Genomic DNA, 57,671 nt, shown 5'->3' on the forward strand with positions numbered 1-57,671 from the left:
AGTCTACTTTCAGTTTGTTCTAATAGCTTCGAATTGCTTTTGCGCATGTGGACTGACATTTCTAATTATTGATGGTCAGTCAAGCACAGTAACCTTGTAACCGCTTACTCCAAACCAATTAATCATCACTTTCGATATTTGCGGATTATCCTGCATAATTTATGCGTTGCCTAGCGTTACACACAAATAGTAGACAACACCACAAATACCTCTCTCTGAAAGAAAAGCTCTTAACTCTCATCTGTTTTCAGATAAATCGGTTTAGTAAACCGATTTACTTCACTCAGTATATAATGAAAGTGCTTTCAATATCAAATAAAAATTCAATTCTGTGAAATATCCTCTTCTCATGCTTGGCTCTTTTTCATTTTTACTATGTATCTAAAACTTTTTTCACCTAATATAATTTCCGAATTAAGGAAATTACAATCTACGAATTTGCGGATGAACTTGGAATTCCGTTATCGAAAGAGAGTAACTGCAAAAGAGCATCGGCAAAGTTCTCCCGATGCTCTTCTTCAATGCAATGATTCTTCTTACCGGACCTACTGCTCCACTTGACCAACCCATGAATGCTCGTCCCCTGGCTGATGAAAGTCACTCAACGTCCATTTCAATTGTTTTTTTCAATTGTTTCAAGTGACGTTTTTCATGCAATCCGACAAATAGAAACCATTGACTCAATGGAATTTGTCCAAATATCGGATGTTTGAGTGATTTATCACGGAGCACTTCTTTTGTGCTTGTTTCATACACATCTAATAAGAAGATACGGGAATGATAGAGTTCATGTTTCATTTCTACTTTTGATTTATACTCTTTTGTCGGAGCTGTATACTCCGGGGCTTTTACTTTCATTAAGCGAATCGTAGACAATGCTATCGGTTTTTTCATACATTTTAGACTATCGGGGTTATTAAGTTCTCTGGCAATATTAGTCGCAATCACTGTTTCCATTCTCGCTAGGTGTTCGAAGATTTGTTTTGGAGACCATCCCCCATTTGAAGGTATTTTATTGAACTGCTCATCTGTCAATGGTTCAATTGCTTTAAATAACTCTTTTCGAATAACAGTATTTTTTCCCAACACCATTTAATTTGCTCCTTTTATTACCCCGAAAAACTTTTCCGTTATTGTTTACTTATCTACATTATAAGCTTTTCTATTTTTTCGCAAGTCATCATTTAATAGAGTCACATTTAATGCCATGAATTCAGCATTCTACTTCGGCATCCCACACCTTTTAACAAAGGTGACTGATACATTAGCATCAAATAACGGCCACCTATCAAACGGGTGGCCGTTGAAAAAGAGGTACCTGATACTCAATTGAATGCAAATGTTTAAACGGTCGTTTCCACTTTCGATCCTATCACTTTTTCTACCTTTGCTTTCCATACAAAATGGTCTTTTTCAACAACAATAGAGACGAATAAACTTCCGATAATTGCCCATAATGGTGCGCCAATATTGAAGAAACTCACACCTGACATGCCTATTATTAAGGCAAAAAAAGCACCCATTTGAAACTTACTGTCTGAAAAGGCTATTTTGAGTGCATTCATAAGTACCCCTAGCATCGCAAGACCAGCAATTACACTAATAATTACACCCGGCATGGCAATCACAAGCGGAACGACTACAGCCGCAAACAGTCCAAAAGCCGAGAATAATCCTCCACATACAACGGCTGCAGCATACCGACTTTCTTTTTTCCCTACTTCTTCAGCGGAACAGATCGCTGTCATCGGTCCCGCGACATTAATAGCATGAGCGCCGAAAAACGAAGCGATTACACCAAAAATTGAACCGTAAATCGCCATCGCATTATTTGGGGGCTTGTACCCTTGAGCCATTAATACACCTGACCCTTGAGCATTTTCAGTACAGATAATAAGTAATGCAAGCGGAATTCCGATCGACAGTAAAGCATCAAAACTAAATGCGGGTATGATCAACTGTGGAAGAATGAATGCATTCTGGATGTTCTGAATCTGAAATTCGTTCGTAATGAAGGCCAACAAAACCGCGACAAGCAAAGCTGATAAAACAGGCGGGATTTTTTTCATAAATCGTGTGGAAAGTAAAAAAACTAGAATAGCTGAACCAGCTAGTACGGGAGAAATAGTAACCGACGTGATCATTTCCGTCGAAAAACGGATCATCACGCCAACAATCATACCCATGACAATTGGAACCGGTATCCATTTCATCACTTTGTCGATTAAGCCCGACGCACCGAGAATAATTACTAGGATATGGGCAAATAGGTAAGCCCCTATCGCTTCTTGGAATGAATAATGAGTCAAAGCACCTGCAACTAATACTGCTCCGGCAATCGAATGTGCACCTGCGATGGGCTGACGATACTTTATAGATAAAAACATACCGAGCAATCCACTAAAAAAATAAACAGCAAATATCCAACTAATGGTTTCAGCATACGTCAAGCCCCCACTTGTCGCAGCTCCAATGATGATCAAAGCAGGGCCCGTACACCCAAATATTGCTGCAACTAAGCCAGCACTAACCGTACTCCCATTTAGATTCTGACGTAAATCTTTAATGTTTGAGAGTAAAAATTTTCCCTTCATTCCCCCTAGCCCCCTAAATCTACCAATACTTCTCCTAGTAATATACACCATTTTTTCGAATATTGTGGGTATTCTGATTAAAAAGAGTGAAAAGTCCCAATTCTAAAAAATTTGAAGATGTTAAAAAAATGCATTCAGCGATATTAAACCCTGTTTCGATAACTGTAAATAATAGGAGATACTAAAGTAAGATTACATGTTCGTATCGCAATGACAAATAAACACTTAACAAGAGTTACCAGAAGTAGACTCTTTGTTAAGTGCATCTTTGTCCATTTTTCCATTAAAACACCCTAAGAACTAGGTGTTGCATTACAGCAAGATTGTTCTTGTTTTGTTGATGCAAGGTTTACACTGCATACACCTGTTTCAGGTAAGTCCAGCTCTACTTTCTTTGCTGATTCATAGTCGCCCGTCAGATAAGCCACGATTGATCGCACTTGTTCATATCCAGTTGCCATTAAAAACGTCGGTGCTCTTCCATAACTCTTCATACCAGCAATATAAAAGTCCTTCTCTGGTTGTCTTAATTCTTTCTCCCCATGGGGACGAACGGTTCCACAACTATGGATGTTGGGATCAATTAACGGAGCCAGTACTGCAGCGCTTTCAGTAGCAGAGTCAATTTGTAATCTGATTTCATTTAAGAATGTGAAATCAGGGCGACTTCCAGTGTTAACAATCAACTCATCTATCCTATCAATAGAAAGACTCTCACCTTTAAACTTACCAAAAATTTTCAATGAATCATCTTCCATCAAAACTTTTTGAACTTGATATGGCGTATAAACTTTGACACGTCCGGAATTCACCAATTGATGAATTTTCAATCCAAGTTCCCCTCTTGCTTGGAGAGCATCTTTTTCTTCACCCCCATAAGCCTCTTCAACATTATTTTTCCGAAGAATCCAAATGATTTCATTGAAATTGCTTTCGTTGAGTTTAGTCAATTCTAAAATTGTATTGATTGCGGAGTGACCACCACCAATTACAGCTACACGTTTACCTGTATATTTCTCTCGGTCTTTACCGTTAATGTCGGGTATCCCATAATGAATATTGTTTTGTAAAGAAATTTCTTCCTTCGTCCATACACCATCCGCGTTTACAGGGTTTGGTTGTCCCCATGTTCCTGTTGCATCGATAATAGCTTTTGCCTCAATTTGTTCAGTACTACCATTTTGATCACAGTAAAGAACAAACGGAACATTTTCACGTTTAATTGACTTCATCTTATCCAACCCTTTTTTGCTTACGGCTAACACTTTGGTATTCAAATGAATGTACGGCTGGATTTCCGGTAAACTTGCCAATTTCTCTAAGTAATCCTCCACCAATTTCTTTCCTGTTGGCAGCTCATCAGGGGTAGGGGCGTCCCATCCATGTTTTTCAAGTAGCTCACGGGCGACTTTGTCAACATTGTATTGCCATGACGAAAATAATCGAACGTGTCCCCACTGAAGTATATGGTTTCCAACGTTTCTACCAGATTCCAAAACCAGAAACTGTTCACCTGACTTAGCCAAATGTGCAGCTGCGGCTAATCCAACTGGACCTGCACCAATAATGACGACAGGCAATGAACTCGTTTCTTTTTCGATGAGCTCGATATGCAGTGGCACAGTATTTGTTGAACAACAGTTCCCATTCGTTATTTGTATATTACTTTGTCCTATCATTTTACAGACCTCCTAAGAACAATAAGAGCTCACTGAATGAGCTCTTTTGTATTAACAATTATTCGGCGCACCAACCATGACGAGTCCGGATTGCTCACCTTCAGTTTCAAAATCCAGTGTTAAATTGCTCAGAAGCCCTAAAGCTAACGTGGAAATGGCAACCTGAATGTCATTTATCAAAGAAACAGTATCCGATTCCTCAGGTTGATCAAGAGATAAACCGATTTGCGGTCCACAGCAACCCTCAATAGCATAGATCCTGAGTCCTTTAGCTTGCTGCTCTTTCAAAAGTGATTGAATATACTCTTTGGCTTCATTTGTGATATTCATTATTTTTCTCTCCTTCTTTTTACATCCAGACTAGGCATCGGGGAATATTCTTTTTAATGAGTCTCTCATCGCTGACTTCACATTAATCTTAGGACAAATTGTTTTCGCTTTTTCCTCCGCTTCAGCAATTGTGTCCGCTTTGCCAAGGGCTAATAGTGTTCCGATAGCCACAGTACCTGTTCGGTTACTGCCTTCACCGCAATGAAAGAAAACTTTCTTTCCATAATTATAAGAGTTGACGACCAAATTGATAGCTTCTTTAACAGATCCATCCTGCTGATCGGCATCATCTACAATTGGACTTTGAAATTGATTTTTATCCGATGAAATATTCGTGGATTCTGCACGTAAATCTACGATTACATCTACTCTTTCATTCTTCATAATATCCACTGCATCATCTGCACTGCCAATAAAAATACCATCAATTAATTCCTGATATTTTTTTGTCGTCATCCTTCTTTCACCTCGCTCAATGTTGACCTCCAATGTTCCTCACAGAGAACTTAGGATTACTACTGTGCTGTACCTCTAAAATTTTACAGAATAAATTCTTTTAATTTGTTGTAGCCAATCTTCTCTTCATGCAACCACGGGATCACTGCACATTGCGAGGCTAATTCATCTTTCACTTTTTTAATCCATTCTATTTCAGAAAGTGCACGCCCTCTTAAGACAAAATCAGTTGTATCCGTTGCGTACAAGCTTTGATTAATAATCCACCACTTCGGGTCAATCTGGGCACGTTTAAGGTCTTCCTGTAATCGAGCGGCTTCTAAAACCGGTGTAGCTTCGGCCAAAGTCACAATGACTACACCAGTTTCTTCTGGATTTCTCAAACGCGGAAGAAGCTTCTTCACACTTTCAGGTACATCACCATTCGAACGGCTCATTTCTTTGTGATACGCTTCCGTCGAATCGAGCAACAACAATGTGTGACCGGTCGGTGCTGTATCAATCACAACGATTTCATTTTCCGACTTCTCCACAACTTCCGCAAATGCTCTAAACAAAGCAATTTCTTCCGTACATGGCGATTCGAGGTCTTCCTTCAAATAGGCAAGCCCTTCTTCATCCAGTCCTTTTCCAGCTGTCGAAAGTACTTCTTGCTTATATTTTTCTACTTCTTTTTCTGGATTAATACTGCTAATCGTCAGGTTGTCTCCCAGAACGCTACCTTCAAATGCGTATGCGAGATGCGCTGCAGGGTCTGTTGTAGTCAAGTGTACGCGATGACCTTTCTCAGAAAGGCCGATCGCAATTGCAGATGCAATCGATGTTTTGCCAACCCCACCTTTACCCATTGTGAAAATTACACGTATGTTTTTCGATGAAAAATCATCGATTACTTTATTTAATCCAGGAAGATGAATCGTTTCTTTTGCGAGGCTCTCATCCTCAAATTCAGTAATCGTGTAAGAACTAAATAAGTGCCGAAGGTTATCAACTCCTGTTAATGAATATGAAACGACTGGAAGGGAGAATGTCACAACCTGTTTTAATGCTTCGGGTGTTTCCTTCAATGCACGGCGCTGTCGCTCATAAAACGCGGTTGACACCTCATCTTCGGGATGATGCGTCTGAAGAAGCCCATTAATGATAAGTATCTGATTTTGAATACCGATATCTTTCAGCTCCGAAGAAGCCCGATTCGCTTCAACTAAAGAAGATACATCCGGACGCGACACCAAAATTAGGGTCGTTTTTTCTGGATTAGAAAGAGATTCTACAGCCTTCGCATACAACTCTTTTTTCTCTCCAAGACCTGACAGTGGACCCAAGCAGGAAGCACCGTGTGTACTTTCTTCTAAAAACCCGGTCCACGCAGTTGGTAATTGTAAAAGACGCAGTGTGTGCCCGGTCGGCGCAGTATCAAACAATACGTGATCATATTGATTTAACACATCTTCATCGGATAATAGATGAGAAAATTCATCAAATGCAGCAATTTCAACTGTGCAAGCACCCGATAACTGTTCTTCCATTGTTGCGAGAACAGCATCTGGCAACTTACCCCGATAAGGACCAACAACTTGTTCACGGTATGTTTTCGCTGATGCTTCCGGGTCTATATTGCAAGCAAATAAGTTGGTTACACTCGGAATAGCTATCGGTTCATTCGTCAATTCTACATCGAGGACATCCTGTAAATTTGAAGCAGGATCGGTACTTACTAAAAGTACTTTTTTCCCCTGGTCGGCGAGTGTCACTGCTGTTGCACAAGCTGTAGATGTTTTCCCGACACCGCCTTTTCCAGTAAAAAACAAAAATGGGGTTAGTACGGTTTTGTTAGGATTGAATAATGGATACATGGTTATTCCCCCTTATTTGTCAAACTTGACAGAAACACGTACACGTGGTTTATCCTGAAGTTCAGCTGTCTTTACATCAAGCCATTCTGCTAACTCTTCGTTTGTCGGATAGGCACCCACTTTTACAATTTCATGATTAACAAGTATCAGAGGAAGAGCATCTGGTCCTTTTTCAAGAAGCACCTTATTTACTACTGCATTGTCTACAAATGCACCCGGATCATTCCCGAGATTATAGCGTGTAATATCAAATTTCTGTTTTTCAAGTGAGTAGACAGCGGATGCGACACGCGTTAATTCTGGATCAACACCTGGTCCGCAGACCCCCGTTGAACAACACATTGCAGGATCAAAAATTTCAACCTTTGTCATTATCAAACAACCCTTTCATTACTACATAATGATATCCTTATTCAATTTGGTAAAGGAAAGCCGGGATGTGAATCCACGGCTTCTTTGACTTATTCACCTGTTTTAGAGAAATGTGCAATCCTTGCACCTATTTCATCGCGTACACGCTGGAAGAATACCCATTTTTCTTCATCTGTTCCCTCTGCTTTTGCAGGGTCATCAAACCCCCAATGATCACGTTTTACATGGGGTGGTGTCATCGGACACTTGTCAGCAGCATCCCCACAAAGCGTGACGACAAAATCTGCATTATTTAAGATTTGCGGATCAATAATATCTGAAGTTTGAGTAGTAATGTCGATAGCAACCTCATTCATAGCTTTTATAGCATTTGGATTAACGCCATGAGCTTCAATCCCAGCACTAAGAACTTTCCATTCTTCACCAAGAACCTTTTTGCCCCACCCTTCAGCCATTTGGCTACGGCATGAGTTACCTGTACATAAGAAATAGAGTGTTTTTTTCGACATAATGAAGATCCCCTTTTTTATGATTTATCCCGCATGAACGGGTAGTAAAAGCCCGAATGGTTCAACTAACAATCAGGTGGGGACGAATCCCCTTTGATTGGTGTTTTATTGTATAATTGACAGCCATAGATAAAGGCCGATTAGTGTAATCAGCAGTGTAGGAACTGTTAAGATAATACCGATTTTAAAATAGGTACCCCAAGAGATTTTTACACCTTTTTGAGACAAAACATGTAACCACAATAAAGTGGCCAAAGAACCGATTGGCGTGATTTTGGGACCTAAATCCGACCCAATGATATTTGCATAAATCAAAGCCTCGCGAATAGGACCTGACGTAGTCGTTTCTGAGATAGCTAACGCGTTAATCATGACCGTAGGCATATTATTCATAATTGATGACAATATCGCAGCAATAAAGCCCATCGAAATCGTTGCTACAAAGAGTCCTTGATCGGCTGCTAATTGAATAACATCACCCAAAACGCCTGTTAGACCGACATTACGCAATCCGTAGACGACAACGTACATCCCAACAGAGAAGAATACGATGGACCAAGGTGCACCTTTAAGTACTCGCTTCGTCTGAACAGCTGGACTTCTTTGTGCCATGGCCATAAAGAATATCGCCGTAAGACCAGCAATAATAGATACAGGTAATCCCGTAAACCCACTAGAGAAATACCCAATGAGTAATACGCTTAATATCACCCAAGATAGGCGAAACAACTTTATATCTTTGATAGCATCCTTCGGTTCTTTTAAATCTGAGACATCATAGTCTTTTGGAATACTTTTACGGAAGAATAACAACAACACTAAAATACTCGCAACTAATGCAAATAAATTTGGGACAATCATTCTAGAGGCATATTCGACAAATCCGATATCGAAAAAGTCTGCTGAAACAATATTAACTAAGTTACTTACTACCAATGGTAACGAAGTCGTATCTGCGATAAAACCACTGGCAATGATGAATGGAAAAATCATCTTTTCACTGAAATTTAAATTTCGTACCATCGCAAGCACAATTGGCGTTAGTATAAGGGCAGCCCCATCGTTTGCGAACAAAGCAGCAACGATCGCTCCAAGAATGCTGACATACACAAACATCCGAATCCCACTACCTTTAGCCAATCTAGCCATATGTAGGGCAGACCACTCGAAGAAACCAATTTCGTCTAATATTAATGAGATAATTATGATTGCAACAAAAGCAAGCGTAGCATTCCATACAATCCCAGTAACATCGATAACGTCCTGAAAATTAACTACGCCCACTAACAAAGCGATTACTGCACCAATACATGCAGACCAGCCAATTGATAAATTTCTAGGCTGCCAAATAACAAAAATAAGTGTGATTATGAAAATCAATGATGCCATTATAACTGAAACCAACGTTCTTTCTCCTCCTTATTGACAACAAACTCGAAGCCCTTTAACTTCCAGCTCAGCGATTGATTCATTCTGTTCCGGTAGATGTTCAAGGATGCCTTGAATAAACGGGTAATCTTTATGATTCTCATTAATCGAGAAGAAAATCCATTGACCTCTACGTTCTTCTTTCACTAACTCAATATCTCTAAGTTTACGTAAGTGCTGGCTAATCGCCGGCTGACTCATCTTAAAAATCTCAACGAATTCACACACACAGCATTCGTGTGACTTAAGTAACTTCATCATCGTCAAACGAGTTGGATCTCCGAGCAACTTTAATAATTGCGATGCTCGCTGCAGATCAATTGTTCCTGTTGTCATGTATCATCCCTCCACTTCATCATCATTGTATAACCATATGCTTATATATGCAAGTATGTTTTATACTTCCCTTGAAATTCATTTCTTCCAAAAAGAAGAACAATTTACGCACTCGATTAATTATAGAAATAGCAAAGAAAAACCGCATGGGCATTGACTAAATTTGTACTATTCACTAAATACCTAAAATCAAACACCCTCTAGACCCATTTTTCTTCTTAACAGTTCGAACCACATTGAGTCATAATCTTAATCTATTTTTTCAAATGGGGTCAGCTCCGTAAGAAAAAATAATTAGGCTACGTACTTCAAAGATTTGAACCGTAATTTTTGGGATGACAAAAGGATTAGTTCTTGTCGATAGCAACAAGAACTAATCCTTTAGATTTACTAATTTCACTAACTTATTTCACTTCCATGGTATGAGCTTATACTCCAACCACTGAAGAAATCGATTAAAACTCAATCCTAGTAAGGATAAAACCAGTACCCCTACCATAAGCTTCGTTGTAATCATTAAATTACCATAATGTAATACCATTGACCCTATACCATTTTGCGCTGCAATCATTTCTGCAGAGACAAGCAACAGTAGTGACGTCCCTGCAGCAAGTTTTAGACCTGCAAAAATCATCGGAAGTGAGCCAGGTAAAATAACCTTACGAATGAGGTTAAATGGACCCGATCCAAATGTAACTGCCGCTTTTATCAAGATAGGATCAACATTCTTTACACCAGAGAACGTATTAATGACGACTGGAAAAAAGACGCCCAATGCGATAATCGTCACTTTTGATAATTCGCCAATACCCAACCATAAGATGAATAACGGCAAAAGAGCGATTTTCGGAATTGGATAAATCGAGTACACAATCGGTGTTCCGATTGCATCTGCCCATTTGGAATAACCAAGGATTAGGCCGATTAAAATACCCAAAATGGATCCAATAACATATCCAACAACAATTCGGTATAGACTTGGAACCAGGTTCTCATAAATTTCGCCACTCACAAGCATTTCCCAACCTGTAACGACAATTGCTGAAGGCGCCGGCAAAAATAAAGGAGAGACAATGTTCAAGCTGCATATAATTTCCCACAGCACAATTAGACCGACTAAACCTAAAAAAGAAGCATAAAGTGGAACTTTTTTATCAAGAAAAGCAACGCGGTTGGTAATTATTTGTCTATGTTTAGTCATTCATTTTCACTCCTTTAGCGCTTCCTCAGCATCTTGACGAATAAGCTGCCAAATATCATCTGCATATTGCTCAAATTTGGCTCTGTGTTGTTCTTCATTTCTTCCCATTTTAGGTAAATCAATCGTAATAATTTCTTTAATCTGTCCCGGATGTCTAGATAAAACAATAACTCGATCCGCTAAATAAACAGCCTCTTGAATGTTGTGTGTCACATAAAGCGTACTCAATTTCGTACGATTCCAAATCGTCAATAACTCCTCTTGCATCAGCGTTCTCGTTTGCGCATCTAATGCAGAAAACGGCTCGTCCATCAGCAGTAAATCCGGTTCAACTGCAAGAGCCCTCGCAATTCCGACTCGCTGTTTCATACCACCGGACAATTGTTTTGGATATGAATCTTTGAATCCAGTTAAACCAACCATATCTATATAAAAATCGCCTTTTTCTTTTTGCTCTTGTTTGCTTACCTTTTTTTCTTCTAACCCATAAATAACATTTTCATAAACGGTACGCCATGGCAACAAAGCAATCTCCTGAAAAACAATTGCTAAATTCGGCTTCTTTTCCATTACACCTTCAAAATATACCGTACCACTCGTCGGTGATAATAAGCCGCCGACAATATTTAGAAGCGTCGACTTTCCACATCCACTTGGCCCTACTAATACAACAAACTCTTTATCTTCAATAGAGAAGTTTATATTGTCTAGCGCCAAAACTTCACCCTTTTTTTTATCGCCAAATATTTTTTTTACATCTTCAATGACAATTTTCATCTATTTCACTTCCCTTATTCAGCTAACGCTCCTTCAAGCAATTCCATGTTAACAATGTCGGATGCATCAATCGATGTGTCCACTAACTTCTCTTTCACATACCAATCGATTTGTGTCTGGATATCTGTTTCAAGAAGTTTTCCATCCCGATCCATATAAGGGAGACCTTTTTCAATAATAGCTGGTTCTTGGTCTGTATATTCAGCGATGATAGAAATGACTTCATCATAATTTTCACCCGGTACAATCTCATCGTTTTCTTTTGTCAATACAGCATCATAGTAATATTGTGTTGCTTTTGCATATGCCTTTAGGAAACGTGTAGCGGCATCTTTATTCTCAGCAAAAGCTTGTGAGAAGAAGATCCCAGAAGTTTGATACTCGATCTCTTCTCCTACTTGAGCAATCACTTTACCATAGCCTTCTTCAACGGCAAGAGATACATTTGGTTCATTCAATAAAACAGCATCCACTTGTTTACTCTCTAGCGTATCCATAAGACCCGGAATACTGTTTAGCGGAACTAGTTCGACATCTTTAGTCGTAAGCCCGTATTCTTCCAATAGTCTTCCAGCCATATAATGATATGTAGAACCGGTTTGTGTAATCCCGATCTTTTTACCTTTTAACTCTTCGACGCTTTTTACAGTCGAATCACTTGGCACTAATATTGCAGAAGATGAATAACCTTCCTGCTCTCGCCCTTTATCAGCAACAATAACTAACTTTTCCCCGCTAGCAACCATATTGTACAAGCTCGCTGTAATTCCAGTAGCCCCAACTGCAACATCCCCTCCGGCTGTTGCAACTGCAATCGGTTGTGCCGCCTCAAACCATTTTGCTTTGACATCGATTCCCTCATCCTCAAAGAAACCTTTTTCAAGTGCGATAAATAGAGGCGCTGAGCTTGTCAATTTCAGCATTCCGATTTCAATAGGTGCTTGATCAGTACTTTTTTCAGCATCAGAACCTGCCGTTTTTGTCGACTCGCTTTCAGCACATCCTGCTAGTCCAATTGCTAAAAAAAGGACTGTAATTAGTGTAAATAAGATTCTTTTCTTCATGCCTTCTTACCTCCAGATTATAATAGTACAACTCATTTACTAATTGACTCAAAAAACAACAGAAAAAACCTTAAATTATTGATAAATTCAATAAAAGTCCATTCGCCACTTTTCAAACTCAACTTTCAATACTTTTTAGAATAGCACAAATAGGTACACAATTGTATGTTATATCTGAATTATATCGACTATTTAAAGTTTTCTTAGCAGAAATAGGAGATTTGTATATTTTCACATAGTATATGTCTGTTTTTCTGATTTCAGTGCAGTCTATACAGGTGACTCGCAGCTAATTAGTATCATCGGAATTAGAGCTCTTTTATTATTGTACAAATTTATTATTCGATTAGTCTAAAATAAAACAGGGTTTAATTACTGGGTATTTATACAAGATTTGGCTATCGAAATATCTCTGTTTATCTAACATATAAATTACAGCCTAAAATAGCCTCCAATTCAAAATCTAAGTGTAAACGAAATCCTATTTGTATTTTCAAAAATAATTGATTGAGTCTTACTTTTTTCATACAGACAAAAAAGCCAAAGGAACGACAACGTCGCTTCTTTGACTTCACTCATACAGCTATTTACTCAATTGGTTTCTTTGATTTTATGAAAAACATGCAGCAAGCAATAATCACAAAAGCCACTAATGCTAAAAATGGTATTGTAATAAACCCAAACCAATTAATATATTGGGCACTACAAGGCACACCACTCACACACGGCTTGAAGCCTCCAAAGCCTGGTATCTTCTGCTCTAAATAATGCATGAGAGATATGCTTCCCCCAATAAGCGCTAATGGAAGTACGAACTTTTTAACGGAACTGTCATTCTGGAAAGTTCCAATCCCTAGTATTAGCGCAAGGGGGTACATGAAAATCCGCTGATACCAACATAGCTCACATGGAATAAACCCTTTAATCTCACTGAAGTACAAGCTTCCAAACGTTGCAACAAGTGAGACAACCCAAGCACCATATAATAAAAATCCTTGTGGTGTGGATTTCGTTCTTTTATTCCCCATCAGTCTTTATCCTTTATCTCTGTTTCTATTGCCGTCTTAATGGCTTCGTAATCAAAGGGATCCTCTATCATTTTCCCATTTATCACAATGGACGGAGTCATGGAAACACCGGCTTCACTTACTAAATCTTCATCGATTTTAACGCTTTTCATAGTCGCTTCCTGTTCAATATCTGTTTTCAACAATGTTTGATCAATCTCAGGGAAACCACTTGCAATTTCAAGAATTCTTTCAGGTGTTATCCATTCTGCATTATGATTTTCAACAGGTTGTGCATCAAACAGCGCTTGATGGAATGCCCAATACGCATCGGGGTTCCGCTCATAAACAGATTCAGCGGCAATCGACCCTAAAGTCGATTCTTTACCGTGGAATAGAACGTTCACGAATGAAAATTTAACTTTACCTGTTTCGATATAATCCTCTACTAATTTCGGATAAATCATTTCACCCCATGCTTTGCATGAAGGGCATTTAAAATCACCGAATTCAACAACCGTTACAGGAGCATCTTTCTCCCCAAATGTGGGCTGCCCAGTGACATCGAATTGCTTTATTTCTGTTGGCAATGATTCTTGTTTATTGCTTAGTACTGCGACTGCGGCCAATATCACTACTACCACAAGCGTTAATACAACTACAAATTTCATATTTGAATACTTATTCTGTTTCATCAAATACCTCTTCTCTATTATTTTTCTACGTACTTGTCGATTCGATTTTCGAATTAAATTCCAATACAATTTCATATACATACGCGGTTATGTCTTCCCCTTCAGCCGGTGAAGAACTCGTTAAACCAGTATGTGCAGAGAAAGTACAGTGGTTGAAAATGCGATCATTAATATTGCCCAAATTATTCTCTTCATTTATTCGATTCCTCTCGATAAAGGCAATAATAGCGTTGATTCAAAACTTATTGTACAGAATAGCGGCACAAAAAGACATTCTATTTAGAAAAAAACACGAATTGTTCACAGCTACATTAGATAAAAACATTAAATTGACACACATATTAGCTGATGCTGAAGATCAAAATTTAAATAAGTTGCTTCTCCATAGAAACAACTTTAATATTTATACCATTTGGTTTATGTACAACTTCCTCATCATAGATACGGTATCCAATCGAACTATATAATTGTATATTTTTAGGCACGGTCATTCGAACTTTACATAGCATCGTAAGTTTTTCATTGTGTTTTGCATAATCATCTAAAGACTTTAATATTTCTTTCGCAATACCTTGCCCCTGTTTTTCTGGAATAACAGACAGCCTATAAAAATAAACACCCTTATCTACTAATCGAAAACGTACCATCCCTGCCGGCTCATCATCAATATAACTAATGAAAGCCTGTTCACCATTTCCTAACGCTGTTGATATAGTTTGTACCGTTTCCTCTAAAGCACTTGATGGAGGTATTTCGTCTTTATATTCCATAAACGCTTTAATCATCAAGTCGTGAATTATTGCTGCATCAGATGCTTCTGCAAGTCTAATTTTCATAGTAACCCTCTCTTCCTTTTCATAAATATACAATTAAGTTAATTTTTACACAAATAATGAAATATGCCTTAAGAAATATAAAATAAAAGGACTGTCGCAGAAAGTCAGTTTATACTAACTTTCTGTGACAGCCCTTTTTAAAAAAATGCATTTACGCCGGACTACCTATATCTTTCCCGTTACAAGTTTTCAGGTGTACGGATGACGAGTACATCACATTTTGCGGAACGTACAATGTTTTCAGAGACGCTACCCATTAGGAAGCGTTCGACTGCATTTAAACCCGTCGCACCACAGATAATTAGATCTGCAACCAATTTTTCCGGAAGGTCTTTTGAAATCAGTTTTTTTGCTGAGCCATATTCGACAATCACATTAACGTTTTGCACGCCTGCTTGTACAGCTTCCGCTTTGTATTTGTTTAGCAATTCCTCAGCGGCTTTATGTGCGCTTTCAGCGATAGAACGGTCATAAGCCTCAACAGAACCAAACGAGTGTGTATCTATGATGTTGACCAAATTCAATGTGGCATCATTTCGGTAGGTAATTGCCACCGCCTTTTTGAAAGCCAATTCCGACTCTTTTGAACCGTCTACTGCGACAATTATTTGCTTGTATATCAATGTCATAGATTTTCACTCCATTCCTTGTTTAAGTATACTACTATACTAATTCTTTTCCTTACAAATAACAAAAGAATCCTTATCTTTCGACAAATTTATAAGAGATACCTAAAATCATGCTTTTACTCTTCCATATTAAGTTTTACCTTCGATTCATTGAATAATGGAGCACCCGCCTTTTTCCCGCGATAGTTCACGAAGTAAATACTTAAACCTACTAGCAACAGGCCAGCGATTAGTGGGTACGTTACCGGTTCATCTAGAAACACCGTTCCGATGAAGACTGCAATAATGGGTACCAGAAATGTGAAAGTACCAACTTTGCTCGCCTCTCCCTCATTAATCAGCTTATAATAAATGACATATGACAGGGGTATGCCGAAAGTCGCACCGTATCCGAGGCCAAAAAGGTACGTACCATTCCATTCAATAGCAGACCAGCTTTCAACGATTGATCCGGTACCTATTAGAATAAACCCTCCAATAATACACTGCAAAGCCACCATCCAGAAAGCGTCTACTTCGTTGCTCACTTTCTTCACATAAACCACACCCAGTGCCCAGCTAATTGCCGTAAGCAATCCTAAAGCAACACCTATGATTGAAAGTTGTACGGTTAAACCATTGACACTGACGACTACAATCCCAAGAAAACCAATGACTAAACCGATTATTTTAACCGGTGACATATGTTCTCCCAGCCAAATCCAGGCAAATAATCCAAGTAGAACTGGCTGAAAAAAGACAAGGACTGATAATAGGCCTCCCGGCATATAGACGAGCCCGACTGTCTGAAACCCATAAAAGAGAATCGTATTGAAGAATGCCGAAATACAATATTTCGACCAATTTTCACGCCAGTTGATCTTGCTTCGCATTTTATAGATGAAGGCTGCTAATATAAAGCCTCCTAACACTGCACGCATACCCGCAAACAATAATGGAGGTGTATAAGGTATTGCTAATTTATAGATTGGCCAACTAGCACCCCAAACGAAAACTAAAAATAGAAGTGCACCTGTCGATTTTGTAAAGAGCTTACCCAATTGTATATCTTCCCTTCAATAGTTGAACAGTAACAACTCTATATTTTGGATTATGCTCCTAGCAATAGATTCTAGCTTATTCCACTATACACCAAAGAAGAATATTCAACATATTCAATGATTATCGGTTTCGAATAGCTTGAACCTTATCTTCGCCGTCGGAAATGAACTGCACAACTGTTGGCACTAACCGCGAGGCCATAACATAACAGAAACACCAATTATGCAAATCACAGCCCCAATCCAATCATATGTATCCGGCATCTTTTTATCGATACCCCATCCCCAAAGTACAGATAGCACAATGAATACACCGCCATAAGCCGCATACACCCTGCCAAATGTCGGGAAGTGTTGGAAAGTAGCAATCACACCGTACATAGCCAAGACAAGTCCACCGACAAGTCCCAAATATGCCGGCTTCCCCTCCCTTAACCACTGCCAAATGAGATAGCCTCCACCAATTTCAGCGAGACCCGCAAACAAAAAAAGCAGTATTACTGTAATCAAAATAACATCACCTTTTCGTAATCTAAAAAACCTGACACTTATATCTCGTTCATCTAAGTCTCTTTGATTTATTTTTTAGTAGACAAAGTTCAAGTCATCTACTGTTTGAAACTTTTTAGTCGTTTGAATTTCAACTTTCCTGCTAACAAAATAACTCGTTCCATCTTGTCTCATTAGCTCGTCTTCAGTCATATGCTGGTTTTTAGATAGCTCAGGAACGTAAAGGCGATCTACGATTATTTTTTTTATTGGTAATTGGACCTTCTGAATCTCTTGGATAATTATCAATAATCTTTCTCTGTCCTCTAAACTATCATATCGAAACTTTTTTTCATTCCCATTATTAGATTGTTCAAATGGATATAAAATATAGGAATAAGCATCGCATCTATCATACCTTGTCATTTCATAACATTTTAGAGCATAATTCATATCCCTGTCCGTCTGAAATCCTTGTTCTTCGATTAGAGTCAGAAGTGGTTCAATCAATGCAAAATCTTTTTCAAATATATAGGATGCAAAAGTATCAATATTGCTTTTAACAAGTTTATTCCTTACATTGTCAGGATTTTTATAAGTCTCATTTAAGTTCAAGAGTACCCCCCCAACTGAAATGGTTCGCATATCATAAGAAACTTTTATAACCTCTTTTTGAAGCTCTTCTAACACGGGTAAAGCCTTGTAAATTAATTGAAATGCATCTGGATCCCGAAATGATAAATTCTCAGGTAAATCCATATAAAATGCAGGATCTTCTTCAGAATCCCCAAATGAACTATTTCGAAATCCATATGCTTTTAATTCATTCAAAGTTGTTGAATTTCCCCGATTTTCATTCAAGTCAAATCTATTCTTTTGTTTTTGATAATTATCTTTAGAAATATGACCCGCTACATTAATGTGAATCACAAAATCGATTGGTTCTTTTTCTATTGTACGAACGTGGGCTTCGGAAAACTCCAGCCCCCCAAAACTTGAGGGTATACGCCCCTTATTGCTTAATACTTCGATTGGTACATCATAATTTCCCTCCACATAGTTAATCAAATCATCATTCGAGTAACCAGAGTAATCTTTGGCTTCCTTGGTAACCCAAAAGCCAATTGCTAACACTAGACCCAGTATTAGAAAAAGTATCGCTATCACAATACCTATAATCCACAGGATTACCTTTTTCATATGTGATTACCCCTAATCTAGGAAATTAAGTTTCTGTAAAATTGACTATATTTATATTGTACCATCATCCCCACCATAGCATTGTAAAGTGAAAACAAAAGGATGGACTAGTGCGGGAAAGTTACGATTACCTCTCATAATTTCTATAGAATAAAAAAAAGCCGCTTTCTAACTAAAGCGGCTCACTAAATTAGATTGTGATTGGAGAAACTTTTTAATATCACTACTTTTTATAAACTAGATGTTGCATGAGAGTTTCGAGTGGTCCATTCATATGGAACCTTTCTAAAATGGTGGCAATGACTAGGGCTAATATCCAAATAATAATAGCAATTAGTGTAACATCCGTGTTATTTAATATACCTCCAAAGTTCAATACTGCGGGAGATAATAGGATGACTAGCACTGCTTCATTGAAAACAAAAAATGTGAGCGATCGTTTTCCTAATGCAGTTAATGAATTTGTTATCGCGCCAGGTGTTTTAATTTGAACCCCGATAAGACCAAATAACGCTGCATATCCTACCCCTCCTGCAATCCCTGTAATGATTTGAATTCCATTACTAATTCCAGCTACAAAGAGAGTTGGTTGCCATACTTCATCGATCAATACTAATGGCAAAGCCCCAAGAATAGAAACTAAAATTCCAGCGACAGCTATCATTTTCAAACTGCTCATATGCCGCTCCGACGCCGTCAACAGTTGTTTTCTTCCCATCCATATCCCAGCCAGTACAGAAGGCAGTATAGGGAAAAGAAAATGAATGAATATAGGGATTACCGGAAAGGAAAAAAGTGCATCCATTACTAATTGTAGATAATGATTATCAGGAGAAAACTCAGAACCATATCCATAGCTACCATTTCCCCTTACAACGAACCCCCATATAACAGGAATATATAGTATAGAAATGCATAGAAGAGTTGAAGTGACTGCAATCAGGGCTTTATCAGAACGAGCTAACAGCCAGCTAACCAAAAGACCAGCAACACCATAAGCCATTAAGATATCTTGACCGCCAATCAATACAGCTAATACAATTCCAAACAAGATTAAATACAAAGATCGTCGTTTGATTGTTTTCATGGCTTCTTTAATCGTTCTTCCTTTTCTCATCTGGCTCTCGTAAGTCATTACTAAACCGTAGCCAAGTAAAACCGCAAACAATGGTCGTGCCCGATTATCTATGAAAAGTTCGCCAAAAGAATTAATTAGACCATCTATAAAATGAACACTTTCTGGACGACTCATAATTCCTGGCTCAGAGGCATATAGGTACAAGGGTACATGTGCCAATACAATGAGTAGAAGCATATAGCCCCTGGCGAGATCGAGTGAAATGGCTCTCTTTTTTATCTGGTTTCCGTCCATACTGCTCTTCTCCTTCAATTACCATTAGCCCTCGTTATGAGGACCATTCTTAAACTTCATGTACTAATATTCCTAGTATTGCTAGGTCTTCTCACAGACATTTAGCATCTATTATTTTAACAACTCTTGGTACATGTTCCCTTGCATAAAGCAATTCGCTAATTATTTCAGGTAAATTGGGATGCCCTAAAAGCTCACACAGGGATCTATATCTTGATAAAATGTTTCACGAACAGAATCCAATTTTGTTTTAATCAAAATGTTTTTTTAGTTCTCTTTTTCACTATTATTACTTTTTTAAAAAAGTAATATATAATAAATCCTGAAAGAATGATGATTCCAGTTGCATATTCATTAAAACCTTGTGACAACAGTCCCGCCTGAATAAGAGTGTAAACAAAGAATATAATGATATTTCCTAATGCTGTTGCGATAGTAAAATGTGAAAGTCGAATATTACTAACGCCTGAGACAGCATTAATGATACTTGTAGGAGCAAAAGGAAATATTCTTGCCCCAAATACATACCATAGTCCTCTCCGTTCTACCTTACTAATAATGGCCGAATTAACTTTTTTCAACACCAAATCTTGGAGGACATATCGAATACTTAGAAATACGATAATCGCACAGAAAATACTAGTTAATAGGCTCCACACAATACCTAATTGAAAACCAAAAAGAGTATTATTTATCAAAATGACGAGAAAAAGTGGAATTACTGGAAACGCATTATGAACCAACATAATCATCAAGGTGATGAACAAAGTAATAGCTATATTATCACCTAATATAGATGTGATGGACTGTATATTTCCGGAGATAATGCTACGAAATAATTCTGTATTTATATTAACGAAGAACAAGACCACAAATACGAGAATAATAATTGTCGCTTTTTTCCCTTTGCTCAATAAACTCACCCTTCCTCGAAAACATTGGTATAATTTTATATTCATTTTAGTGATGATCTACCATGTGGACACCTAATGTTCTGGAAACATAGTGAGAAACTCAATAAGCTTCTAGACCAATTTGAAATGATCCAGCAGTAAACGTAAAGACATCGGAATAAATTTCAGTTACTATGTAAATCTAAATTGTATCAGAAGCTTTCACCAATCGTCGTATACGAATAATCAATTATTAGTTGAATGTTCATTTTGTTAGTTATTTTACACTTGCACTTTTTTTCTTTGAACGCATAGTCTATATATATTCGAGTGTAAATTTCAATGGGGGTAAAAGAATGATTAACTTTCAATCTTTTAATGGGATCGTAACAATGATTAGTGATTTTCCGATTGGGCAAAATGCTGAAAGTGCTGGTTGTTATAAATTATTTTCTGTAGATAATGGATACGGAAATGAAGTGAATTTCGTAGTGTCACCCACAACATATTTTGTAGATCATGTCATGGTTGGAGTAGGTGACCGAATAACTGGATATTATGACGCAAACGCACCAGTGCCCCTTATCTATCCTCCACAATATCGAGCACTTGTTATGGCAAAGGATAATCCATTTCAAGATGTGAAAGTAGACTATTTTAACAGCCAATTCGTGAGTAGTGATGGCAGTTTAAAATTAAATATTTCTCCAAATACGTTAATATTATTGGAAAATGGGCAAGCCTTTATCGGAAGTGTCGCAAACCGAGATCTAATTGTTGTCTATGGTGCGTCCACCAGAAGTATACCAGCCCAAACCACACCCTACAAAATTATTGTCATGTGCTAGATGTTTTAAAAGCAAGCGCTAAATAGCGGTACCTGTGTGACACAACGGTAAACAATTCACATACCTGAATGTATACGTCATATTGTTTGATAATTATTTTATTTTTATGCGACTTCAGTGAATTACCAGTGAAGTTTCACAGGTACCTAAACTTAAATTTCCTTCTTAAAAGAAGCTAGAGTTAGGCGTTCTGTTACTCTTGTTTCTTCTATCTTTGAAAATCCATTCTTCAAATAGAAGGTTACTGCTGGTGCATTTTCGGATCCAGTTGACACTATTATCGTTTCAAAACCTTCCATATTGCTTTCAATGAAATCCAATAACATCTTCGCAATTCCTTTTCTAAAATGGTTAGGGTGCACCATTAACCGATGTATATCAATTACACCTTTTTTTATTTTTATAGAAATAACCCCGCATAACTCTTCATTTAAATAACAACCATAGAAAGTCTCTCCACATTGCTGCAACGTGTTCACTGTGTCTTTTAATGGCGGTATTTCATAAAAGTCAATTATTTTAGCTTCTACCTTGTATGAAGGTATTTGAATGTTTAATACTTCTATAGCAAGTTCAGAATTAGTAATATCAATTTTTTTAATCAAAGTTATCCTCCGTTTTCTTATTTAATTAAGAGTAATTTAGATTAACATAATAGGGGTACCTGTCAGACACAGAGAAGGACGGTTCACATATTCCAGCAACTATAAAAGAATGCAGAAAAACCACTTAGGTATTTATTTATTTTGTATTATTATAAAGTTATTTTATATTTGCTGAATAGGTCCGCGTATAGGTACCTAAAATTTTGGAAATAGAAATGAATGACTTGAAAAATAAGATTTATAGCCTTTTAGACAAAAAAATTAAAAAGAAGCCGACAATTTGTTATCTAGTCGACTTTCTCCTTTTCCTTTATGCAATAGTTGCCTATTGTCCCGTTTGTATGTGGCATAAGTACTTTGAATCATCAATTTGCCTGCATACCACCATCCACATTATACAGTGACCCTGTCACAAATGATGCGTTTTCAGATGCTAGGAACAAGACAACTTGTGCGACTTCTTTCGGAGCGCCAAATCGCCCGACAGGAATTCCTTGTCTGATGGCTTCACCTGAAGTTTCTGGTTCACCAGGTGTAATGTTGTTCTGAATGTCGGCCAACATTTGGGTATCTATTGCTGCTGGCGCAACGGCATTCACACGGATTCCGCTTGCAGCCGCTTCTAGTGCCGCCGTTTTCGTTAACCCCGCCACTGCGTGCTTCGAGGCTATATATCCGGCCATACCAGCCGAGCCTATGTAAGCCGCGTTAGATGCAGCGTTGATGATGCTACCATAACCTTGCGTTTCCATTTGACGGATGACATGCTTTAGCCCTAGAAATACTCCAGTTACATTTATATTTAAAATCATCTCAAATTTATCTTTTTCTAAGTCTTTAATTGGCGTAAAGGGTCCGTTGATCCCTGCATTATTGAAGAAAACGTCAATTTTCCCATACGCCTCAACCGTTTGTTTTACATAGTTTTTCACATCTTCTTCATCTGTTACATTGGCTTGTATTACTAATATATCATTGCTATCGCCTTTCAATGAAGATTTTGTACTTGTTAAGGCCTCTTCGTTAATATCTACCAAAACGACTTTAGCTCCATTATCTATAAATAACCAATAACCATTTATCAGCCTAATTCAATGTTTTTTGATTCAACACAAATAACAAATGCTTTTCGATATCATAAAAACAGGAAAAAGCTTTGTAAATGCTTTTTCCTGTTTTTTAGTGTACGGGCATATACTTCCTAGGATTATGGAATCCCACCTCGCCGATTAACTTTTAGGTGTGATAAACTCTTCATCATTCCCAAGTTTATATTCAACATTTAGGAGTTTCCCTTTAAATTCGAATTCACCTTGATCCGCATATTCTTGACTAACTGGATAGGCTGAGTCTTTTCCAACGTCTAGGCCTTCAAATGTCATTTTATAGGTCTGCGTTTCTTCTAAATTGGTTTCTCCGACTTTTTTATCATCAATGTACAATGTACCTTTACCCTTATGTGGACCTGTCTTATCGAATTTGTAAGTCACTACGGAGTCACCGATTGGTACATCAATATTAGAAGTAATTTTATATTCTCTACCGCCTAATATATATTCATACAACAATTTATTATTTTTAATATAAATTGTATAACCGGCTTCGATGCCGCCATGTGCTAAAAGAACACCATCTTCTTCGCTGTTATTACGTTCAATTGGAATATTTATTTCATAGGAACGGTTAATAATCGGTGCGGCTGCTGAGTCAGTTAACCTGCTCATTCCTCTATAATACGTAAAATGATTTTTTGCTCTCAACGTATCATCTGGAATAGATAAAAACCCTTCTATAAAGATATCAGTGAGTGGTAGTGCTCCATACTTTTCCGCTTCATCCAACCACAATTCTTGTAATTCTTCCAATTTATCGGGATTTTCTTTTGCAATATCCACTGTTTCAGAAAAATCCTCGACAACATTATACAAAGACCATTGATCCTCTTCAAACGTTTTCCCTTTTGTATGACTTGCTACTGCTTTCCATCCATCATGATAGATAGCCCTTTGACCTGACACTTCAAAATACTGCGTCTCTCTCCCTTTAGCTTTGGGATTTGCAAATGTCTCTTTAAAACTTTCTCCAGAATATGCCATTTGTTTTACTCCATCTATTTCTTTCGGAGGCGTGATTCCTAATATGTCAAATACAGTTGGTGTAATATCATTTACGTTAACGTATTGTGATCTGATAGAACCTGAGTCTTTTATTAACTTCGGATAATGGATAATTAATGGTGAATGGGTTCCTCCCTCAAAAGCAGTGTTTTTATATGCTCTAAAAGGTGTGTTACTCACTTGCGCCCATCCCTTAGGATAGTCCATTCCTGTTTGATCATTACCAAAATTTTCGTAATGCTTGTCTACTTCTTCAATTGTTTCCCCCTGGCCGTTAAAGGCTAGAGTTCTACTAGACGAACCGTTATCTCCTCCGCCTCCACTGGCTCCGTTGTCCGATATTAATACAATCATTGTATCTTCCAATTGATTAAGGTTACGCAGATTATCTACTAATTTTCCGATTTGTTCATCCGTATGTGTTAAGAAACCAGCGTACGTTTGTTGAAACCTGATGTAGTTCTTTTTCTCTACTTCAGTTAATTCATCCCAAGGTTTTATCCCTTCATTGCTAGACGATAATTTTGTATCTTTCGGAATAATGCCCAACTCTTTTTGTTCTTTAAAACGTTCTTCCCTAATTTTATCCCAACCCTTGTCATATACACCTTCATACATATCTATATACTTTTCCGGTACTTGATGCGGAGAATGTTGCGCACCGAACGTCAGATACAAGAAAAAGTTTTTGTCTGGATGAATACTTGTATGATTGGTGATGTACCTATTCGAATTCTCAACGATCGCTTCTGAAAAATGATACTCCTCATCATTAGGTGAAGGTATCTGGGTATTATCAATCGTTAAATCTGGTCTATATTGGTCTGATGAATCCTCTATAAAGCCATAATATTGGTCAAATCCTTTTTGAAGTGGCCAATAATCATAAGGACCCGCAGGAGTTGTTTGATCTGTTGGAGCTAAATGCCATTTTCCGGTAGCAAAAGTATTATAATCATTCTCCCCTAACACTTCCGCAATTGTTCCAGCTTCTGGTTTAATCGCTCCCCGCTTATTCGGAAATTCCGGTCCCATGTCGAAATTGGTAACTGTTCCAACACCAACTTCGTGTGAATTTCTTCCTGTCAGTAGCGATGCTCTCGTCGGTGAACAAAGTGGTGTAACATGGGCATTGTTATACCTTAAACCATTTTCAGCGAGCCCATCCATAACCGGGGTTTTTATTTCAGATCCATAACTTCCTAGATCTGAAAAACCTGTATCATCCAACACGATATAAATGACGTTTGAATCAGTTACTACAGATTCCCTTTTTGGGGTTTCAATCTTTTTCTCTGATGAACAAGCACCTAATACAAATGCTGAAGCCATTAGAGCTGCTGTCCCAAACACACTTAACTTATTAATATAATTAGAAAAAATCCTCTTATTCTCCATATTTCTTCCCCCTTTTATCCTCACAACAATTGTATTAATTTCACGGATTCATTCATTTTTCATTCACGACTAACCTCTAATAATCACCTAGCAGCTTTTAGGATAATTTTACTAAACTGCAACGAGAACGGAACATTGTATCCCAAATCAGTAAAACTTCTCTGTAATCCCACTAATGGTCTTCTTAGACATCAACAACGCAGCGAAATCCAATATTCCCAGTTGAACTATCTGGCGTATTCGAAGTTCGTGCAGCCACACGATAGCGATTACAATAAGATTGATGACATAAATAGGAACCACCACGCATAATTCGCATGTCGCCTGTTTTCGGCCCTTTAGGGTTTTTACGACCTCCACGATTATGAATGTTTGTACTAAACCAGTCTGAACACCACTCCCACACATTTCCAGAAATATTATATAACCCATATCCGTTTGTTGGAAATGACTTAGCTGGTGCTGTACCAGCATACCCATCCTCCTTATTGTTTATTTTAGGGAAACTCCCCTGCCAAATATTACATTGGTGAATTCCACCAGGAGTTAACTCATCACCCCATGGATACTTTTTTTGCTCCAATCCTCCGCGAGCGGCAAATTCCCACTCTGTTTCGGTAGGTAAACGTTTACCAGACCATTTACAGTACGCTTGCGAATCATTCCATGAAATATGTATTACTGGGTGATCTAGGCGGTCATCTATCGTGGAATCAGGACCCTCGGGATTTTTCCAAGAAGCCCCCTCTACAACCATCCACCATGGTGTTTGTTGTACTTTCTGCGCCACTTTTGCAGCAGTTTCAGAACTCAACAACTGATAAAAGACAAATGACCATCCAAATTTCTCGGCCTCCGTAATATACCCTGTTGCAGCTACAAAAGATTTGAAGTCAGCATTTGTTACAGCACATTCATCCATATAAAAGGAACTAACAGATACTTTTCGAATTGGCCCCTCTCCGTCTAAAGGAAAGCCCTCTTTATCGTTTGTTCCCATGAGAAAACTTCCTCCAGGTATATAAACCATATTCTCCCTTGAATATTTCTTTCCGGTTAACTTCGGGTCCAATTTAAAGTCTTTTTCTAGTTTCAAATCATCATCCTTGAAATTCAAACGACTTGCAGCACAGCATTGCGAATTTTCATTTTGCACCATTACCTACGCCTCCTATCTATTACAAAATCTACTTTAGAACTAATTTTCATTGTCAAAAAAATGAAAGTGCTTACATATAAAAGCACATTAAGCTGTACGAATAGCGTACACTAGTCTGCCATTCGTACAATTTGATTATATCAAAATAAATAACCATGTCAATGTGATTGGTAGAAATTACAACAACTAAGAACTTTAAAAAGGAAAGAACGCTAATTTCAGCGTTCTTTCCTTTTTGTAGTGTGCCCAGCATGGGCGTAGTCTATAGGGTGCAAGTCCCGAACTGTGAAGGCAGAAGTAACAGTTAGCTTAACGCAAGGGTGTCCATGGCGACGTGGAATCTGAAGGAAGCGAGCGGCAAACCTCCGGTCTGAGGAACACGAACTTCATATAAGGCTGTGTATGATTGGGTGAGTTTGCTCAACAAAACAAAGCCCTTTCTGCCGAAGGTCATATGCAGTAAATGAAGCAGATAGGTGGAGGGAAAGACTACGTTCTTACCTGGGGAGGTCTGATTGAAACGCCGAGTACACTTGGTAACCTACTCAGTGATGGGTAGCTGAACAATCAGAAGTCAGCAGAAGCCATAGTACCATTCGAACTCGAGAAGAATGGGAAGGGCTGAACAATTAAGAGAGAACAACATCTTGGCATTCAGTAACCTGCGAAGAACACAGATAACCGATAAGGCATGCTTGAAGGAGGAAGTGGTGAATTCCACGGGGGACTTCGAGATGGTGGAGCAGAGTTGGCATAAGAAGAAACGTTGTTCACGGAAAGAGGCGTAACCAATGTTGATGGAACGAATACTGTCGCGTGAAAATCTGCTTTCTGCCCTGAAACGGGTGGAACGTAATAAAGGGAGCCATGGTGTAGATGAAATGCCCGTACAAAACCTACGAAAGCACATCTTGGAACACTGGGAATCCATGAAAATGGAACTCCTTGAGGGTAATTATAAGCCGCAACCTGTCCGCAGGGTCGAAATCCCGAAACCTGACGGTGGCGTGCGGTTATTAGGTATCCCTACCGTGACGGATTGTCTCATTCAACAAGCCATTGCCCAAGTATTAACTACTTTGTATGATCCAACGTTTTCAGAACATAGCTATGGTTTTCGACCAAAGCGAAAAGATACATACAGGAAGGTAATCGGTGGGTAATCGATATAGACTTGGAGAAATTCTTCGACAAAGTGAACCATGACAGGTTAATGGGAACACTTTTGAAACGAATCGAAGACAAACGTCTGCTTAAGCTAATCCGTAACTATTTGAAATCAGGAATCATGATAAATGGTGGGGTAACTCGCGTAAAAGTTACTGGAGAATTTCTAAAAGTCCTGTATTACATAGAACCCTCGGAAACTCCTACTGGAGTTCCCAAGGGCTCAAAAGTCTACTATCACGTTACGAAACTTTGCGTCATCAATCTTAATTGAACCGCCTGCTATTGTACTCAGACAACCTATCAGATATTACCGTCTCTTAATAATTATTTATAAAGCTCATTGATAGTGTTGGTTTACATTCTAAAATGGAAAATAACTGCAAAAAAACAGGTTATGAAATAGTTTCATAACCTGTAGACTTATATATTTTCACGTGGACTTGATAATTTAAGAATAATTCGTGGTCAAGTGATTGTATATCAATACGTAGGTTTACCTTTGAAAAATATTATTTTACTCATGTTGTCCTCTAATCCCTATTAAGTACGTTTAAATATATAAAAAAATACCTGTAGATAAAACACTCTTTTCAAGTGTCCTAATTACAGGTACTATTTATCAAATGGGTACTAATTTATTGTATTTTTTCTGCAATCAACTGTGTTACCTCTAGGTATTTATCTACATCTTTAGACGTATGACAATGAATTGGAGAAACTCGAACAATGGCATCCAAATTCTCATCTGTTGCAAGTAATCTATAATATGGAAGAGGAGCAATGCGATTAGAAAGATACGCATATCCTAACCGCGATTTCCGAACAATTTATATGGAGCAGTATTTAGAGCATCAATTTTCCAGTCATCAACATCGATTGGACCATGAGGGGCTCCCTGCACCGCATCTACCACGATAATCGTTTAAAAACATATTTCATATTCTGAATACCTTTACACATAGGTAGCTAAATTTTCAGGATACAGAGCCGCCAGCTGTCCACCAAGTTGTGGTAAGCTTTCAATGATTTTCACCGAAGCTTGTCGTAGACCGGCATAAAAAGCTGTAAATAACCCTACTGGTCCACCGCCAATAATAGTTATATCAAATACCTCTTCATTTTCAAACAATCACTTCACTTCACTTCACTTCACTTCAATCCAAACTGCGAATATCCAACAGACTTATTTTGTTCGCATGACAAAATTTAATGAAGCTTCCTTATGTGTATCTTTGTCTTCTAGAATGGTCATTAAATCTAGACGTACACCGTCTGCCACGTCTGACTCTAAATACTCATCACCTTCAAAGAAAACTTGCGTAATTAATGTTTCATGTCCTTCTTTTTCAAAAAAGAAGTGAAGATGTGCTGGTCGCATTGGGTGTTGATCTGTATATTCCAAAAATTCACCTGTTGGACCTTCTGTTGGAATTGAATATGGTAGAGGTACAATTGACTTTACAATAAAATCACCATTTTCATCTGTAAAGAAATGACCGCGAAAATTATACTTTGGCGCATCTGAATCAAATGCAGAATATTTACCTGATGCATCATTTTGCCACATTTCAACTCTTGTATTTGCGAGTTTTTGACCGTCTACACTACTAATATTTCCTTTAAAAATTAACACTTCGCCTTTTTCATCTGGACGTTGTGTCAATACCAAAGGATATCCCTGTTGACTCTCAATTAGAGGAGATCCTTCAACAAAATATGGTCCTAGGAGGGATGGTTGCGTCCCAGGCTTATCAGTATACATGGCTCTTAAAACGTGCGTTTCTAGAAAAACATCAGCAAAAAGTGGGAGTTCACCTGCACGTCCTAATCGATCCGCCCAGTTGACGAAATTCGTATACTCTTCATGATTTAACTTTGCTTCTTTCAAAAAACCTTGAATATGATTGATAAATAAATTAAAGACCTCTTCTACTCGCTCATTTTTTTTAGTTAGTTGTTGTTGCATAATAATTTCCTCCCTTGATTTTCTAGTTTAACGTAATCATTTTTCTACATCCTTGAAAAACTCTTCAAAATGAACAAGATGTCTACTCATTTTCTTAGCAGCTTTTCTGGGATTTTGCTCATAGACAGCTATATAAATTTCTTCTAATTCATTATTCAATGTTTGGCGCAATGGAGTTGGAACAGTGATGTGCTTAAATACAGGAAAAATAGTATGAGAAAGAGTCTTGAATGCAACTTGTATTAACTTATTCTTTGTTGCCATGGCAATGTTTTGATTAAATAAATAATTATTTTTACAAAACACCAAATCCGTCATTTCTTCACTACTTACCAGATTAATACTTTCCTTAAGTCTTAATAAGTCACTGTCCGTCCTCCGCAATGCTGCTAAATATGCTGCCCTAACTTCAATAATTCTACGCTGTTCAATTACATCTGCTATTGTCATTTCTCCTAAAGATAAAGTCACATTAAAAGATTCTCCAAAACTCTTTTTGATCGCATTTTCAGTGATGGAAGTGACGTAATGACCGCCACTTCTTCCCGATTTTGTTTCTATTAAATTTTCACTTGATAGTAAATTGAGTGCCTCTCTAATTGTGTTCCTACTTACATGAAGTTTCGATGCCATAACAGTTTCACTTGGAAGTTTTTGGCCTTCTTTTAAATCTCCATAAACAATTTCTTGCTTAATATGATTAGCAATTTGCTCAGTAACACTGTAGGTTATATAATTATCTAAAAAGTCAGTACCATGAGATTTAATAATAAAACCTCCTGTCTTTTGAAAAAAACGATTGACTGAAAGACCCTGTAAAAATCAAATCTTTTCTTTACTGAAAAAAAACTGATTTAATTGAAGATATTTTTTCTGATTCTCCGGAAGTTCATCTTCTATATAAATCGCATCCACTGGACAAACTGCAGCACACGCGCCACAATCTATACAAACATCAGGATTGATAAAAAACATATCTTCTCCTTCTGTTATACAATCCACTGGACATACTTCTACACAATCCGCCGATTTCTCTCCAAGGCAAGGAGATGTAATAACATAAGCCAAATAACTCCACTCCTCAATAATGGATTAAAACAAGCTAAAATACTCCCTTTGTTCCCACTCCGTCACGACCTTCTCATGATTCTCAATATTATTCTCATCAACAAAAGCTTCGTAACGGGCAATTTCGCTTTCTTTTATTTTTGAAATATAATCCACATAGTGATCTCCCAATTTCTCTCGATATAATGAACTATTTTTAAGTTCTTCTACGGCCGCTTTCAAACTAGATGGTAACTTTTCTCTATTATCATTGTACGCTTCAATACTAGGATTACCTGGTTCAATCTTATTTTTAATGCCATCAAGCCCAGCATAAATTTGAGAAGCTAAATATAAATATGGATTTGCCGCAGGTTCTCCAACACGATTTTCAAAACGGATATTTTTCTCTCCAGGGGCGCTTATTACTCTTAGCATTGTCCCACGATTATCATCTCCCCAACCTGCTCGATCCGGAGCGAGTGAGTTAGGGTTAAGTCGCTTATATCCGTTAATGGTCGGTGTAGTGAACACAGTTGCCGCTTTGGCATGCTTTAAAATTCCTCCGATGAAATATCGGCCAATATCAGAAATTTCATCATTATGCTCATTTTTCAGTATATTTTTTCCTGTTTTCAAAGATTTAATGGATTGATGCAAATGCCAACCACTTGAAACGAAACTTTGAAACTTCGGGCGACACATAAACGAACCAATATATCCGTGCCTTTTACATATTTGCTTCACTGTATTTTTAAAGAGTAACATTGTATCTGCTGCATCTAATCCTGGTAAAGGTGCAAAAGTAAACTCCTGTTGACTCGGACCCCACTCATCTTCCATTGTACTAAGTGGTAATTGCAATTCAGAAAGTGCATCTGCGATTGCCTGCAAAATACCATCTACTTCATCAAGATTCGATTCCAAATGATATTGGTAACCACGTGCTGATGACAATACTTGGGGAGCCTCCGGTGCAATTCCTGGTGCCCCCATGTTTTCAGGTTCCAATTTATCATCAATAATCTTTAATAAATTCCACTCTACTTCAATACCTGCAATAAAGTCGTATCCCGCATTATTTAACTCTTTTAAGGCTTGTTTTAAGATTCCTCTACTATCGAAAAGTAGCGGTCTACCGTCTTTTAAAAATGCATCCGATAAAATCCAAGCTGTATGAGGTGCCCACGGTAAAACTCTAAAAGTAGAGGGATCTGGAACTAGACGATAGTTTGGACATCCTGTCATTTCCTCTAAATTTAACCCTCCACCTTCTTCAAACGGATTAAATACGATAGCACTTCCTGTGTCAAAGAATAATGGCCCTGTATTAAACTCAAGTCCACTTTCAAGTACTCCGAGGAAAGCAGGTACAGTCAATGATTTCGCTCTAGAGATCCCATGCTGATCCGCCCAAGCAACACGGATTTTCCGTATATCTCGTTCTAAAATGGTTGCCTTAATTCGTTCAATCATTTCCTCTTCTTCACGACTTCTTAAACCATGCATACCAACAAAACTGAAATCTACTTTCACCATTATTATTAGATACCCCCCACATTAATTTTAGTTTTCACACGCTCAAGAAACCGAGTAAGTAGCATTTTACTTTCTTCATCTTGTAAAATTTCAGGATGCCATTGAACTGCAAGAATTTGTGATGAGTTTGATTTCGATTCGACCGCTTCAACTAACCCATCTGAAGACCACGCTAAAGGCTGTAAAGAGGGTGCCAATTTATCAATACCTTGATGATGCCAAGAATTTACACGAGTTTCATTTCCATAAATATCGACTAGCCAACCTGCCAGTGTAACAGAATGCGTATATGCAGCTGGACCTTCAGCCGTTCTATGACTTACTTCATCAGACCACTCTGGTAAATGCTGATGTAGTGTTCCTCCTAATGCAACATTTAGTATTTGTAATCCTCGACAGAGTGCAAAAATTGGTTTCCCCATTTCAATTGCATCTTTAATCATTTGCTGTTCGAAAGAATCCCGATGACCTTCTTTCTGATACGCTGTTGTTCTATGAGGTTCCTGCCCATAAAGTGCCGGATTTACATCAGGCCCCCCGGGGATTACAAGGATATCTATCTTTCTGAGTATTGCAGGATCTTCATTCGGAGATATCAAACAAGCATGACAACCCATTTCTTGAAAATAAGCTATAAAGTTCTCTGCATTGTACAAAACACGTTCCTTGCTGTCACTCCCAATATCCTGAGCAACTACATTAACCATTTCCTGCATAAAGGGCGTTTTTAAGTCGTAAATTGTACCAACAATACCTACTAATGGCTTCACTGTTTATACTCTCCCCATTCGTCTTTCGAGTGTTGATTTCCACGGTTGTAATTTATCAACATCTGATAACGCTTTCATAATTTCCATGTAATCTTCATGATCTAATGCAATCCAAGTATCGTCTGGTATTTCATCATAGATTCCATATTCCCAGACTTCAGCCTCCTGCACACTCTTCGCAAAGAATTTATACTTTTCAATGAGCTTTTCTTGCCGCTCTACTTTTCTTTCAAGATGCTCCACTTTAATGAGAAGAGCTTTTTCTAATTCACCCATGCCTATACCTCCTAAATCTAGTATAGTTAAAGATCATTCTCTATAAGATAAACGTCAAATTATCATGATGTTGGTCAGAGTCTATCAAATTGACCATCTTCATCCCAATTTTCCAATCTATATTTTCTCTAACTAGTTTATATGCTATCCATCCTGAAAAACTTTCTAACTTACCGGCACGGAACTCAGATAGAATAAAGTTGGCTCTCACGTATAATTCGTCTTGGCAACTCCCTCCCACTACTTCAATATTAGTAATCATACGCCGTGTTCGTGATAGTGGGAGTTGCGAATAAGCATAGCCGGTACGCAATCGATAAACTCTGTCTTCCAAACGCCGACGATCATCGAAAGCGATAGATACTTCTTTTCTAGGATTTCCGCCGCCTGGGACGGTTGGTACCCAATATAGACATTTTTTTGTATACATGTCTAGCCATTCTTCAAGACGCAGTTCATCTATTAAACGTGCTTCTTGAAATAGAACTTGTTCAGCTTGTGCTTTTTGTTCGGGAGTTGCAGTTGAAAAATTGTCATCGAATATTTTTAATTCCGTTAGTAAATTTTCATAAAAGTCATTATCTATATAATGTGACACTACTGATGTATTTACTTCGTCTGAAGTTCTAGACATTTTTCCACACTCTCCTCTCTACTCAGTAAGCGCTTCCATTCCTGGAAGTAGCCTCTCATAGGTGCTTCATCTGTTACAGGTGCAGTAATAACACCGAATTCATCAATGCTTTGTCTATCCGGTACACCGAATCCTCGATTAAACATAACCCATTCTACTTCGGGAATACTTAAGCCACGTTGACATTCCGCAAAATTGGCTACATCATCTGGTTCTCCAAAAGCAGGAAAATCTTCCTGAGAACGCATTCGCAAAGTATTTACTTCATCTGGTAAATTGTCAATCGTTGTTGCATACCATGTTAATCTAGTTTTATCAACTGAAATTGGTTCAATAACTTGAATTTGATTACCTATAATCAGCAAATTCGGGAAAATGGATAAATTCATTTGTGCACCTACAGCCCAATCTAGGTATTGTTCCGCATCGTCTTTATATTTTTCTTTAATTACTGCTTCATAAGCTTCACGACCAGGCTGTGGACGCTGTTGCTCCCACGCATCGCCAATCTTTTCATACATAGGCCTCTGATCTAAAAAGACATGTCCATTTCCTAAGTATTGTACATACATAGAAGAGGCATCGGGATTTTTCCCAAAGTAGGTCATATCTTTATCTTGATCTGCATCATAACGTTCCCCCAACGCCAATAACGAACGGTGTGAAAATGATACATGATAACCGTCTGCTGCATTATCGAAAACAAATTTCCAATTTCCATCTAGCGTCAGACGATGTGAACTGTTTTCAACTACTAGATTTCCTTCATAACGATCAAGCCATTGATCCAGTAATGGGCGTGCATTTCCTAAATGCTCTTCTAGGCTCGGCGCATCTACTTCGTTCATAGTCCCAAAGATAAAACCTCGATAAGACTCAACCCTTGCAACCTGAGCTAAGTTTAAATCACTTCTCTCAAAATCATCACCGTACGCCTTCCCCCATGGAACACCATTCAACTTCCCTTCATTAGAAAAGTTCCAACCATGGTATGGGCAAACAAAATTTCTAACATTCCCTTTTTCAAGCCGGCAAATTGTCGCACCTCGATGAGTGCAACGGTTTAACAATGCCCGAATTACTCCATTATTATCACGAGTTACTATTATTGGACGTTGACCTAAATAAGTCGTTTTGAAATCATTGATTTTAGGAATTTCACTTTCATGGGCTAAATAAACCCATGTATCACCATAAATTTTTGTCATTTCCATACCGTATATTTCGGGATCCGTATAAACCGAACGATGAACACGATCCTCTTGAATTAAATGCTCCCAGTTATGTTTTACCATGAAATATTTAGCCTCCTAAAAAATTATTATTGATTTAATAACATCTTCATATTCATAAAGAATACTTTTTAATACAACCTCCTATTCGTAAATGAAACATTATTAGGTTGTAAATTAATATTAACATATAATTCAGACTTTAAATTGTATAATATTAGAACAATTTAATCTGTTTTGTTTTTAAATACGTTATACTATCTCAAGTAATAATTGCCCTCAACAGGTCCCTTTTAAAAATTCTATAGGGATTTGAATAGATGGATATTTGTTTCGATGAAGGCTTTACATGCTTCGAGTTAAGCGGACTAACCACGAACGTGAATATCTTCAGTTTTGAACACTATCTCAAGAACGTATGAAATATTACCAGCTCTGCCAGGATCCAATCAAAATCTCATGCTATATTTTTAGATTTGATGTGATTCAAGAAAATTGCAAGTATTAAGATGGCTCCCGTGAGTATATTTTGCCAATAAGAAGAAACATTTGCCAAGCTTAAACCATTTTGTAATACAGCTATGAATAATACACCCAAAGCCGTGCCTGTTACTCCTCCGACTCCACCTTTAAAACTAGTTCCGCCAAGTAAAACAGCGGCTGCTACAAGCAATTCTGTACTTGTACCAATAGTAGGAGCAGCAGATGCTAATCTGCCAGTTTCAATAATACCTGCCATGCTTGCAAACATTGCACTAATTGCATAGACAGCAGTGATTACTAGAGTTACGTTTATTCCCGACAACTTAGCAGTTTCAGGATTACCGCCTACTATATATATTGACCTACCAAAATTCGTGTATTTTAATAACAAAAATGAAGCTAAAAATACAGCGGCCATTATAATAATCGGATAAGGAATCAACCCTAATTTTCCATTACCTATAGCCATAATTAGCGGATACTCAGATACATACTTTGTTTCCCCATTAGTCCAAACAAATACAATACCCCTAAATAGCGATAAAGTTCCCAATGTTACAACAAAGAAGTTCAATCCTATTTTTCCTATTAATAAACCATTAATAAGAAAACCTACTGCTGAAAGGATAATTATCGACAATAAAATACTTAATACTTCTGAAACCCCACTAGACAATAGCGTTACAAGCGTTACTCCACTTAAAGCCATTACAGAACCTACGGATAAATCGAAACCGGCTGTTAACAATACCATTGTCATGGCCATTGCCATAATCCAAATACTCGAACTAGCTGTCAGTAAATTTATCCAGTTTTGCAATGTGAGAAATACTGGATTAATTATACTGACAATAATACATAACAATATTAATAATGGTCCGATTCCAACAAACTTCAACAAATGTTGTTTACTATTTACTTCCCTCGGATTTAATTCATTAGTCGATTTGATTGCAGTTTCAATTTTCATATTTACCTCCGTTCTAGTCATTACCGGTTGCATAGTACATAATATTTTCTTCGGTAACATTCTTTTCAGTTAATATCGTTTTAAGTTCTCCTCTAAACATTACACCAACTCTATCAGCAACACCTACTACCTCTTGTAGATCGGAAGATGAGATAATAATTGTTAACCCTTCATCAGAAAGCTTACGAAGCAAATGATATATTTCTGATTTTGCTCCAACATCGATACCCCGAGTCGGTTCATCTAATAACAAAACTTTGGGACCTATCGAAAGCGCTCTTCCTAAAATAACTTTTTGTTGATTCCCTCCAGATAAATTTTCAATTGGTGTATTAACTGATGCTGTCTTAACTCCTAAATCTGCAATTATCTTTTCAACTATCTTTATTTCCTTATTTCTTTTTACTAAGCCAAATAAAGACTTTTTAGACCTAACACCTAGTATAGAGTTTTCGTAAACGGATAAATGACCAATAATTCCCTCGGACTTTCTCTCTGCAGGGATAAGTGTGACTCCTTTTTTTAGAGCTTCAACAGGATTTTTGACCGGATATGGTTTTCCTTCTAAATTTATGTCTCCTTTAAAAGCTAAATCCCCTATTAAAACTCGTAGAATTTCACTTCTCCCACAACCTACTAATCCAGAAAACACGAATATTTCTCCAGCTTTAATACCAATCGAAAGTATCTTATTCGTCGAATTTTTTATTTTCAGATTCTTGATACTTAAAATTTCTTTAGAATGTTTAATATTTCTTTTCACTGGATATAAATTTGTCAATTCCCTACCAACCATTGCTGAGATGATGGTTTCTTCTGTCCATTCTGGTGGCACTAATCTACAGATATAGTGTGAGTCTCGCAGGACAATAATCTCATCACATATCCGTAGATATTCTTGTAGTTTGTGTGATATAAAGATGACAATCTTGTTATTTCTCTTCAATTCCATTAATAATTCGAATACTAATTCCGTTTGATCATCTGTTAATGAACTAGTTGCCTCATCTAATAATAAAATGTCAGGTTCGGCTGAAAGTGCTCGAGCAATTGATATTAGTTGTTGCTGATCAGGTGATAATTTTCCTGCTTTGTCCTTTACATTAAGATTTAACCCTAACTTTTTTAGATAAACAGAAGTTCTTCGCTCTTTTTCTTTCCAGTTTAATAACCACTTACCATCTCCATTTCCATTTACAATAACATTTTCTGCTATCGATAATTCATCTACCAAAGACGGCTCTTGTGTAACCATAGCAATTTTTTTCTTGATAGAATCTTTGATTGATAAAACAGGTTCATTTCTTACTTTTACTTCGCCTTCGTTCACCTTTTCGATTCCCATAAGAATTTTAAGAAGAGTGGATTTACCAGAACCGTTTTCTCCTGCTAAGCCCAGAATAGTACCCCATTTTACAGAAAAATTTATATTGGAGAGCGCTTTGACACCAGGATAAAATTTTGATGTATCGCAGAATTCAATAGCTTTTTCACTACTTTTCATTTCTCTCACTCCCTAAAACTCCTTTAGTCTTTGGTAATAGAATTTAACTCTGTTTCCCATGAAACAAACCCTTCTGTGTCTTTAACCACTAGTGGCGTTGGAATAACAATCTCTTTAGGAAGGTCCTCTAAATTTACTCCTTTATTCAAATGCTCATCTAAGTAATCAACAGAAGTTATACCTGCTTTGATAGGATTTAAATTGAAAGTAGCATACACATCTCCCTGTTGTATCGCTTCAATTCCACTTTTCTCCGCATTTACGCCAATAATTAATATTCCATTCTTTGAATCCTCACCATATAAAGACCTATTGGCATTTTTAATTGCTTGTGCAGCACCAATGGCACTTTCATCATTATAAGTAAAAACGGCACGAACATTTGGATTTTTAGTTAGAATGTTAGCCATCAAAGGAGCTGCACCAGCAATATTATCGGTAGGATTATCTTGCTGATCTACCCACAGTAAATTGCCGTATTTTCCCGTTTCCTCTTTAAACTTTTTCATAACGAAAATATTTCCCGGCACAGGTATTGCCATACCAATTCCAGCAACTTCTACATTTTGGTCTTTAAATATTTCAGAGAAAATTTTTGCTGCCTCGGTTGCAGAAGAACCTCGATCAAAGATTATTTGACTAGTTAATCCATAACTTTCACCATCTTCTTCCACATTAAAGTCAACACCAATTACTGGGATTTTTTTTGCCAATGCACGATTGATCGCAGGTTGAAGTGCGTTGGAATCTAATGGCCAGACAATTAATGCATCTACGTTTTGAGTTAACAAATTATCAATGGTGGACACTTGCTTACTAGGGTCACCCTGACTATCTATCCCTATCACTTCAAATCCAAGGGCCTCCCCTCTAATCTCGATTGACTCATACCAGTTTTTTACTGTATTATTAGATCCAAGAGGAATGGATACTCCTATTTTTAAGCTATCTTGACCTGATACTTTATCATCATTTCCACATGCTGATAAGATTGACATTATAAAAATCACTATTATTAAGATGTTTAAACTTTTAACCTTCATTGGTTAGTCACTCCCCAAGTCTCAATTTAATTAGATAACAAATAAGCTAGCAAATAAGTTACTATTAATAAATTTGCTAGCTCATTCATATATATTATTAAAATTTAAACGGTTTGTCTTAACTTCTGGGTTTCATTAGAATCTACTATCCCTCGGCTGGCATCCTTAAACACAACTTTGTATTCTTCTAAAGCTATTTGCTCAGAAACATAGCCACATTTCACATCATAGGCGACCTTTTCTATTGGCCTTTCTATAGGATTTCCATAACCACCACCGCCACCGGCCCATTGTTTATAAATTGTGTTTTGTGGTATATTAGAAATTAAATCTTTCACATGGGTAATATATTTCCTTTCATTTGGGAAATATAATTCTATTGAATTTATACCTCCAAGCTTTCCGCCTAAAATTCCCGGTGCCCTTGTATCTTCAGTTCCTCCATCTCCAAAGATACTTGCTTGTCCACCATCATCCAGGAATGTAAAAATTGTTTCTACTCCTAAACCACCGCGCCATTGACCGGATCCAGCAGAATCCTGACTATATTCATATTTGCTTAAAAATACTGGATTAACCAGTTCAAACATCTCTGGATCTTGAGCTGCTAAAGCCCCTCCAGATGCTATTAAACCTATATGGTCGTAACCATCCGCTCCATAGGTGCCACCACTCCCCCCCTTATTACCATTTAACAAGATATCTACATACGCCGTTTGTCTTCTTGAATCCCATCCATTAATAATAGATGATAATAATGTATTCCAACCTGCAGTAATCCTTTCAGGAAGTGCCTCTGCTAAAGCTAACATAATTACAGAGCAAACTTGATCACTTAAATGATTTCCAAATCCTGTAGCTGCTGGATATTTAGGATTTAGCATAGAACCCTCAGGAACTTTTACAGTTATACATCTCTGAACAGCCTCATTATGAGCTATTTCTTGTTCACTTAACATAAAGAATGTAATCATAACCGAAGAAAGTGTAACAGGATATGGAGCATTAACATATCCTTTTGTTTGAGAAGAAGTTCCTTCAAAATCAAATATAATATGTTCGTCCTCAACTAGTATATTTACAACAATTTGCATCTCCGCGTCATGATTATGTCCATCATCCCTAACAATCCAGGAAGCATTATAACTACCATTAGGCATTCCTTTAATAATTTTCTTAGCCATTCTTTCAGTTGAATCAAATATCTCTTCAACGGCCTCGTAAATTACTTCTTTGGAATATTGTTCAAACAAAGTTTTTAATTCTCTTTCACCTACAGTACAACCACCAATCATTGCTTGAATATCATCGCCAACAATTGGCAACCGTACGTTTCCGATTATTAAATCCCAAACATCATATCGTTTTTCACCTTTGTCAAATACTTTTAATGGTGTTATTCTTAAACCCTCTTGCCATAAATCTGTGGCATTTGGATTATATGAACCAGGAACTGCTCCTCCAACATCCGCTTGATGGGCTGTAATTACCGTCCAAGCAACACATTCATTATTATGAAAAACAGGTTTTAAGACTTTCCAATCTGAGTTTTGATTTCCACCTGAAAATGGATCATTATGAAGATAGACATCTCCCTCATGAACATCGTCACCAAAATAATTAACAACTTCTTTTACACCAGGACTAGCCGCGTACCCCAAGATTGGAATATATTCTGTTTGTTCTATGAGATTACCTTTAGCATCATAAATTCCCAATGAGAAATCTCTTCCTTCTACAAGCAAAGGAGAATGAGCACTTCTTTCAATAACAACTCCCATTTGGCGTCCGATAGCTTTTAAACGATTAGATAAAATGGAAACTAGGATTTGATCCATACTTTTTCCTCCTCTAGTTGCGATTGAGCAGTAAGTGTTTGATCTTTAATATTAAAATTACCATGTTTGTTCAAACTAACATCAAAACCTGTTGGAACTAGGATAGTTGTTGTTGTTAACTCAATAATTGCTGGGCCTTGAATGGCAGATCCAGCTTTTAATGTCTCCCCATCATAAACCGGTGTTTCAAGAAGCTGTTTTGTTGTGGGATCAAACGCTTTACGTGTATTTTTCACTTGAACTTTGTCATATTCAGATAATTCTTCTATTGTTTGTGCTTTAAATGCTGCCTGTTTACCTTTACAAGTCAAGCGCACGTTCATTATTTCAAGCTCACTGTTTTCTATTTTGAACCCAAACAGTCTTTCATGTTCATTATGGAACATATTTTCTACATTAGTTTTATTACCGATTATCATATCTTTTTCATTCACTTCAATTGTTACTTCATAATGTTGACCAATATACCTCATATCCAAGCCATATACTAATTCACTTTCAATCTCTCTAACACCCTCGTTAAGCAAGGCTTTTAGACCAAGCGTTCTGTCTTCATTTAGTACATATAGAATTTCGCTCAACTCTGCAGAAGACCATTTTTTATGATATGTTTTAACATAATCATGCCTTAAATTGGAAGCTAACATTCCAACTGCACATAATACAGAAGAAAATTTAGGAACAATAATTTCTTTTATACCTAGCTCTTTAGCAATCATTGCAGCATGTACTGGTCCGGCACCACCCGCAACAACCAATGGGAAAGAACGTGGATCATACCCTTGCAAGACAGTAGCCTCTTTTATGCCATTTGCCATATTTATATTAGATATATCATAAATTCCTAATGCTGCCTCTTCAATACTCATTCCTAAAGGTTTTGCAATATGCTCCAATACTGCTTCCCTTGCTTTCTCTAATTTTAAGGAGATTCCTCCACCTAAGAAATAGTCCGGATTTAAATATCCTAATACTAAGTCTGCATCAGAACATGTTGGTAAAACGCCACCACGGTCGTAACACGCCGGACCCGGAACAGCTGTAGCACTTTGTGGACCTACTTTCAATAAACCGCCGTCATCAATCCATGCAATACTTCCCCCACCTGATCCGATAGTATGAATGTCGGCCATTGGCAGAGAAACGAGATTACGCTTAACTTCCCCTTCCTTTTTAATAAGAATTTCACCATTGTCGATAATTGAAGCCTCGAAGGAAGTTCCTCCCATATCAATAACTATCGCATTGTCAAACCCACTTATTTTGGAAAACACGCTACCGGCAACTGGACCACCCGCGGGACCTGATAATACTGTAGTAGCCGGAACCTCTACAACATTCAGTGGGTTAGTTACTCCTCCATTTGACTGCATGATTAATAATTCGCCGTCAAAACTGAGTTCTTTCAACTTTTCCACTAGGTGACCAATATAATTTTTTAGAATTGGACCCACATATGAGTTCATCGCTACAGTACTGACCCTGTTATAAAGTCTTATAACTGAAGCTACATCCGTTGAAATAGATATAAAAACATCAGGAAGCAATTCCTCTAAATATTTTTTTGCTAATATTTCGTTTGAAGCATTAGCATAAGAGTGCATGAAGCAAATTGCCACAGAAGTTACGCCCTCTTCTTTAAAAAGTTCAGAAGCGTTCTTTATATCTTCTTTCGTAACTTCAGTTAAAATTTCGCCTTCTAAATTTGTCCTTTCTTTTGCCCCGTATATTAAATAGCGAGGAACCAAGGCTTTAGGAGCAATATATTTATTGTCATATAAATGCTCTTTACTACGCACACCGCGACGCATTTGTAAGACATCCCTGAAACCTTCAGTCGTAATTAAACCGGTTTTCGCTCCTTTCTCTGTCAATATTGCATTTGTTGTTACGGTGGTACCATGTACAATAAGTTTTGTTTGTTTAAGTAATTCTTGTGTTGTTAAATTGAATTTTTTAGCTATATTTTCAATCCCGGTAAATATACCTTCCGAAGGATCATTGGGTGTAGTTAACACCTTTTCAATTAATTGTTGATCATTGTTTGAACTCAAAAATAAAAAGTCTGTAAAAGTACCTCCAACATCTATACCAATTGTGAATTTCGACATAGTTTACCTCCTTAAATTTTTATAATATCGTACTCACCTTTGCTTAAAGACTCTGCTCCATCCTCTGTAATAACAAAAACGTCTGCAATGCTTGCTCCAAATTTTTCTTGGTCATCTGAATAGTTCGGATGTACACTTATTACCATATTTTCTTCAAAAGGGCTTGTCTCAGTATCAGTTAATATAGGCAAATCGTGGTCTACTCCAATACCATGACCGTGCCAGATCCCCATTTTCACATTTAATGACTCCGTATGCTTGTTAATAATTTTTGCAACAGTATTTACAGGTATACCAGGTTTTAATGTCTGTTGGATTTCTTTCATGGCATTTACACACGACTCTGCAAGTCTCATTTCCTCATCTGAAATTTCTCCTACAACAAATAATCCACCTTTCTCAACCCAGTATCCATTTTCATCAATTAACTCCACATAAGCAGTAACCAATGAATTATTTGTGATTTTAGTTGATGTTGGCTTCCTTAAGAAATAAGGACCTTCTTCTACAAAAATCAATGTATCAATCGCCCCTTTTCCTCTAGCAATCTTTTCAATATCAGCTGCTATTTCGGAGGAAGATCTTCCAGGTCTAATTGCATTCTTGAATTCTGCAAAGCTTTCAAGAGCCAATGAGTATGATTGACGTATTCCAACCTGTTCATCAGGTGACTTAATACCCTTAATTTTTTCGACATTATTTGTTATATCTACCAAGTCTGCTTCTAATAGGTTTTTAAAAAGTGCACTTTGATTACCAGTCATCATCGTTTCCAACCCGACAATACCTACTTTGTTTGGGTTATATGAATTAATTAATTCGCTAATCTGTTTATATAAATCCGCTTCTGAATGGACGACATCACCTGTTCCAAGGTATCTAGAGTCCTTAATAAAACCCATTTTTTTCGAAAGGTACTTATCTGCTCTTGTACTGTAATATGCGATTGGCTCTTTACCCTTCGCATAAATAATAAAACCAGGTCTAAGAATTGGGTAATAGCCTCCAAAGTAATATAAGAATCCATATTGTGTAATTATGCCTTTTCCGTAAATAACCACTACATCTAATTTCTCTGTTTCCATTAGTAAATCCAATTGGTTCCATCGATATTTTACAGCACGTTCCTCATCATACTTAGCCATTAACTTGTTTGACATGTTATTATTCCCTCCTATAGATAGACCGTCAATATACGAGAAATTCAAACGCTTTCATTTGGGTGAATATTCTGTACATTGATTTGAATATAATATATGATAGAAAAAGTTTCATGTCAATAAAGTTTCATGTAAAGAAAAATTACATTCTTTATTGCTATTATAATTTGAGGTATTTCATTAAAATAATGAGGAGGATATTATGGACATTCTTTCGAAGTTAACGGATTTTGAATTACAATCCATACCATTACAAATCGCGACTGCTATTCAAAATCAAATCTATAATCAAGACATAATACCAGGAGATCGTTTACCTAAACAGGATGAACTAGCTGATTTCTTTGCCGTGAGTAGACCTACAATACGAGAAGCTCTTGACTTATTAGTCGAATCTCAGCTGATTCAACGTGAATCCACTAAATCGAAAGGTTACGTAGTTGCTAGTTTTCATCCAGAAAAAGCTCTAAAAAGTGTACAGGATATGATTTTACTTTCCTTAACATTCAATACATTGACAAAGTGGGAACTTTTTGAAATCAGAGAAATGATTGAAGTACCATGTGCAGGATTAGCAGCTTTAAGAAGGACCGATGAGGATTTAGAGGAATTAGAAAAGCTTTTGCCATCAGCAGATATATTAACTAAAAGTGTTCCTGAAATATTCAAAGCAGATGCAAAATTCCATATAAAATTAGCGGAATGTACTCATAATCCTTTAGCAAAAACATTAGTAGAATCTTTAGTCTACGCATACTTCAAACTCGATATTTTAATCAGTGAAGAAGAGAAGAAAGCAATTATAGGGGGCCTACCCGAACTTTTTGAGGCTATTAAAGAGGGAAATGAAATAAAGGCAAAAAATAAAATGATTGAACATATGGAACAATTCAAGTTTTATAATCAGATTTAATGGACCTATCAACAGCGTCTATGTAGTAGAGATAAAGATAGCGATTTTGTGAGTTAGTTCTCTTAAATAATTGGGCGCGCTAATGGAATAAGAGTGCGCTCTTTTGAAATTGGGCCGTTAAGCGGAATAAGTTCCTGAGCAAATAGCAGAGACTTAAATTATATGTTTAATACTGAAGATGCGACTGTTTTGAATAAAATAGTGGTACCTGTGTCAGACAAAAAGATAAAAAATTCATACAATTATACAAAAAGTATAGAAAAATCGCATAGATATTAATTTACTTTGTATTTTAATAGAATTGTATTGTATTTACTGAATAGGTATCTAAAATTAAATAGTAAAACTCCTAGGTAACTGCTTATATATTATTTTGTACCTTTGAATAATATATTAAGTAGCTGTTATGCCACCAAAAGGAGGTTTTTGATATGCAACATCGAGGAAATGGAAGATTTCGTTTTTGTGTTTTCCCAGGTTATAACTGGTGTGGACCTGGTTGTAATGGGCCTGGTGCTCCCATAAATGATGTAGATGCAATGTGTAAAGCACATGACGAATGTTATCGAAGAGGCAGTAATCCATGTGAATGTGACCAAGAATTTCTTAAGCGCCTGCACTCTAAAATAGATCCATACACCAAACAAGGGAGACATGCCCGTCTGCTCTATAATTATATGAAATTACAAGCTCGTTTCAATTGCAACTTTTATAGATAGTTGCGTACAGAGTCCTATTGAAAAGATACCTTATTCTAAATCAATTCAGAGTTGATTTAGAATAAGGTATCTTTTTTAACGGTTCACTGCTCAATTGCAAGTTTATTGTTACCTAAACCTCGTCCACTTGAAGATAATCCGCATTTTGTCCACGCTTTTTAATCTCCCATAACTTATCTTGTTAGCCTACTGGTAAACTCATTGGCAACGAGGAATTAAACTTATGGTCTTAAACTTAATTTATCGCACCTGTAATGGAACTTCTATTTAATATTTACCTTCATTCAGCAATTATTTTTGTTCTGAAAGCGAAGCGTCAGCTACAGAAGACTCTCACCTCCATAGGTGAAGATGAATGCTTTTTTGTTATCCGCGCCCTTCGGCAAAAAGGAAGGATGCAGTTCAATCCATCCCCCTGTAGGTCTCAAGCTCGTTTCAAAATCTGGAAGCAATTACGCCGAGGCGTAATTGATCAAGAAAATATATTGTCTCTCTTAAATTGATAAATCAACTGAAAAAAACTCAGGCAGTGCCTGTTCACGCTTGTCGAGCATAATCTGTTCCGGCTGGATGCCCTGCTCACGCAGAACTTTAATGTTCTGCACGAGGAATTCATCGCTGCCGACAACATAGAAGAGTCCATTCTTGTCTGTAGCAAGATTCTTCACTTCTTCATAGTAGTCTTTCCGGTTATCGACGAACTGTGATGTGAATTTCTTTTCAGGTGCGGATTCAAAAATATTAGTGAATAAGAACTCTTTTGATGAGTCGATGTTCAGGGAATGAATTCGATTGACGTTGTCAGCACGTTCGAAATAATCAAGTACAAGCGGTCTGAAAGTTGCCAGGCCGACACCTGATGACAGTAGGTAAACATTTTTGTCTTCTCTTTTAAGCGGTACATTCGAATGCGTTTTAAATATTGCAACTTCATTGCCGACCTCAAGACTTCTTAAAACCGTTTTAAACTCAGAGCACTGTTCTCTGATGCGTGTTGTGATACCGATTGAATTTTCGTGCGGTAAAGTGGAGATTGACATGTGACGAATCAGGCCGCGGTTTGGTTTATCTCCGGCATTAAAACCTTCCAGTGCGAAGTGGGTATGGGAACCTTCTTCCCATGTAAAGTCTTTCGGACAGTCGAGCAGGTACGTTTTAACCTCAGGCGTTTCTTCAATAATTTTATTTATTTTAGTCCAGTATATTTGCATTATATATTCTCCTTACTCAATTATTATTTACTAATCTAGTATACAATAATTGATAACTATTCTCAATTAAGTGACCCTCATATAATAGGGATGCCAAATCTTAGTCCAGAACTGCTCCCTTACTTATACCTACTTAATATTTCTTCTGGAATATGACAATAATCATTTGGACATCTAGCTAATCTATCTTGATGTTCTTCTGCACTTCTCACATAGTTTGTAAGCGGTAATACTTCAACAACGATTTGGTCATAATCATTTCTCTCTATAAGAAACGACTTCGCCACTATTAAGTGTTCAGGCTCTTCACTATATACGCCTGTTCTGTATTTCTCGCCAACATCCTGTCCTTGTTTATTCAAACTGTATGGATCAATGATTTCAAATAAGTACCCCATTAATTCCCTGATTGTTACAACTGTCGGATCAAATCCTGTTTTTACACATTCAGCGTACCCATCATAATCACCCTCAAGTGTATGACTTGTTCCATTAGCTCTTCCCGCTTCTGTAAACATAACGCCAGGTAAAGTTTTTATAAAAGCTTGTACTCCCCATAAACATCCACCCGCAAAATATACGACTTCCATATTGACTCTCCTCCTTGTTTAAAAAACCAGCTTGCCCCAGACCTATTCCCGGAGGATCATCTGGTTATCTTCCACTTTCGGTCCCCTCCCGAGAAACTTAAAAGAGGTACTTTGTCAGACGCAAAGACGAACAATTCATACATTTAATTAATCATACAAAAAATAAAGAAAAATTGCATAGGTATTAATTCACTTTGGATTTACTGAATAGTTCCACGCACTTGTAACTAAAATAATTATTCTACTTATTATAGCCCTCTGGTTCGCAATCGCTGGCTCAATTCATCAGCAACATTCAAGGCCAACCTACACGCTCACGAGTAACAAATGGAGCTCCCGGTTTCAAATATCTTTCTAGAGTCGGTACGGATTAACTTTACGTTTGCAAATTGTACACTTTTAACTAAAAATCTAAATTTAAAAACACCTCTTCTATAAATTTTGATGTATACCCAAGTACGTTAGTATATTTCAATCACCATATAATTGTTAGTAACTATTCAAAAGAGGTACCGTGTCATAAAGACACAAAATTCACATATTAAAGTAATTATCAAATAGTAATGAAAAATTTGTATTGATTTACTATGATTTATTATTGAATTGGGTTATATTTACTGAATAGTCCCAATCATAGGAAACTATAATTTAGGTCCATTACAAATTACAAGAAGCCTATGTATATTACAATAGAAAGCGAGGGAATTAAATCTAAACTAGTTTGTATTGTGAGAAGAAAGTGATAGATAGGACAACAGAGAAAGTCGTCCCTCACTTGTGGAGGTCTAATTGAGAATTTGAAATGACCGTTCTAATCCTCCATCTCGTATGAATGAGAATGTATTTCCCTTTAGTAAGGTAAGTAAGGTTAGTACTTGATTCGAATTTTTCTATATAAACCTATTAACATCAACGTCTATACCAATTATCGTTATATTTTTTCATTATATTTAAATGAAGTTCGTTAAATCTTCTCAGCTAAAATCTATCAATATAATTATTCTTATGCTACAATTATTATTGTATAAGAAACATTATAATCTAGGGGGTAATTGAATGTCAGAAAATCAAACTAACAACAAATTGACAACTGCAGCGGGCGCGCCTGTAGGAGATAATCAAAACTCGCAATCGGCTGGACCACGTGGACCACTATTACTACAAGATGTCTGGTTACTAGAAAAACTAGCAAACTTTAATAGAGAAGTAATTCCTGAGCGTCGTATGCATGCAAAAGGATCAGGTGCTTATGGGAAATTTACTGTAACTCATGATATTTCTCAATATACTTCCGCAGCACTTTTCTCTGAAATCGGAAAAGAAACAGAAATGTTCGTTCGTTTCTCAACGGTAGCTGGTGAGCGTGGAGCTGCAGATGCAGAACGTGATATCCGTGGATTCTCTATGCGCTTCTACACAGAACAAGGTAACTGGGATTTAGTTGGTAACAACACGCCAGTATTCTTCTTCCGTGATCCACTTCAATTCCCTGATTTAAATCATGCCATTAAACGTGATCCACGTACTGGTATGCGTAGCGCTAATAACAACTGGGATTTCTGGACATCATTACCGGAAGCACTTCACCAAGTAACTATTGTAATGAGTGATCGTGGTTTACCAAACTCTTACCGTAAAATGCACGGTTTCGGTAGTCATACATTCAGTATGATCAATGCAAATAACGAACGTGTTTGGGTTAAATTCCACATGCGCTCTCAACAAGGCATTGAAAACTTCACTGACCAAGAAGCGGCTGAAGTGGTAGGAGCAGACCGTGAGAGTTCTCAACGTGACCTTTACGATAATATTGAAAAAGGCGACTTCCCTAAATGGAAAATGTATATTCAGGTTATGACGGAAGAACAAGCAAATAATATGCCTTACAACCCATTTGACTTAACAAAAGTTTGGTATAAAAAAGACTTCCCGCTTATTGAAGTTGGAGAATGGGAACTTAACCGTAACCCTGAAAACTATTTCGCTGAAGTGGAACAAGCCGCTTTTGCACCGTCTAATGTTGTACCTGGAATTAGCTTCTCTCCAGACAAAATGTTACAAGGTCGTTTATTCTCATATGCAGATGCACAACGTTACCGTTTAGGTGTAAACCATCACCAAATTCCGGTAAATACACCAAAATGCCCGGTACACTCTTTCCATAGAGATGGTGCTATGCGTGTAGATGGTAACCAAGGTGGAACATTACCTTATGAGCCAAATAGTTATGGACAATGGAAAGAACAACCTCAATACAAAGATCCGCATTTAGCACTTCAAGGAGATGCTGGTGTTTGGGATTTCCGCGAAGATGATGATAACTATTATGAACAACCAGGAAAATTATTCAATCTGATGACTCCTGAAAAACAACAAGTATTGTTTGAAAACACTGCACGTAACATGGATGGCGTTGAAGAATTCATTAAAGTTCGCCACATCATTCATTGCTATAAAGCAGATCCAGCTTACGGACAAGGACTAGCAGAAGCGATGGAAATTCCTTGGGGCTATATCGAGGCTGCAATGGCTTAACAAATAGAGATGATTCTAAACGCTTAGTCAACAGGTTTAGCATCCCCTCTTAATACTTTTAACATTGAGTGGCGGTCGTAACAGATGTTACGACTAGCCACTTTTTTGATTACTTAAAAGAAGATGTGTCGGACACAATAACGAACAATTCAAGTTTTTAATTTTTATACAAATAGAGAAAAAAATCGCATAGGTGTTGATTTACTTTGTATTATTAAAAAATTGAATTGTATTTACTAAATAGGTACTTAACACTAGCGTTGCATAAATTCAGTTCCGCTTTTTTGGTCGAATCATAATTGCCTTCAAATATGCCACTATTGCTTTGCAAGGTTAGCACGTTAGTAACAGCCATAATCGTCATCCAGACAATTGTAGAACTCATAGGCGAGCTCGTTATATACGTATAGTACCCAATTTACTTTTACGTGACTCTTCAAAATAGGATGAAAAAAAAAAGCTGACAAGACCTCAATCTGGGAATGTCGGCTTTTATTGCTTATCGTTTACATCTTTTTATCGAACATGCTCTATTTCATTAAAGTAAAGACGATAATCCTTCTGATCTTCACCTTGGTTTCTTATTTTTAGTTTACCTTCATATAACGATTCTTCTGTTTTTAAATTGCCTATAAAAATGTTATGTCCGTTATTTGTTAAATGAATGACATATAATTTTCCATTCATCGCCTTAATAAAAGGGGACTCCCCATCCTTAGTATCTACTATATCAAATGTCCGTTTTTTGTCCCATTTCTCGTTTTCAATATTATACTGGTTGACTTCTAAACCATTCGCTGACTGTGATGGAATAAAGATTGTAGAATTAAAGATAGTAGACTCACCACTAATAGATCCAAGTACTTCAGCAGGACCAATTATTTTTTTAGATTGATTACTTTCTATATCGTAAACTATGAATTCATTAGCGACTACATTCGGTTCACCGTCGCTATGTCCCATATCATCTTCAAAAGCTTCTAATTTAAATAAAAGGTATTTATTTCGTTGAATTGAGTTATAATCATTTATAATTGTTAAATCAGACCAGCCATTCTCTACCATCGGAATAGAAATAATCGTATCATTAGTTACTAATTTTTGCTTATTCATATCAAATGTATATACACGAAATTCATCTCCATTATTTATCCGAGAGCCCCGTGTAATAACCTTTAATTTACCTTCTATTACTTGGACTTCCTCAACCTGCATCCAAGAGTAACTTTCCCTTTCTGGTACATCTAGACGGATAGGCGTAACTTCTTCTAATTTTTTATTCAGTACTTCAATATCAAAGGTTAAATCTTTCATAGGGTGTACATTATTTTTCGCTTTAATAGTGGCATATGCTAATAGTTTTTCGTCTTCAAAATAATTAGTAGAGACCATATCCTTACCTCGCATGAAATTCCTATGCTGTTTCACTAAATCTTCCAACATTGGTGGGGTATATGCTCTTTCTAATTTTCGTAAAAATGGTGAATTATTTGGATTGATTGTTTCTCCATTTGTAATTTCTAAAGGGTGATACATGTTACCTACTGCGTAATCACCGAATAGCTTTATATTTTTCATTTCATCGTCATCGCCACTTACTTTTTCAAATTCAATTTTTAAATGCTCATTTGTAGCAAAACTTGATTGTATATAAAAAGTTCCAATAACAATTAACGTAACCAAACAAATCGAAATGATTTTCCAATAGCGTTTCATTTGTGTGACCTCCCATCAAACTCTTACTTTATTCTTTATCAGAAAATTACCTGTCCATATTGCACAACTTAATACAAGAATCCCTGCTAATAGTTCAATGAAAAATAATTCTACCGGGTAAAAGTAATTACCTAAAATAAACTCATTAATATATATTGGGGCAAAAAAGATTAATAGGGAAACAACACAATAGAGAAAGCCATAAATAATCCCTTTAATACGAAAAGAACGTTCAAACAGGATAGCTGTAAAAATAATAAACACAGCCGCCATTCCAGCGCCATAATATAGAACAAATTTGATTAAAGCGTTCGGTAAAAATATCGCCAAATTGCGGAAATTGGTAATTTCGTTAACAGAGAAATCGGTACGAAACTCACTTGGAACCATCCACTGTAAAACTTGACTTTCAACTGGCAGCAATAATAGTTGTAATGCGACGAGGCCAAATACATATAGAGAAATTGTTGTTGCCTTTGCTAAATACACATTAATGCGCGCTGTAGGTAACATTAACAAACGATAACTAAATGTGTTTTTTCCAAGCCAATCACGATACCAAATAAAAAAGACATAAATAATTAAGGTAACCACGCAAACTACAATTGGGCCTAAAAACCAAGCTGACTGAGAAATTGTTACAAATGACATTGTCCCATATTGTTCGATAAACTCACTCTTCAGCATTAATTCTTTGTAAACTAATTCATTTGCCCGATTTAAATATGCTCGAGATTCAACAATAACCCCAATTATTTGCGAAAGAATCGTAATTCCAATTAAAATGAGATATAACTTAAAAAAACGATTAAATTCGAAATTGACTAGCTTCAAATAACGTTTCATGCTTTATACACCTCTCTCATGACATCGATTACCGATTTCCCTTCTTTTTCCCTTACCTCTTCTGCATCGAATTCTTTTAAAACTACTCCATTATCTAGTAAAACTACTTTATCAATTAAATGTTCGATATCATTTATTTCATGTGTCGTTATAATGACGCCGCGGTCTTCAATTAAATGACTCGTAAATACATCGGCAATTTGTTCACGACTAAATATATCAATCCCTGAAAAAGGTTCATCCATTAAGACATAATCGACATCCATTGCTAAACCGAGTAAAAGGTTCACTTTTGCGGTATTGCCTTTTGATAGTTCAGAAATTCGATCCGTTTCTTTTAGTCTGAAAAATCGGAGAAGTTCATCGGCACGTTCCTGATTCCAACAGTCGTAGAAATCAGCCATAAATATATATGCATCCCGAATTTGCATTTGCGGCAACATCGTTATTGCATCTGGTATATAGGTAATTTTTTCATAGCTCCCTTTATGAATTTTTTCACCATCGATGAGGATTTGACCACTATTAATGGGGGTTAATGCCATAATTGCCTTCATAATTGTTGTTTTTCCAACCCCATTAATGCCAATTAAACAAGTAATCTTTCCTTTTTCAGCAGTAAATGAAACGCCATTCAACACTTTCTTCCTACCAAACTTTTTTGTTACATCCTTTATTTCAATCACAAAGATCCCCCCATTTAATTAATTTCCCGTTCGTACTTATCCTTCACTAAATTCAAAGCTTCGTGTACGGGTACATTGATTGACCGAACCGAATGAACAAACGTATCAACAGCCTCTAAAATCAATTCCTCTCTTACCATTTTTAGCACCTGCTCATCCTTCGTAATGCGACTAGGCAAATTCCCCTCCGTAAAAATCAACCCTTGTTCCTCCATTTCTTTATAACCTCGCTGCGCCGTATTTGGATTAATCTTCAACTGATTAGCTAGTTCCCTTCTCGATGGAATCTCCTGACCCGGTTCAAAGTAACCTGTTGCAATTTGTTCTTTAAAATGTCGAATCACTTGCACATAAACAGGATCACGATTATTAAACTTTACATCCATAGAACCAACTCCTAAAAACATAGTGTATTTATCATCTCTGTATTAAGTGGTTAATACAGTGTTAACAAAAATAAAGTACGAAATTCCATTCACAGAAACTGTATTAGGTCCATAATACAGTTACGATAAAAGAATGCGCTAGAAAAAATTGTGTATTAAAGCACTAATACAACAACTGTATATGCTACCTATTAAATTCACTTGTAGTTCAAATCTAATATATTAAATACAAAACTAGGATTCTTCAAATGTATTAATAGGTTAATACACACTGTATTATATACTTAATACACTTTTAATGTCAAACAATAATATCAATAATCAATTAACTTAGAATCTACTAGGCAATAGGACTACCTCTTTCATTTCAAGAAAACTACAGCTACGTGTTTGTAAAAGTACCCTTATACAAACAAAAGAGGAAGAGCAGTGCTAATCAGCAACCCTCTTCCTCTTTGAATATACAAATTTTCTATTCAGATAGTCTTTCATTTACTTCATTCTGCAACTTACAAGGTTAATGGCTATTGAATAGCAGGATCTTTTTACGCCCGAATCCATTTCCAGATTTCGCTCGGTGTGGCGTTCTTGCCATACATCAGGATGCCAATTTTGAAGATTTTGCCGGCAAGTTTCATGAAGACCCAGACACTGACAGCAAGAATTCCGATGGCGATAATGATTTCCACCCACGGCCATTCTTCAAGAAGTGACAGGCGCAGAATGAGAACGCCAGGTGATGTAAACGGGATATAGCTTCCAAGTTGCGCCCAGAATCCGCTTGGATCGCTGAAGACTGGTCCGATGAAAAGGAATGGGCTAAAAGGCAACACCATGACCATGCCCTGGAAATTTCCCGCTGTCGAGATATCGGCCATTGTCGCACCGATTCCGACGAACAGCGCAGCATAGAGCAGGTATCCGAGGATGGAAATGAATAATAGCAATAGAAGTTCGGGCACTAGCAGATACTCGATGACCGGAAAATCGATTTTCCAGATGAGCATCGGCAGTGCGATGACAATATAGACAACGACCTGGATGAGACCGAGGACAAAATAGCCGATGATCTTGCCTTGCATCAGTTCTGCGGGTGTTAAAGACGACAGGATAATCTCAGCAATCTTGTCTTTCTTCTCCTGGGACGCGCTTTGGAAGATCGCCATTCCGGTGAAGACGATTGACAGCATGACGACAGCGGCAAATGATCCTGGAATCACACGTTCCAGCATGTTTTCACCGAACAGGCCGTCTTCTTCCGTATTTTCAGAAGCATCTTCAAAGACGACTCCCTGCGCGACAACTGCCGCTTCTTCCGGCGTCAGGCCGAGCTGTTCGAACTGCACCAACTGCAGCGGGCCGCCAAGGATCTGGACTTCATCCATGAAGGCCGAACTCGTATCTTCATGTGTGTAAACTGCTACTTTGCCGGTTTCAACCGTCTGTTCGTCGATGAAGACATACGCAGCGTCTTCTTCCCCTTCAAGCGCTGCAGTGGCTTCCTGTTCTGTGGTGTCTGTCTGTTCCATCTGCCATTCGGTATTTTCTGCCGCTGCTTCCAATTGTCCGTAGACCCCGAGCTGGTCGTTGACGTAGACTGTCGTTGTCGCTGTTTCATCATCGGAATTGAACAGGTCCGGCAGCAGGAAAAATGCTAGGAAGATGATTGGTGTCAGGAATAGGCCGATGATGAACGACTTGCTTTTCATATTGCGTTTGATTTCCCATTTGGCAACTTTCATCGTGTTCGTGTTACGCATGCAACTCACCCACTTCCTTCAAAAGATTCTTGTCCGTGGCGATATCAATAAAGATTTCATGGAGCGAAATCCGGTCGATCGATAGTTCCTGGATGTCGAGCTCATCTGGAAGATTCTTCAGCCAGACAGCGGGCTGCACATATTTTGAGAGATAGAGCACGGCCGTTTCCCCGTTCTGTTCGACCCGCTCGACTTCAGGCAGGCTTTCAAGCAGGCTGCGGCTGTTGCTACCGTTGATTGTGCATTTGAAATTGGCGTATTCCTTTTTGACATCACTCAGGGTCCCGTAGATCACTTTCGTGCCGCGGTGAATCAGGAACAGCCGGTCCGCCATCTCTTCAACTAGGTTCATCTGATGCGAAGACAATAGAATCGCCGTACCTTTTTTGGCCAGTGAACGGATTTCTTCTTTGAACAGCTCCTGGCTGACCGGATCAAGACCAGAGAACGGCTCATCCAGGATCAGCAGTTCCGGTTCATGGAGAATGGAGGCGATAAACTGGACTTTCTGACCCATCCCTTTCGACAACTCCTCGACCGACACTTTATCCTTGCCTTCTAGGCCGAACTTTTTCAAGTACTCGAGCGCGCGTTCTTTAGCTTGGTCCAGCGGATAATTCTTCAGGTCCGCAAGATACAGCAGGATGTCCATGACCTTGACGTTTTTGTAGAGCCCCCGCTCTTCCGGCAGATAGCCAATTTTATCGCGTGGGATATCTTTCGTCGAGCGGTTCCGGAAAGCAATCGTGCCTTCATCGGGATACAAGATGCCCATGATGTTGCGGATTGTCGTCGATTTGCCTGCCCCGTTCGGTCCGAGCAGCGCCATAATCTCCCCTTTTTTCACTTCGAAGGAAATATTTGAGACAATCTTCTTGTCCTTGAAGGATTTGCCCAATCCTTCTACGGTAAGCATTGTTTCCATTTCTCTCATCCTCTCTTATTTATCTACTTCAGCAGAAGGCTGATGATTTCTTCCAGTTCCAATGCTTTGACGTCAATGACACTGTTTTCATGTTGCGTGAAATACTGTTCCGTTGCGTCAGGATTATTTGATATCAGCTCGTTTCCGGAACGGGAAAGCTCACCCGGTACTGGCACCGTCGGCATTTCCTTGAGCCAGTAGCGGCGGAATCCGGCAGCGAGCATGTCTTTCTCATACCTGCCGACCGCCTGCCCGTCCTTCATCAGGAATAAATAATCCGCCAGTTTCTGGAGATCCTCCGGCTGATGAGTTGTCAGAATGACAGCACGGTCCTCCCTTTCCATCCATTCGACAAGTAAATCCATGAATTGCTTTTTTGATGGGATGTCGAGTGACACGGTCGGTTCATCGAGAATCAGGATATCAGTATTCCGCGGCAATGCGAGCGACAGGATCAGCTTCTGCTGGAGACCTGGCGATAATTTGCTGAAACGCTTATCGAGCGGGATGTCGAGCAGCTGGATCATGCGTTCGAAAAGCTTCTCATCCCATTTCGTATATAATGGGGCAATCAGCCTTTTCAAGTCCTCTCCTGTATAGGCGTTCCAGCCGACAGTGTTTTGCGGTTGGAACGTGACATGCCTTTTCCAGCTTTCGTCTTTCCCGTCGACCGATTTACCGAAGACCCTGATCCCTCCTCCGTCCAGATTCGCCAGATTCATGATCAGCTTCAGCAAGGTACTTTTGCCAG

General features: G+C 37.6%; 55 protein-coding genes and 2 pseudogenes (1 of these 57 only partly in view). 5 read left to right on the top strand and 52 right to left on the bottom strand.

Going from position 1 to position 57,671, the window contains the following annotated elements; genetic code table 11:
- Positions 1 to 423 precede the first annotated feature (423 nt).
- The 23 genes from AC1TO4_RS06135 to AC1TO4_RS06245 all read right to left on the bottom strand — a co-directional run bounded on the left by AC1TO4_RS06135 (position 424) and on the right by AC1TO4_RS06245 (position 20,784).
- Entirely contained in the window at positions 424 to 570 is a 147-nt protein-coding gene (locus tag AC1TO4_RS06135; RefSeq protein WP_482104594.1) for a hypothetical protein, read from the bottom strand.
- A gap of 27 nt (positions 571 to 597) precedes the next feature.
- Complete coding sequence (locus AC1TO4_RS06140; protein ID WP_482104595.1) at positions 598 to 1,092, bottom strand: DinB family protein; 495 nt, start codon at positions 1,090 to 1,092, stop codon at positions 598 to 600.
- Between the two features lie 251 nt (positions 1,093 to 1,343).
- Positions 1,344 to 2,594 (bottom strand): benzoate/H(+) symporter BenE family transporter, encoded by a 1,251-nt coding sequence (locus AC1TO4_RS06145; RefSeq protein WP_482104596.1) that lies wholly within the window; start codon positions 2,592 to 2,594, stop codon positions 1,344 to 1,346.
- Between the two features lie 293 nt (positions 2,595 to 2,887).
- The gene (locus AC1TO4_RS06150) at positions 2,888 to 4,273 is read right to left on the bottom strand and encodes an NAD(P)-binding domain-containing protein (RefSeq protein ID WP_482104597.1); all 1,386 of its coding nucleotides are present in this window, start codon (positions 4,271 to 4,273) and stop codon (positions 2,888 to 2,890) included.
- Between the two features lie 51 nt (positions 4,274 to 4,324).
- Positions 4,325 to 4,603, bottom strand: a complete 279-nt coding sequence (locus tag AC1TO4_RS06155; RefSeq protein WP_482104598.1) for a HesB/IscA family protein — start codon at positions 4,601 to 4,603, stop codon at positions 4,325 to 4,327.
- 30 nt (positions 4,604 to 4,633) lie between these two features.
- Complete coding sequence (locus tag AC1TO4_RS06160; RefSeq protein WP_482104599.1) at positions 4,634 to 5,059, bottom strand: protein-tyrosine phosphatase family protein; 426 nt, start codon at positions 5,057 to 5,059, stop codon at positions 4,634 to 4,636.
- An 83-nt stretch (positions 5,060 to 5,142) separates the two neighbouring features.
- Positions 5,143 to 6,915 (bottom strand): arsenical pump-driving ATPase, encoded by a 1,773-nt coding sequence (gene arsA, locus AC1TO4_RS06165; RefSeq protein ID WP_482104600.1) that lies wholly within the window; start codon positions 6,913 to 6,915, stop codon positions 5,143 to 5,145.
- 12 nt (positions 6,916 to 6,927) lie between these two features.
- Positions 6,928 to 7,287 (bottom strand): arsenite efflux transporter metallochaperone ArsD, encoded by a 360-nt coding sequence (gene arsD, locus AC1TO4_RS06170; RefSeq protein WP_482104601.1) that lies wholly within the window; start codon positions 7,285 to 7,287, stop codon positions 6,928 to 6,930.
- Positions 7,288 to 7,376: 89 nt separating this feature from the next.
- Positions 7,377 to 7,796: an arsenate reductase (thioredoxin) gene (arsC, locus tag AC1TO4_RS06175; protein WP_482104602.1), complete on the bottom strand. Its 420-nt coding sequence runs from the start codon at positions 7,794 to 7,796 to the stop codon at positions 7,377 to 7,379.
- A gap of 105 nt (positions 7,797 to 7,901) precedes the next feature.
- Positions 7,902 to 9,200 (bottom strand): arsenic transporter, encoded by a 1,299-nt coding sequence (locus AC1TO4_RS06180; RefSeq protein ID WP_482104603.1) that lies wholly within the window; start codon positions 9,198 to 9,200, stop codon positions 7,902 to 7,904.
- A gap of 15 nt (positions 9,201 to 9,215) precedes the next feature.
- The gene (locus AC1TO4_RS06185; protein WP_482104604.1) at positions 9,216 to 9,560 is read right to left on the bottom strand and encodes an ArsR/SmtB family transcription factor; all 345 of its coding nucleotides are present in this window, start codon (positions 9,558 to 9,560) and stop codon (positions 9,216 to 9,218) included.
- Between the two features lie 409 nt (positions 9,561 to 9,969).
- Positions 9,970 to 10,761 (bottom strand): ABC transporter permease, encoded by a 792-nt coding sequence (locus tag AC1TO4_RS06190; RefSeq protein WP_482102904.1) that lies wholly within the window; start codon positions 10,759 to 10,761, stop codon positions 9,970 to 9,972.
- 6 nt (positions 10,762 to 10,767) lie between these two features.
- Entirely contained in the window at positions 10,768 to 11,538 is a 771-nt protein-coding gene (locus tag AC1TO4_RS06195) for an ABC transporter ATP-binding protein (RefSeq protein WP_482104605.1), read from the bottom strand.
- 14 nt (positions 11,539 to 11,552) lie between these two features.
- Positions 11,553 to 12,602, bottom strand: a complete 1,050-nt coding sequence (locus AC1TO4_RS06200) for an ABC transporter substrate-binding protein (protein WP_482104606.1) — start codon at positions 12,600 to 12,602, stop codon at positions 11,553 to 11,555.
- A gap of 587 nt (positions 12,603 to 13,189) precedes the next feature.
- Complete coding sequence (locus AC1TO4_RS06205) at positions 13,190 to 13,630, bottom strand: disulfide oxidoreductase (protein WP_482104607.1); 441 nt, start codon at positions 13,628 to 13,630, stop codon at positions 13,190 to 13,192.
- The gene (locus AC1TO4_RS06210) at positions 13,630 to 14,304 is read right to left on the bottom strand and encodes a DsbA family protein (protein WP_482104608.1); all 675 of its coding nucleotides are present in this window, start codon (positions 14,302 to 14,304) and stop codon (positions 13,630 to 13,632) included. Before AC1TO4_RS06210 ends, AC1TO4_RS06205 begins: the two co-directional genes overlap by 1 nt.
- A 365-nt stretch (positions 14,305 to 14,669) precedes the next feature.
- Entirely contained in the window at positions 14,670 to 15,140 is a 471-nt protein-coding gene (locus AC1TO4_RS06215) for a GNAT family N-acetyltransferase (RefSeq protein WP_482104609.1), read from the bottom strand.
- Positions 15,141 to 15,319: 179 nt separating this feature from the next.
- Entirely contained in the window at positions 15,320 to 15,769 is a 450-nt protein-coding gene (locus AC1TO4_RS06220) for a universal stress protein (RefSeq protein ID WP_482104610.1), read from the bottom strand.
- Between the two features lie 116 nt (positions 15,770 to 15,885).
- Positions 15,886 to 16,809, bottom strand: a complete 924-nt coding sequence (locus AC1TO4_RS06225; protein ID WP_482104611.1) for a DMT family transporter — start codon at positions 16,807 to 16,809, stop codon at positions 15,886 to 15,888.
- Positions 16,810 to 16,995: 186 nt separating this feature from the next.
- Positions 16,996 to 17,319 carry a YnfA family protein gene (locus AC1TO4_RS06230; RefSeq protein WP_482104612.1) on the bottom strand — a complete coding sequence of 108 codons (324 nt, stop codon included), beginning with the start codon at positions 17,317 to 17,319 and terminating at the stop codon, positions 16,996 to 16,998.
- A 75-nt stretch (positions 17,320 to 17,394) separates the two neighbouring features.
- Complete coding sequence (locus AC1TO4_RS06235) at positions 17,395 to 18,498, bottom strand: hypothetical protein (RefSeq protein WP_482104613.1); 1,104 nt, start codon at positions 18,496 to 18,498, stop codon at positions 17,395 to 17,397.
- Positions 18,499 to 18,721: 223 nt separating this feature from the next.
- Positions 18,722 to 19,870, bottom strand: a complete 1,149-nt coding sequence (locus tag AC1TO4_RS06240; protein ID WP_482104614.1) for a DUF418 domain-containing protein — start codon at positions 19,868 to 19,870, stop codon at positions 18,722 to 18,724.
- 254 nt (positions 19,871 to 20,124) lie between these two features.
- Positions 20,125 to 20,784 (bottom strand): TVP38/TMEM64 family protein, encoded by a 660-nt coding sequence (locus AC1TO4_RS06245; RefSeq protein ID WP_482104615.1) that lies wholly within the window; start codon positions 20,782 to 20,784, stop codon positions 20,125 to 20,127.
- Between the two features lie 335 nt (positions 20,785 to 21,119).
- Here AC1TO4_RS06245 and AC1TO4_RS06250 point away from each other — a divergent pair, with 335 nt between their 5' ends.
- A complete protein-coding gene (locus AC1TO4_RS06250; protein WP_482104616.1) occupies positions 21,120 to 21,611 on the top strand; it encodes a hypothetical protein in 492 nt (163 codons plus the stop codon).
- 152 nt (positions 21,612 to 21,763) lie between these two features.
- Here AC1TO4_RS06250 and AC1TO4_RS06255 read toward each other — a convergent pair whose 3' ends face one another.
- From AC1TO4_RS06255 to AC1TO4_RS06270, 4 genes are all read right to left on the bottom strand, one after another.
- Positions 21,764 to 22,216 (bottom strand): GNAT family N-acetyltransferase, encoded by a 453-nt coding sequence (locus AC1TO4_RS06255; protein WP_482104617.1) that lies wholly within the window; start codon positions 22,214 to 22,216, stop codon positions 21,764 to 21,766.
- Between the two features lie 365 nt (positions 22,217 to 22,581).
- On the bottom strand, positions 22,582 to 23,307 hold the full coding sequence (locus AC1TO4_RS06260; protein WP_482104658.1) for an SDR family NAD(P)-dependent oxidoreductase: 726 nt from the start codon (positions 23,305 to 23,307) through the stop codon (positions 22,582 to 22,584).
- Positions 23,308 to 23,445: 138 nt separating this feature from the next.
- Positions 23,446 to 25,731, bottom strand: coding sequence for an arylsulfatase (locus tag AC1TO4_RS06265; protein WP_482104618.1), 2,286 nt, complete (start codon positions 25,729 to 25,731; stop codon positions 23,446 to 23,448).
- Positions 25,732 to 25,915: 184 nt separating this feature from the next.
- Positions 25,916 to 26,887, bottom strand: coding sequence for a formylglycine-generating enzyme family protein (locus AC1TO4_RS06270; RefSeq protein WP_482104659.1), 972 nt, complete (start codon positions 26,885 to 26,887; stop codon positions 25,916 to 25,918).
- A 794-nt stretch (positions 26,888 to 27,681) separates the two neighbouring features.
- Here AC1TO4_RS06270 and AC1TO4_RS06275 point away from each other — a divergent pair.
- Positions 27,682 to 28,196: pseudogene (locus AC1TO4_RS06275) on the top strand (reverse transcriptase domain-containing protein); the annotation flags it as partial.
- 669 nt (positions 28,197 to 28,865) lie between these two features.
- On the opposite strand, the gene AC1TO4_RS06280 reads toward AC1TO4_RS06275, so the two are convergent.
- The 16 genes and pseudogenes from AC1TO4_RS06280 to AC1TO4_RS06355 all read right to left on the bottom strand — a co-directional run bounded on the left by AC1TO4_RS06280 (position 28,866) and on the right by AC1TO4_RS06355 (position 44,633).
- On the bottom strand, positions 28,866 to 28,973 hold the full coding sequence (locus tag AC1TO4_RS06280) for an aminotransferase class V-fold PLP-dependent enzyme (protein ID WP_482104619.1): 108 nt from the start codon (positions 28,971 to 28,973) through the stop codon (positions 28,866 to 28,868).
- Between the two features lie 60 nt (positions 28,974 to 29,033).
- Positions 29,034 to 29,189: pseudogene (locus tag AC1TO4_RS06285) on the bottom strand (NAD(P)-binding protein); the annotation flags it as partial.
- A gap of 54 nt (positions 29,190 to 29,243) precedes the next feature.
- Entirely contained in the window at positions 29,244 to 30,026 is a 783-nt protein-coding gene (locus tag AC1TO4_RS06290) for a dioxygenase family protein (protein ID WP_482104620.1), read from the bottom strand.
- Positions 30,027 to 30,062: 36 nt separating this feature from the next.
- Positions 30,063 to 30,797: a FadR/GntR family transcriptional regulator gene (locus AC1TO4_RS06295; protein ID WP_482104660.1), complete on the bottom strand. Its 735-nt coding sequence runs from the start codon at positions 30,795 to 30,797 to the stop codon at positions 30,063 to 30,065.
- 51 nt (positions 30,798 to 30,848) lie between these two features.
- Positions 30,849 to 31,094: an indolepyruvate ferredoxin oxidoreductase subunit alpha gene (locus tag AC1TO4_RS06300; RefSeq protein ID WP_482104621.1), complete on the bottom strand. Its 246-nt coding sequence runs from the start codon at positions 31,092 to 31,094 to the stop codon at positions 30,849 to 30,851.
- 24 nt (positions 31,095 to 31,118) lie between these two features.
- Complete coding sequence (locus AC1TO4_RS06305; RefSeq protein ID WP_482104622.1) at positions 31,119 to 32,612, bottom strand: glutamine synthetase family protein; 1,494 nt, start codon at positions 32,610 to 32,612, stop codon at positions 31,119 to 31,121.
- Between the two features lie 5 nt (positions 32,613 to 32,617).
- Entirely contained in the window at positions 32,618 to 33,382 is a 765-nt protein-coding gene (locus tag AC1TO4_RS06310) for a gamma-glutamyl-gamma-aminobutyrate hydrolase family protein (RefSeq protein WP_482104623.1), read from the bottom strand.
- 3 nt (positions 33,383 to 33,385) lie between these two features.
- A complete protein-coding gene (locus tag AC1TO4_RS06315; protein ID WP_482104624.1) occupies positions 33,386 to 33,658 on the bottom strand; it encodes a hypothetical protein in 273 nt (90 codons plus the stop codon).
- A gap of 40 nt (positions 33,659 to 33,698) precedes the next feature.
- Positions 33,699 to 34,292, bottom strand: a complete 594-nt coding sequence (locus AC1TO4_RS06320) for an aromatic-ring-hydroxylating dioxygenase subunit beta (RefSeq protein WP_482104625.1) — start codon at positions 34,290 to 34,292, stop codon at positions 33,699 to 33,701.
- Complete coding sequence (locus AC1TO4_RS06325) at positions 34,268 to 35,587, bottom strand: aromatic ring-hydroxylating oxygenase subunit alpha (protein WP_482104626.1); 1,320 nt, start codon at positions 35,585 to 35,587, stop codon at positions 34,268 to 34,270. The genes AC1TO4_RS06320 and AC1TO4_RS06325 overlap by 25 nt, the downstream gene beginning before the upstream one ends.
- Before the next feature lie 394 nt (positions 35,588 to 35,981).
- Entirely contained in the window at positions 35,982 to 36,977 is a 996-nt protein-coding gene (locus tag AC1TO4_RS06330) for an ABC transporter permease (RefSeq protein ID WP_482104627.1), read from the bottom strand.
- A gap of 13 nt (positions 36,978 to 36,990) precedes the next feature.
- Positions 36,991 to 38,481 (bottom strand): sugar ABC transporter ATP-binding protein, encoded by a 1,491-nt coding sequence (locus AC1TO4_RS06335; protein ID WP_482104661.1) that lies wholly within the window; start codon positions 38,479 to 38,481, stop codon positions 36,991 to 36,993.
- Between the two features lie 23 nt (positions 38,482 to 38,504).
- Entirely contained in the window at positions 38,505 to 39,524 is a 1,020-nt protein-coding gene (locus tag AC1TO4_RS06340; RefSeq protein WP_482104628.1) for a sugar ABC transporter substrate-binding protein, read from the bottom strand.
- A 104-nt stretch (positions 39,525 to 39,628) separates the two neighbouring features.
- Positions 39,629 to 41,362, bottom strand: a complete 1,734-nt coding sequence (locus AC1TO4_RS06345) for a hydantoinase B/oxoprolinase family protein (RefSeq protein WP_482104629.1) — start codon at positions 41,360 to 41,362, stop codon at positions 39,629 to 39,631.
- On the bottom strand, positions 41,347 to 43,473 hold the full coding sequence (locus AC1TO4_RS06350; protein ID WP_482104630.1) for a hydantoinase/oxoprolinase family protein: 2,127 nt from the start codon (positions 43,471 to 43,473) through the stop codon (positions 41,347 to 41,349). Before AC1TO4_RS06350 ends, AC1TO4_RS06345 begins: the two co-directional genes overlap by 16 nt.
- A gap of 11 nt (positions 43,474 to 43,484) precedes the next feature.
- Positions 43,485 to 44,633, bottom strand: coding sequence for a M24 family metallopeptidase (locus AC1TO4_RS06355; protein ID WP_482104631.1), 1,149 nt, complete (start codon positions 44,631 to 44,633; stop codon positions 43,485 to 43,487).
- Positions 44,634 to 44,835: 202 nt separating this feature from the next.
- Here AC1TO4_RS06355 and AC1TO4_RS06360 point away from each other — a divergent pair, with 202 nt between their 5' ends.
- On the top strand, positions 44,836 to 45,546 hold the full coding sequence (locus tag AC1TO4_RS06360) for a FadR/GntR family transcriptional regulator (protein WP_482104632.1): 711 nt from the start codon (positions 44,836 to 44,838) through the stop codon (positions 45,544 to 45,546).
- 431 nt (positions 45,547 to 45,977) lie between these two features.
- Positions 45,978 to 46,265 carry a phospholipase gene (locus AC1TO4_RS06365; protein ID WP_482104633.1) on the top strand — a complete coding sequence of 96 codons (288 nt, stop codon included), beginning with the start codon at positions 45,978 to 45,980 and terminating at the stop codon, positions 46,263 to 46,265.
- 494 nt (positions 46,266 to 46,759) lie between these two features.
- On the opposite strand, the gene AC1TO4_RS06370 is transcribed toward AC1TO4_RS06365, so the two are convergent.
- Positions 46,760 to 47,476: a dihydropteridine reductase gene (locus AC1TO4_RS06370; RefSeq protein ID WP_482104634.1), complete on the bottom strand. Its 717-nt coding sequence runs from the start codon at positions 47,474 to 47,476 to the stop codon at positions 46,760 to 46,762.
- 119 nt (positions 47,477 to 47,595) lie between these two features.
- Complete coding sequence (locus tag AC1TO4_RS06375) at positions 47,596 to 48,066, bottom strand: peptide-methionine (S)-S-oxide reductase (RefSeq protein ID WP_482104635.1); 471 nt, start codon at positions 48,064 to 48,066, stop codon at positions 47,596 to 47,598.
- 1,056 nt (positions 48,067 to 49,122) lie between these two features.
- Here AC1TO4_RS06375 and AC1TO4_RS06380 point away from each other — a divergent pair.
- On the top strand, positions 49,123 to 50,601 hold the full coding sequence (locus tag AC1TO4_RS06380) for a catalase (protein WP_482104636.1): 1,479 nt from the start codon (positions 49,123 to 49,125) through the stop codon (positions 50,599 to 50,601).
- 516 nt (positions 50,602 to 51,117) lie between these two features.
- Here AC1TO4_RS06380 and AC1TO4_RS06385 read toward each other — a convergent pair.
- From AC1TO4_RS06385 to AC1TO4_RS06415, 7 genes are all read right to left on the bottom strand, one after another.
- Complete coding sequence (locus tag AC1TO4_RS06385; RefSeq protein WP_482104637.1) at positions 51,118 to 52,317, bottom strand: hypothetical protein; 1,200 nt, start codon at positions 52,315 to 52,317, stop codon at positions 51,118 to 51,120.
- 15 nt (positions 52,318 to 52,332) lie between these two features.
- Positions 52,333 to 53,163, bottom strand: coding sequence for a hypothetical protein (locus AC1TO4_RS06390; RefSeq protein ID WP_482104638.1), 831 nt, complete (start codon positions 53,161 to 53,163; stop codon positions 52,333 to 52,335).
- The gene (locus tag AC1TO4_RS06395; protein WP_482104639.1) at positions 53,160 to 53,849 is read right to left on the bottom strand and encodes an ABC transporter ATP-binding protein; all 690 of its coding nucleotides are present in this window, start codon (positions 53,847 to 53,849) and stop codon (positions 53,160 to 53,162) included. Before AC1TO4_RS06395 ends, AC1TO4_RS06390 begins: the two co-directional genes overlap by 4 nt.
- 14 nt (positions 53,850 to 53,863) lie before the next feature.
- Positions 53,864 to 54,235 carry a GntR family transcriptional regulator gene (locus AC1TO4_RS06400; RefSeq protein ID WP_482104640.1) on the bottom strand — a complete coding sequence of 124 codons (372 nt, stop codon included), beginning with the start codon at positions 54,233 to 54,235 and terminating at the stop codon, positions 53,864 to 53,866.
- Between the two features lie 545 nt (positions 54,236 to 54,780).
- Positions 54,781 to 55,995: an ABC transporter permease gene (locus AC1TO4_RS06405; protein WP_482104641.1), complete on the bottom strand. Its 1,215-nt coding sequence runs from the start codon at positions 55,993 to 55,995 to the stop codon at positions 54,781 to 54,783.
- Entirely contained in the window at positions 55,988 to 56,920 is a 933-nt protein-coding gene (locus tag AC1TO4_RS06410) for an ABC transporter ATP-binding protein (protein ID WP_482104642.1), read from the bottom strand. The genes AC1TO4_RS06405 and AC1TO4_RS06410 overlap by 8 nt, the downstream gene beginning before the upstream one ends.
- A 23-nt stretch (positions 56,921 to 56,943) precedes the next feature.
- Positions 56,944 to 57,671 carry the 3' portion of an ABC transporter ATP-binding protein gene (locus AC1TO4_RS06415; RefSeq protein ID WP_482104643.1) on the bottom strand. It continues 118 nt past the right edge of the window, so the window shows 728 of its 846 coding nt (coding positions 119–846); the start codon falls outside the window, past its right edge; its stop codon occupies positions 56,944 to 56,946.

The organism is Sporosarcina sp. Y838 (assembly GCF_056786515.1).

Bases quoted from the DNA above. Each gene is read 5' to 3' on its own strand.
- AC1TO4_RS06385 (WP_482104637.1), bottom strand. From the start codon at position 52,317: ATGAAACGCTATTGGAAAATCATTTCGATTTGTTTGGTTACGTTAATT.
- AC1TO4_RS06235 (WP_482104613.1), bottom strand. From the start codon at position 18,498: ATGAAAAAGGTAATCCTGTGGATTATAGGTATTGTGATAGCGATACTT.
- AC1TO4_RS06215 (WP_482104609.1), bottom strand. From the start codon at position 15,140: ATGAAAATTAGACTTGCAGAAGCATCTGATGCAGCAATAATTCACGAC.
- AC1TO4_RS06360 (WP_482104632.1), top strand. From the start codon at position 44,836: ATGGACATTCTTTCGAAGTTAACGGATTTTGAATTACAATCCATACCA.
- AC1TO4_RS06400 (WP_482104640.1), bottom strand. From the start codon at position 54,235: ATGGATGTAAAGTTTAATAATCGTGATCCTGTTTATGTGCAAGTGATT.
- AC1TO4_RS06190 (WP_482102904.1), bottom strand. From the start codon at position 10,761: ATGACTAAACATAGACAAATAATTACCAACCGCGTTGCTTTTCTTGAT.
- AC1TO4_RS06290 (WP_482104620.1), bottom strand. From the start codon at position 30,026: ATGCAACAACAACTAACTAAAAAAAATGAGCGAGTAGAAGAGGTCTTT.
- AC1TO4_RS06335 (WP_482104661.1), bottom strand. From the start codon at position 38,481: ATGAAAAGTAGTGAAAAAGCTATTGAATTCTGCGATACATCAAAATTT.
- AC1TO4_RS06150 (WP_482104597.1), bottom strand. From the start codon at position 4,273: ATGATAGGACAAAGTAATATACAAATAACGAATGGGAACTGTTGTTCA.
- AC1TO4_RS06380 (WP_482104636.1), top strand. From the start codon at position 49,123: ATGTCAGAAAATCAAACTAACAACAAATTGACAACTGCAGCGGGCGCG.
- AC1TO4_RS06365 (WP_482104633.1), top strand. From the start codon at position 45,978: ATGCAACATCGAGGAAATGGAAGATTTCGTTTTTGTGTTTTCCCAGGT.
- AC1TO4_RS06390 (WP_482104638.1), bottom strand. From the start codon at position 53,163: ATGAAACGTTATTTGAAGCTAGTCAATTTCGAATTTAATCGTTTTTTT.
- AC1TO4_RS06320 (WP_482104625.1), bottom strand. From the start codon at position 34,292: ATGTCTAGAACTTCAGACGAAGTAAATACATCAGTAGTGTCACATTAT.
- AC1TO4_RS06340 (WP_482104628.1), bottom strand. From the start codon at position 39,524: ATGAAGGTTAAAAGTTTAAACATCTTAATAATAGTGATTTTTATAATG.
- AC1TO4_RS06220 (WP_482104610.1), bottom strand. From the start codon at position 15,769: ATGACATTGATATACAAGCAAATAATTGTCGCAGTAGACGGTTCAAAA.
- AC1TO4_RS06315 (WP_482104624.1), bottom strand. From the start codon at position 33,658: ATGGGTGAATTAGAAAAAGCTCTTCTCATTAAAGTGGAGCATCTTGAA.
- AC1TO4_RS06330 (WP_482104627.1), bottom strand. From the start codon at position 36,977: ATGAAAATTGAAACTGCAATCAAATCGACTAATGAATTAAATCCGAGG.
- AC1TO4_RS06145 (WP_482104596.1), bottom strand. From the start codon at position 2,594: ATGAAGGGAAAATTTTTACTCTCAAACATTAAAGATTTACGTCAGAAT.
- AC1TO4_RS06240 (WP_482104614.1), bottom strand. From the start codon at position 19,870: ATGGACGGAAACCAGATAAAAAAGAGAGCCATTTCACTCGATCTCGCC.
- AC1TO4_RS06265 (WP_482104618.1), bottom strand. From the start codon at position 25,731: ATGGAGAATAAGAGGATTTTTTCTAATTATATTAATAAGTTAAGTGTG.
- AC1TO4_RS06375 (WP_482104635.1), bottom strand. From the start codon at position 48,066: ATGGAAGTCGTATATTTTGCGGGTGGATGTTTATGGGGAGTACAAGCT.
- arsD (WP_482104601.1), bottom strand. From the start codon at position 7,287: ATGACAAAGGTTGAAATTTTTGATCCTGCAATGTGTTGTTCAACGGGG.
- AC1TO4_RS06155 (WP_482104598.1), bottom strand. From the start codon at position 4,603: ATGAATATCACAAATGAAGCCAAAGAGTATATTCAATCACTTTTGAAA.
- AC1TO4_RS06370 (WP_482104634.1), bottom strand. From the start codon at position 47,476: ATGCAAATATACTGGACTAAAATAAATAAAATTATTGAAGAAACGCCT.
- AC1TO4_RS06345 (WP_482104629.1), bottom strand. From the start codon at position 41,362: ATGGATCAAATCCTAGTTTCCATTTTATCTAATCGTTTAAAAGCTATC.
- AC1TO4_RS06185 (WP_482104604.1), bottom strand. From the start codon at position 9,560: ATGACAACAGGAACAATTGATCTGCAGCGAGCATCGCAATTATTAAAG.
- AC1TO4_RS06210 (WP_482104608.1), bottom strand. From the start codon at position 14,304: ATGAAACAGAATAAGTATTCAAATATGAAATTTGTAGTTGTATTAACG.
- AC1TO4_RS06160 (WP_482104599.1), bottom strand. From the start codon at position 5,059: ATGACGACAAAAAAATATCAGGAATTAATTGATGGTATTTTTATTGGC.
- AC1TO4_RS06140 (WP_482104595.1), bottom strand. From the start codon at position 1,092: ATGGTGTTGGGAAAAAATACTGTTATTCGAAAAGAGTTATTTAAAGCA.
- AC1TO4_RS06350 (WP_482104630.1), bottom strand. From the start codon at position 43,473: ATGTCGAAATTCACAATTGGTATAGATGTTGGAGGTACTTTTACAGAC.
- AC1TO4_RS06250 (WP_482104616.1), top strand. From the start codon at position 21,120: ATGATTAACTTTCAATCTTTTAATGGGATCGTAACAATGATTAGTGAT.
- AC1TO4_RS06305 (WP_482104622.1), bottom strand. From the start codon at position 32,612: ATGGTGAAAGTAGATTTCAGTTTTGTTGGTATGCATGGTTTAAGAAGT.
- AC1TO4_RS06325 (WP_482104626.1), bottom strand. From the start codon at position 35,587: ATGGTAAAACATAACTGGGAGCATTTAATTCAAGAGGATCGTGTTCAT.
- AC1TO4_RS06200 (WP_482104606.1), bottom strand. From the start codon at position 12,602: ATGAAGAAAAGAATCTTATTTACACTAATTACAGTCCTTTTTTTAGCA.
- AC1TO4_RS06205 (WP_482104607.1), bottom strand. From the start codon at position 13,630: ATGGGGAATAAAAGAACGAAATCCACACCACAAGGATTTTTATTATAT.
- AC1TO4_RS06195 (WP_482104605.1), bottom strand. From the start codon at position 11,538: ATGAAAATTGTCATTGAAGATGTAAAAAAAATATTTGGCGATAAAAAA.
- AC1TO4_RS06135 (WP_482104594.1), bottom strand. From the start codon at position 570: ATGGGTTGGTCAAGTGGAGCAGTAGGTCCGGTAAGAAGAATCATTGCA.
- AC1TO4_RS06355 (WP_482104631.1), bottom strand. From the start codon at position 44,633: ATGTCAAACAAGTTAATGGCTAAGTATGATGAGGAACGTGCTGTAAAA.
- arsC (WP_482104602.1), bottom strand. From the start codon at position 7,796: ATGTCGAAAAAAACACTCTATTTCTTATGTACAGGTAACTCATGCCGT.
- arsA (WP_482104600.1), bottom strand. From the start codon at position 6,915: ATGTATCCATTATTCAATCCTAACAAAACCGTACTAACCCCATTTTTG.
- AC1TO4_RS06405 (WP_482104641.1), bottom strand. From the start codon at position 55,995: ATGCGTAACACGAACACGATGAAAGTTGCCAAATGGGAAATCAAACGC.
- AC1TO4_RS06410 (WP_482104642.1), bottom strand. From the start codon at position 56,920: ATGGAAACAATGCTTACCGTAGAAGGATTGGGCAAATCCTTCAAGGAC.